General features: G+C 71.1%; 58 protein-coding genes and 3 pseudogenes (2 of these 61 cut by a window edge). 31 read left to right on the top strand and 30 right to left on the bottom strand.

All coding sequences use genetic code 11. From position 1 onward, the window contains the following. From BJ965_RS18150 to BJ965_RS18135, 4 genes are all read right to left on the bottom strand, one after another. Window positions 1-772: the 5' portion of a serine hydrolase domain-containing protein gene (locus tag BJ965_RS18150; RefSeq protein ID WP_184909625.1), read on the bottom strand. The gene continues 407 nt to the left of window position 1, outside the view; 772 of the gene's 1,179 nt are visible here — the first part of the coding sequence; the start codon lies at window positions 770-772; its stop codon lies off the left edge, out of view. A 96-nt stretch (window positions 773-868) separates the two neighbouring features. Beyond that, on the bottom strand, window positions 869-1,579 hold the full coding sequence (locus BJ965_RS18145) for a response regulator (RefSeq protein WP_184909624.1): 711 nt from the start codon (window positions 1,577-1,579) through the stop codon (window positions 869-871). After that, window positions 1,576-2,748 (bottom strand): sensor histidine kinase, encoded by a 1,173-nt coding sequence (locus tag BJ965_RS18140; protein ID WP_184909623.1) that lies wholly within the window; start codon window positions 2,746-2,748, stop codon window positions 1,576-1,578. The genes BJ965_RS18145 and BJ965_RS18140 overlap by 4 nt, the downstream gene beginning before the upstream one ends. 63 nt (window positions 2,749-2,811) lie before the next feature. Continuing rightward, window positions 2,812-2,976, bottom strand: coding sequence for a hypothetical protein (locus tag BJ965_RS18135; RefSeq protein WP_246545924.1), 165 nt, complete (start codon window positions 2,974-2,976; stop codon window positions 2,812-2,814). A gap of 76 nt (window positions 2,977-3,052) precedes the next feature. Between BJ965_RS18135 and BJ965_RS18130 the strand changes: the two genes are divergently transcribed. The 5 genes from BJ965_RS18130 (at window position 3,053) to BJ965_RS18110 (ending at window position 7,725) form a co-directional block, all read left to right on the top strand. After that, complete coding sequence (locus BJ965_RS18130; protein WP_184909622.1) at window positions 3,053-3,964, top strand: LysR family transcriptional regulator; 912 nt, start codon at window positions 3,053-3,055, stop codon at window positions 3,962-3,964. A 154-nt stretch (window positions 3,965-4,118) separates the two neighbouring features. Next, window positions 4,119-5,288 carry a CaiB/BaiF CoA transferase family protein gene (locus tag BJ965_RS18125; protein ID WP_184909621.1) on the top strand — a complete coding sequence of 390 codons (1,170 nt, stop codon included), beginning with the start codon at window positions 4,119-4,121 and terminating at the stop codon, window positions 5,286-5,288. A gap of 22 nt (window positions 5,289-5,310) precedes the next feature. After that, window positions 5,311-6,087 carry a crotonase/enoyl-CoA hydratase family protein gene (locus BJ965_RS18120; RefSeq protein WP_184909620.1) on the top strand — a complete coding sequence of 259 codons (777 nt, stop codon included), beginning with the start codon at window positions 5,311-5,313 and terminating at the stop codon, window positions 6,085-6,087. 7 nt (window positions 6,088-6,094) lie between these two features. Beyond that, window positions 6,095-6,841 (top strand): acetoacetate decarboxylase, encoded by a 747-nt coding sequence (locus BJ965_RS18115; RefSeq protein WP_184909619.1) that lies wholly within the window; start codon window positions 6,095-6,097, stop codon window positions 6,839-6,841. Continuing rightward, window positions 6,838-7,725, top strand: a complete 888-nt coding sequence (locus BJ965_RS18110) for a 3-hydroxyacyl-CoA dehydrogenase NAD-binding domain-containing protein (protein WP_184909618.1) — start codon at window positions 6,838-6,840, stop codon at window positions 7,723-7,725. The genes BJ965_RS18115 and BJ965_RS18110 overlap by 4 nt, the downstream gene beginning before the upstream one ends. A 33-nt stretch (window positions 7,726-7,758) precedes the next feature. Here BJ965_RS18110 and BJ965_RS18105 read toward each other — a convergent pair whose 3' ends face one another. Then, on the bottom strand, window positions 7,759-8,445 hold the full coding sequence (locus BJ965_RS18105; RefSeq protein ID WP_184909617.1) for a TetR/AcrR family transcriptional regulator: 687 nt from the start codon (window positions 8,443-8,445) through the stop codon (window positions 7,759-7,761). 106 nt (window positions 8,446-8,551) lie between these two features. On the opposite strand from BJ965_RS18105, the gene BJ965_RS18100 reads away from it, so the two are divergent. Together BJ965_RS18100 and BJ965_RS18095 are read left to right on the top strand one after the other, a co-directional pair. Beyond that, window positions 8,552-9,586 carry a medium chain dehydrogenase/reductase family protein gene (locus BJ965_RS18100; RefSeq protein ID WP_184909616.1) on the top strand — a complete coding sequence of 345 codons (1,035 nt, stop codon included), beginning with the start codon at window positions 8,552-8,554 and terminating at the stop codon, window positions 9,584-9,586. Window positions 9,587-9,639: 53 nt separating this feature from the next. Next, on the top strand, window positions 9,640-10,302 hold the full coding sequence (locus BJ965_RS18095; RefSeq protein WP_184909615.1) for an SRPBCC family protein: 663 nt from the start codon (window positions 9,640-9,642) through the stop codon (window positions 10,300-10,302). Here BJ965_RS18095 and BJ965_RS18090 read toward each other — a convergent pair. Together BJ965_RS18090 and BJ965_RS18085 are read right to left on the bottom strand one after the other, a co-directional pair. Continuing rightward, window positions 10,296-10,571, bottom strand: a complete 276-nt coding sequence (locus tag BJ965_RS18090; RefSeq protein ID WP_184909614.1) for a hypothetical protein — start codon at window positions 10,569-10,571, stop codon at window positions 10,296-10,298. The two genes, BJ965_RS18095 and BJ965_RS18090, sit on opposite strands and share 7 nt — an antisense overlap. Further along, window positions 10,568-11,401: a phytanoyl-CoA dioxygenase family protein gene (locus tag BJ965_RS18085; RefSeq protein WP_184909613.1), complete on the bottom strand. Its 834-nt coding sequence runs from the start codon at window positions 11,399-11,401 to the stop codon at window positions 10,568-10,570. The genes BJ965_RS18090 and BJ965_RS18085 overlap by 4 nt, the downstream gene beginning before the upstream one ends. A gap of 70 nt (window positions 11,402-11,471) precedes the next feature. On the opposite strand from BJ965_RS18085, the gene BJ965_RS18080 reads away from it, so the two are divergent. The 4 genes from BJ965_RS18080 to BJ965_RS18065 all read left to right on the top strand — a co-directional run bounded on the left by BJ965_RS18080 (window position 11,472) and on the right by BJ965_RS18065 (window position 15,262). After that, complete coding sequence (locus BJ965_RS18080; protein ID WP_184909612.1) at window positions 11,472-12,257, top strand: AraC family transcriptional regulator; 786 nt, start codon at window positions 11,472-11,474, stop codon at window positions 12,255-12,257. Window positions 12,258-12,699: 442 nt separating this feature from the next. Beyond that, entirely contained in the window at window positions 12,700-13,143 is a 444-nt protein-coding gene (locus BJ965_RS18075) for a hypothetical protein (protein WP_184909611.1), read from the top strand. Window positions 13,144-13,176: 33 nt separating this feature from the next. Further along, window positions 13,177-14,310: an FAD-dependent oxidoreductase gene (locus BJ965_RS18070; protein WP_184909610.1), complete on the top strand. Its 1,134-nt coding sequence runs from the start codon at window positions 13,177-13,179 to the stop codon at window positions 14,308-14,310. A gap of 379 nt (window positions 14,311-14,689) precedes the next feature. After that, complete coding sequence (locus tag BJ965_RS18065; protein ID WP_184917282.1) at window positions 14,690-15,262, top strand: CGNR zinc finger domain-containing protein; 573 nt, start codon at window positions 14,690-14,692, stop codon at window positions 15,260-15,262. On the opposite strand, the gene BJ965_RS18060 is transcribed toward BJ965_RS18065, so the two are convergent. From BJ965_RS18060 to BJ965_RS18025, 8 genes and pseudogenes are all read right to left on the bottom strand, one after another. Beyond that, window positions 15,240-15,527: a DUF4190 domain-containing protein gene (locus BJ965_RS18060; protein ID WP_184909609.1), complete on the bottom strand. Its 288-nt coding sequence runs from the start codon at window positions 15,525-15,527 to the stop codon at window positions 15,240-15,242. The two genes, BJ965_RS18065 and BJ965_RS18060, sit on opposite strands and share 23 nt — an antisense overlap. 122 nt (window positions 15,528-15,649) lie before the next feature. Continuing rightward, window positions 15,650-16,246 (bottom strand): TetR/AcrR family transcriptional regulator, encoded by a 597-nt coding sequence (locus BJ965_RS18055; RefSeq protein WP_184909608.1) that lies wholly within the window; start codon window positions 16,244-16,246, stop codon window positions 15,650-15,652. A gap of 20 nt (window positions 16,247-16,266) precedes the next feature. Next, window positions 16,267-18,327: a galactose-binding domain-containing protein gene (locus tag BJ965_RS18050; protein ID WP_184909607.1), complete on the bottom strand. Its 2,061-nt coding sequence runs from the start codon at window positions 18,325-18,327 to the stop codon at window positions 16,267-16,269. Window positions 18,328-18,565: 238 nt separating this feature from the next. Then, a complete protein-coding gene (locus BJ965_RS18045; RefSeq protein ID WP_030846516.1) occupies window positions 18,566-18,913 on the bottom strand; it encodes a helix-turn-helix domain-containing protein in 348 nt (115 codons plus the stop codon). A 459-nt stretch (window positions 18,914-19,372) separates the two neighbouring features. Continuing rightward, a complete protein-coding gene (locus BJ965_RS18040) occupies window positions 19,373-19,606 on the bottom strand; it encodes a CBS domain-containing protein (RefSeq protein ID WP_030846514.1) in 234 nt (77 codons plus the stop codon). Between the two features lie 41 nt (window positions 19,607-19,647). Next, on the bottom strand, window positions 19,648-21,135 hold the full coding sequence (locus BJ965_RS18035; protein WP_184909606.1) for a DEAD/DEAH box helicase: 1,488 nt from the start codon (window positions 21,133-21,135) through the stop codon (window positions 19,648-19,650). Between the two features lie 180 nt (window positions 21,136-21,315). Continuing rightward, window positions 21,316-21,519, bottom strand: coding sequence for a cold-shock protein (locus BJ965_RS18030; RefSeq protein WP_020119326.1), 204 nt, complete (start codon window positions 21,517-21,519; stop codon window positions 21,316-21,318). Between the two features lie 508 nt (window positions 21,520-22,027). Beyond that, a pseudogene (locus BJ965_RS18025) lies at window positions 22,028-22,657 on the bottom strand (lyase family protein); the annotation flags it as partial. Between the two features lie 233 nt (window positions 22,658-22,890). Here BJ965_RS18025 and BJ965_RS18020 point away from each other — a divergent pair. The 8 genes and pseudogenes from BJ965_RS18020 to BJ965_RS17985 form a co-directional block, all read left to right on the top strand. Next, complete coding sequence (locus BJ965_RS18020; protein ID WP_313666948.1) at window positions 22,891-23,394, top strand: aspartate/glutamate racemase family protein; 504 nt, start codon at window positions 22,891-22,893, stop codon at window positions 23,392-23,394. Next, window positions 23,354-24,040 carry a GntR family transcriptional regulator gene (locus BJ965_RS18015; protein WP_184909605.1) on the top strand — a complete coding sequence of 229 codons (687 nt, stop codon included), beginning with the start codon at window positions 23,354-23,356 and terminating at the stop codon, window positions 24,038-24,040. Before BJ965_RS18020 ends, BJ965_RS18015 begins: the two co-directional genes overlap by 41 nt. Before the next feature lie 127 nt (window positions 24,041-24,167). Next, entirely contained in the window at window positions 24,168-25,502 is a 1,335-nt protein-coding gene (locus BJ965_RS18010; protein WP_184909604.1) for a phosphatase PAP2 family protein, read from the top strand. Window positions 25,503-25,675: 173 nt separating this feature from the next. Continuing rightward, complete coding sequence (locus BJ965_RS18005; protein WP_184909603.1) at window positions 25,676-26,446, top strand: hypothetical protein; 771 nt, start codon at window positions 25,676-25,678, stop codon at window positions 26,444-26,446. 450 nt (window positions 26,447-26,896) lie between these two features. Continuing rightward, window positions 26,897-27,739 (top strand): hypothetical protein, encoded by an 843-nt coding sequence (locus BJ965_RS18000; protein ID WP_184909602.1) that lies wholly within the window; start codon window positions 26,897-26,899, stop codon window positions 27,737-27,739. A 268-nt stretch (window positions 27,740-28,007) separates the two neighbouring features. Further along, entirely contained in the window at window positions 28,008-28,253 is a 246-nt protein-coding gene (locus tag BJ965_RS17995) for a hypothetical protein (protein WP_184909601.1), read from the top strand. Between the two features lie 76 nt (window positions 28,254-28,329). Then, complete coding sequence (locus tag BJ965_RS17990; protein WP_184909600.1) at window positions 28,330-29,118, top strand: calcium-binding protein; 789 nt, start codon at window positions 28,330-28,332, stop codon at window positions 29,116-29,118. A gap of 45 nt (window positions 29,119-29,163) precedes the next feature. Continuing rightward, window positions 29,164-29,280, top strand: a pseudogene (locus tag BJ965_RS17985) (dihydrofolate reductase family protein); the annotation flags it as partial. A 260-nt stretch (window positions 29,281-29,540) separates the two neighbouring features. On the opposite strand, the gene BJ965_RS17980 reads toward BJ965_RS17985, so the two are convergent. After that, window positions 29,541-30,401 (bottom strand): SGNH/GDSL hydrolase family protein, encoded by an 861-nt coding sequence (locus BJ965_RS17980; protein ID WP_184917278.1) that lies wholly within the window; start codon window positions 30,399-30,401, stop codon window positions 29,541-29,543. 43 nt (window positions 30,402-30,444) lie between these two features. After that, window positions 30,445-31,023: a PadR family transcriptional regulator gene (locus BJ965_RS17975; protein WP_164413826.1), complete on the bottom strand. Its 579-nt coding sequence runs from the start codon at window positions 31,021-31,023 to the stop codon at window positions 30,445-30,447. 128 nt (window positions 31,024-31,151) lie between these two features. On the opposite strand from BJ965_RS17975, the gene BJ965_RS17970 reads away from it, so the two are divergent. Then, the gene (locus tag BJ965_RS17970) at window positions 31,152-31,544 is read left to right on the top strand and encodes a nuclear transport factor 2 family protein (protein ID WP_184909599.1); all 393 of its coding nucleotides are present in this window, start codon (window positions 31,152-31,154) and stop codon (window positions 31,542-31,544) included. Window positions 31,545-31,647: 103 nt separating this feature from the next. Then, a pseudogene (locus BJ965_RS17965) lies at window positions 31,648-32,033 on the top strand (transposase); the annotation flags it as partial. 20 nt (window positions 32,034-32,053) lie between these two features. Here BJ965_RS17965 and BJ965_RS17960 read toward each other — a convergent pair. Continuing rightward, window positions 32,054-32,659, bottom strand: coding sequence for a TetR/AcrR family transcriptional regulator (locus tag BJ965_RS17960; protein ID WP_246547299.1), 606 nt, complete (start codon window positions 32,657-32,659; stop codon window positions 32,054-32,056). A gap of 49 nt (window positions 32,660-32,708) precedes the next feature. Between BJ965_RS17960 and BJ965_RS17955 the strand changes: the two genes are divergently transcribed. Further along, on the top strand, window positions 32,709-33,173 hold the full coding sequence (locus BJ965_RS17955; protein ID WP_184909598.1) for an SRPBCC family protein: 465 nt from the start codon (window positions 32,709-32,711) through the stop codon (window positions 33,171-33,173). A 73-nt stretch (window positions 33,174-33,246) separates the two neighbouring features. On the opposite strand, the gene BJ965_RS17950 is transcribed toward BJ965_RS17955, so the two are convergent. The 5 genes from BJ965_RS17950 to BJ965_RS17930 form a co-directional block, all read right to left on the bottom strand. Next, window positions 33,247-33,711, bottom strand: a complete 465-nt coding sequence (locus BJ965_RS17950) for a DUF5994 family protein (RefSeq protein WP_184909597.1) — start codon at window positions 33,709-33,711, stop codon at window positions 33,247-33,249. A gap of 53 nt (window positions 33,712-33,764) precedes the next feature. Beyond that, window positions 33,765-34,163, bottom strand: a complete 399-nt coding sequence (locus BJ965_RS17945) for a DUF5994 family protein (protein ID WP_184909596.1) — start codon at window positions 34,161-34,163, stop codon at window positions 33,765-33,767. Between the two features lie 405 nt (window positions 34,164-34,568). After that, entirely contained in the window at window positions 34,569-35,198 is a 630-nt protein-coding gene (locus BJ965_RS17940) for a DUF5994 family protein (RefSeq protein WP_184909595.1), read from the bottom strand. Between the two features lie 59 nt (window positions 35,199-35,257). Beyond that, a complete protein-coding gene (locus BJ965_RS17935; protein ID WP_246545923.1) occupies window positions 35,258-35,644 on the bottom strand; it encodes a hypothetical protein in 387 nt (128 codons plus the stop codon). Window positions 35,645-35,652: 8 nt separating this feature from the next. Next, on the bottom strand, window positions 35,653-35,955 hold the full coding sequence (locus tag BJ965_RS17930) for a hypothetical protein (RefSeq protein WP_184917270.1): 303 nt from the start codon (window positions 35,953-35,955) through the stop codon (window positions 35,653-35,655). Window positions 35,956-36,494: 539 nt separating this feature from the next. On the opposite strand from BJ965_RS17930, the gene BJ965_RS17925 reads away from it, so the two are divergent. After that, window positions 36,495-37,169 (top strand): hypothetical protein, encoded by a 675-nt coding sequence (locus BJ965_RS17925; RefSeq protein ID WP_184909594.1) that lies wholly within the window; start codon window positions 36,495-36,497, stop codon window positions 37,167-37,169. 33 nt (window positions 37,170-37,202) lie between these two features. Here BJ965_RS17925 and BJ965_RS17920 read toward each other — a convergent pair whose 3' ends face one another. Further along, window positions 37,203-38,939, bottom strand: coding sequence for a SpoIIE family protein phosphatase (locus tag BJ965_RS17920; protein WP_184909593.1), 1,737 nt, complete (start codon window positions 38,937-38,939; stop codon window positions 37,203-37,205). A 398-nt stretch (window positions 38,940-39,337) separates the two neighbouring features. Here BJ965_RS17920 and BJ965_RS17915 point away from each other — a divergent pair, with 398 nt between their 5' ends. From BJ965_RS17915 to BJ965_RS17905, 3 genes are all read left to right on the top strand, one after another. Further along, complete coding sequence (locus BJ965_RS17915) at window positions 39,338-40,687, top strand: ice-binding family protein (protein WP_184909592.1); 1,350 nt, start codon at window positions 39,338-39,340, stop codon at window positions 40,685-40,687. Window positions 40,688-40,800: 113 nt separating this feature from the next. Further along, window positions 40,801-41,517 (top strand): DUF5819 family protein, encoded by a 717-nt coding sequence (locus BJ965_RS17910; RefSeq protein ID WP_221513152.1) that lies wholly within the window; start codon window positions 40,801-40,803, stop codon window positions 41,515-41,517. Continuing rightward, window positions 41,507-42,655, top strand: a complete 1,149-nt coding sequence (locus tag BJ965_RS17905) for an HTTM domain-containing protein (RefSeq protein WP_184909591.1) — start codon at window positions 41,507-41,509, stop codon at window positions 42,653-42,655. The genes BJ965_RS17910 and BJ965_RS17905 overlap by 11 nt, the downstream gene beginning before the upstream one ends. A 96-nt stretch (window positions 42,656-42,751) precedes the next feature. On the opposite strand, the gene BJ965_RS17900 is transcribed toward BJ965_RS17905, so the two are convergent. Further along, window positions 42,752-43,957 (bottom strand): PP2C family protein-serine/threonine phosphatase, encoded by a 1,206-nt coding sequence (locus BJ965_RS17900; RefSeq protein WP_184917264.1) that lies wholly within the window; start codon window positions 43,955-43,957, stop codon window positions 42,752-42,754. Between the two features lie 497 nt (window positions 43,958-44,454). Between BJ965_RS17900 and BJ965_RS17890 the strand changes: the two genes are divergently transcribed. Continuing rightward, a complete protein-coding gene (locus BJ965_RS17890; RefSeq protein WP_184909590.1) occupies window positions 44,455-44,682 on the top strand; it encodes a hypothetical protein in 228 nt (75 codons plus the stop codon). A gap of 139 nt (window positions 44,683-44,821) precedes the next feature. Here BJ965_RS17890 and BJ965_RS17885 read toward each other — a convergent pair whose 3' ends face one another. After that, window positions 44,822-45,865, bottom strand: a complete 1,044-nt coding sequence (locus tag BJ965_RS17885; RefSeq protein WP_184909589.1) for a fatty acid desaturase family protein — start codon at window positions 45,863-45,865, stop codon at window positions 44,822-44,824. Between the two features lie 654 nt (window positions 45,866-46,519). Between BJ965_RS17885 and BJ965_RS17880 the strand changes: the two genes are divergently transcribed. The 3 genes from BJ965_RS17880 to BJ965_RS17870 all read left to right on the top strand — a co-directional run bounded on the left by BJ965_RS17880 (window position 46,520) and on the right by BJ965_RS17870 (window position 48,134). After that, the gene (locus BJ965_RS17880) at window positions 46,520-47,116 is read left to right on the top strand and encodes a DUF5994 family protein (protein WP_184909588.1); all 597 of its coding nucleotides are present in this window, start codon (window positions 46,520-46,522) and stop codon (window positions 47,114-47,116) included. 5 nt (window positions 47,117-47,121) lie between these two features. Continuing rightward, entirely contained in the window at window positions 47,122-47,379 is a 258-nt protein-coding gene (locus BJ965_RS17875) for a hypothetical protein (protein WP_184909587.1), read from the top strand. Window positions 47,380-47,759: 380 nt separating this feature from the next. Continuing rightward, entirely contained in the window at window positions 47,760-48,134 is a 375-nt protein-coding gene (locus tag BJ965_RS17870) for an STAS domain-containing protein (protein WP_184909586.1), read from the top strand. Here BJ965_RS17870 and BJ965_RS17865 read toward each other — a convergent pair. After that, on the bottom strand, window positions 48,118-49,359 hold the full coding sequence (locus BJ965_RS17865) for a PP2C family protein-serine/threonine phosphatase (protein ID WP_184909585.1): 1,242 nt from the start codon (window positions 49,357-49,359) through the stop codon (window positions 48,118-48,120). The two genes, BJ965_RS17870 and BJ965_RS17865, sit on opposite strands and share 17 nt — an antisense overlap. A gap of 202 nt (window positions 49,360-49,561) precedes the next feature. Here BJ965_RS17865 and BJ965_RS17860 point away from each other — a divergent pair, with 202 nt between their 5' ends. Further along, window positions 49,562-49,744: a hypothetical protein gene (locus BJ965_RS17860; RefSeq protein WP_184909584.1), complete on the top strand. Its 183-nt coding sequence runs from the start codon at window positions 49,562-49,564 to the stop codon at window positions 49,742-49,744. Window positions 49,745-50,018: 274 nt separating this feature from the next. Here BJ965_RS17860 and BJ965_RS17855 read toward each other — a convergent pair whose 3' ends face one another. From BJ965_RS17855 to BJ965_RS17845, 3 genes are all read right to left on the bottom strand, one after another. Beyond that, window positions 50,019-51,287, bottom strand: coding sequence for an ATP-binding protein (locus BJ965_RS17855; protein WP_184909583.1), 1,269 nt, complete (start codon window positions 51,285-51,287; stop codon window positions 50,019-50,021). A 214-nt stretch (window positions 51,288-51,501) separates the two neighbouring features. Next, window positions 51,502-53,040: an alpha/beta hydrolase gene (locus tag BJ965_RS17850; RefSeq protein ID WP_313666945.1), complete on the bottom strand. Its 1,539-nt coding sequence runs from the start codon at window positions 53,038-53,040 to the stop codon at window positions 51,502-51,504. 167 nt (window positions 53,041-53,207) lie between these two features. Then, window positions 53,208-53,676 carry the final stretch of a serine hydrolase domain-containing protein gene (locus BJ965_RS17845; RefSeq protein ID WP_184909581.1) on the bottom strand. The gene runs 740 nt beyond the window's last position, so the window shows 469 of its 1,209 coding nt (coding positions 741-1,209); the start codon falls outside the window, past its right edge; it ends in the stop codon at window positions 53,208-53,210.

Genomic DNA, 53,676 nt, shown 5'->3' with positions numbered 1-53,676 from the left:
CGTCGAGGCGCATCGTCTGGTAGCCGTGGTTGTGCGGCCCGGTGATGCGCGGGTTCGTCCCCGGGAAGTAGGTGTCCCGCAGCCCCAGCGGCCCGAGCACCCGACGGGCGACCTGACGCTCGTAGGAGTCGCGGGTGACGCGCTCGATGAGCAGGCCGGCGACGGTGTAGCCGATGTTGAGGTAGTGCTGCCGCTCGCCCGGCGCGAACTCGGGGCTCTTCGACGTCGCCGAGCGGACCATGTCCCGGGGGTCGTACACCCGGAAGCGGTTGGCGTACGCCTCCTCGACGGTGGTGCCGGGGAAGTCGGGGGCGGGGATGCCGTGGGTGTGGTCGAGGAGCTGCCGGACGGTGACGCCCGCGTACGGCGCCGGGATCAGTTCCGGCAGATAGGAGCGGGCACTGCGGTCCAGGTCCAGGCGTCCCTCCTCGGCCAGTTGCAGGGCGACCGCGGCGGTGAAGACCTTGGTGACGGACCCGGCGCGGAAGCGGGCGGCGGGATCGGCGGGCCGGCCGCTCCGCAGGTCGTGGACGCCCGAACTGCCGTGCCAGGTGCCCTTCTTGCCGCCGACCCGTACGAGGGCGGCGGTGGTGTCGGCGTTGGGAAGGCCGGCGAGGGCGGCTTCGAGGGCGGCATTCGGGGACGGCCCCGTGGTGGACCGCGCTGCCGTCGGCGCGGCCGGGGCGGAGGCGGTGGCCGGGAGCACGGACGGCCCGGCGGCGATGCCCACGACGAGCACGGCGGCGGTCAGCAGGCTGGTACGGGTCTTCAAAGCGAACTCCGTCGAGGAGAAGGGGCGTTGGGTGACGTCCCTATCCTCCGGAGCCGGGCCGCCGCGCGGATCGCCCCCGCCGGTGGTCTTGCGGGGTCACTTCCTCGCCGGCGCGGGGGAGGGCCCGGCCCGGTCCGCTCCCCCGGGCGGGGGATCCCCGGCGGCGACGAGCCCGGTCTCGTAGGCGCAGATCACGGCCTGGATCCGGTCCCTGAGGCCCAGCTTCGCGAGCACGTTGCCGACATGCGTCTTGACGGTGTGGTCGCTCACCACCAGCTCGGCGGCGATCTCGGCGTTCGACAGGCCTCGCGCGAGCAGCAGCAGCGTCTCGCGCTCCCGGGCGGTCAGGACGTCCAGCCGGGGATCGGGACGGCGGGACCGGGCGGCGGGGCGGGTGTACTGCTCCACCAGACGCCGGGCGACGGAGGGGGCGAGCAGCGAGTCGCCCCGGGCGACGACCCGCACGGCGTGCACGAGATCGTCCCGGCGGACGTCCTTGAGCAGGAAGCCGCTCGCGCCCGCGTGCAGCGCCTCGTACACGTACTCGTCGGAGTCGAAGGTCGTCAGCATCACCGTCCGGCAGTCGCCCGCGGCGCTGATCGCACGGCAGGCCTCGATGCCGTCCACGCGGGGCATCCGGATGTCGAGCAGCGCCACATCGGGCGCGTGCCGCCGCACCGCGTCGACGGCCTCGGCGCCGTCACCCGCCTCGGCGACGACCTCGATGTCCGGCTGCACGTCCAGGATCATCGCGAAGCCGCTGCGCACCAGCTCCTGGTCGTCGGCGACCACGACCCGGATCGTCACGCTCCCGCCTCCGCCGCCGCGGGGACGGGAATCCGCACCCGCACCTCGAACCCGCGCCCGCCCGCGCCCGGCCCGGTGACCGCGCCGCCCCCGTGGGCCGCGGCCCGTTCCCGTATCCCGACGAGCCCGTGCCCGCCGCGACGGGGCACGGCGTGCGGCCCCCGCCCGTCATCGCTCACGGTGACCTCCAACTCACAAGCCGAGTACGTCAATTGAATCTGTGCGCTGTGTGCGTCCGCATGCTTGAGGGTATTGGTCAGGGCCTCCTGCACCACCCGGAAGACGGTGGCGCCGACGCCCGCGGAGACGGGCCGGACGTCCCCCACGGCCCGGTACGTCACGTCGAGCCCGCTCCCGCGCACCCGGTCGAGCAGTCCGGGCAGTGCGGCGAGGCCGGGCTGCGGCTCGCGCGGGGCGGTGCCGTCGCTCCCGGCACCGTCGTCCCGCAGCACCCCCAGCATGTGCCGCAACTGCGCCATGGCGTCCCGCCCGGCCGCGGAGATGGCGTCGAAGGCCGCCTCGGCCCGCTCGGGCGCGGCACGCACGGCCACCGGTCCGGCCTCGGCCTGCACGATCATCAGGCTGACGGCGTGGGAGAGGATGTCGTGCATCTCCCGTGCGATCCGGGCCCGTTCGCGTGCCGCGGCCTGCTCGGCCTCGACGCGGTGGGCCCGCTGCCGGGCGTCGGTGAGCCGCCCGAAGACATAGGCGGCCGCGAACACGAAGAGGGAGAAGGTCAGTTCGCGTGCCGACCGGGTGTTGAGCCACACCCCCACCGGCACGGCGACCGCCAGCACCAGCCCGGTGACGAGCCGTTCGCGCGGGGCCGACAGCGCGGCGACGGTGTAGACGACGACGAGTCCGGTGTACGGCAGCGGCTGCCCGGGGCCGTCGACGGTCAGCCGGTACAGCAGGTTCGCGGCCAGCACCGCGAACAGCACGGCGACGGGAGCACGCCTGCGCCAGACCAGCGGCAGCACGGTGAGGGTGCTCATCCCGTACGCGGCCCAGCTCGCCGGCGGCAGCCCGGGTGCGCGCGGCACCAGGAAGGGCATGGTCATGGCGCCCTGGACGAGCAGTGCGACGCCGATGTCGGCCAGGAGCGGATGGTCCGCCGCGAGCACCCGCCCCCGCTCCCACCGCCCGCGCAGTTCCCCGCGTATGCCCATGGCGACGAACGCCCCCCGTCTCGTGCGGCCCGATCGTCCGAAACGGTAACGGGGCGGGCCGGCTCAGTCGCCGGGTGCGCGGCAGGAGACCTGCCGGCGGGCGGCCTCGTCGATCTCGTCGAGGGTGAGCAAGGGGGTGGCCCGGGTCTGAAGGGCGCCGCCGGCTTCGAGGGTGTTTCTCGACCGCCACCGCCAGGTGCGGGGCTCCTTCCCGTGGGACCCCTTCATCACGATCGGAAACGCGTGACGCCCGGGCGTCGGCAGGGCAGCGGGGGGTGCGGCCGCAGCGGCTAGGCTGAACGCCGTGGAGCTCCTGCACCTGCGCTACTTCCTCGCCGTCGCCCAAGAGCTGAACTTCTCCACCGCGGCCCGCAAACTGCACATGGCGGCCTCCCCGTTGAGCCGGCGGATCAAGGACCTCGAGAACGAGGTCGGGCACCGGCTGTTCGACCGGGACACCCACCGTGTGCGGCTCACCCCGGCCGGCAACGCGCTGGTGCCGATCGCGCGCGGGGTGCTGGAGCAGGTCGACTCCATCCGGTGGCGGCTGGACGAGACGGCCCGGCCGCGGCGGACCACCCTGCTGCTCGGCGTTCCCAGTGGCGTCCATCCCGACCTTCGGGAGCGGATGGACGCCCTCGCCGAGCGGGTCGGCGACCGGTTCGAGATCAAACGCTGGCCCGGCGGCACCGACCGGCTCGTGGACGCGGTGTGCGACGGCAGGCTTGCGCTGACCCTGGCCCGGCTCCCGGCCGGCGGCGACCCGGCGCTGGAGCAGATGCCGGTGATGTCGGAGCGGCTCGGCGCGGTCGTGCCCCGGGACCGGTTCGCGGGACGCGAGTCCGTCGCCCTCGCGGAACTGGCCGAGCTCGCCTACGCCGGCTCCCCGACGGCCGTGACCAACGCGTACTTCCGTGGCCTCGACCAGCAGCTCGCCGAACTCGGCATCAGGAAGCGCGTCGAACTGGGCAGTGCCACCTTCGACGGGGTCTCCGAAATAGTCTCTGGCGGTATGGCGTTCTCCATTTCCATGCTGGATCCCAGAAGTCCCGTTCAGAATTACCGTCTCGACAACGTCGTGGTCCTTCCCTTCTCCGATTTCCACCCCCGTCTCGAGACCGGCCTGATCTGGCGCAAGGACCGGGCACGCGGCGGTGACCTGGAAGAAGTCGTGGCGGCGGCCCGCGAGGTGTTCGCCCAACCGCTCCACTCATAATCACCTGAAAATCTTCACGAAAAGCGGTATGACCACTGCGGTCATACCGCTTTTCGCTATTCGGTCACTCCATTTGTTTCCGTTCGCCGCGCTTATCGCGCTAACTTAGTTTCCAGATACACACACATGGCGAACCGAGGAGTGAAGAAATCCGATGACGGACATCACCGACACCGTCGCCGGCCCGCTGGAGGGCATCCGCGTGATCGACCTCTCGACCGTGGTGATGGGCCCCTACGCCGCCCAGATCCTCGGCGACCTGGGCGCCGACGTGATCAAGATCGAGTCGCCGTCCGACACCGTGCGCACCGGCCACTACCGCACGACCCCGGGTATGACCCCGCTGAACCTCAACGTCAACCGCAACAAGCGCAGCGTGTCCCTCAACCTCAAGGACGACACCGACCGCGAGCGTGCCCTGCGGCTGATCGACACCGCGGACGTGCTGATCACCAACATGCGCCCCGGCGCCCTGCACCGCCTCGGCCTGTCCCACGACGACATCGCCGCCCGCAACCCCGGCCTCGTCTACGCGCACGCCCAGGGCTTCCGCAGCGACTCGGACCGGGCCGGCAACGCCGCCTACGACGAGACCGTGCAGGCCGCCTCCGGCCTGGTCGACATCGCCGACCGGGCGCTCGGCGAGCCCGTCTACCTGCCGACCATCATCGGCGACAAGGTCTCCTCCCTCACCATCGCCTACAGCGTGCTGGCCGCGCTGCTGCACCGGAACAAGACCGGCCAGGGCCAGCTCGTCGAGATCCCGATGACGGACACCCTGATCGCGTTCAACCTGGTCGAGCACCTCGCGGGCCACACCCACGTGCCCGAGACCGGCCCCACCGGCTTCCCGCTGTCCATGCTGAAGGGCCACAAGGCCGTGCGCACCAAGGACGGCCTGGCCTGCGTCATGCCGTACAACCCGCAGAACTACCGGGACTTCCTCACCGCCGCCGGACGCCCCGACCTCGCCGAGGACCCGCGCGTGAACGGCGACGCCATCGACAGCGCCGACCACGAGGACCTGGCCGCGCTCCTGGAGGTCTGCGCCCCGGCGCTGACCACCGAGGAGTGGGCGGAGGTGTGCGCCAAGCACAGCATCCCGATGGCGCCCGTGCTGGAGCTCGACCGCGCCCACGACGACCCCTACGTCCAGGGCGGCCACCTGCTCGACACCGTCGAGCACCCGACCGAGGGCACGGTCCGCACCATCGGCATCCCGCTGCGCTTCTCCGCCACCCCCGGCTCGATCCGCCGCCTCGCACCGGTAGCGGGCCAGGACACCGAGGACGTCCTCGCCGAACTCGACGCCACCGCCCGCTGATCGCCACAGGAGGACGACAGTCATGAGCACCCCCACACCTCCCGTCGTGCGCACCGAACGCATCGGCTCCACCCTGCTGATCACACTGGACCGCCCAGAGGCCCGCAACGCCGTGAACGCGGCGACCGCCACCGCCCTGGCCGCCGCACTCGACGCACTGGAGGCCGACCCCACCCTGCGGGCCGGCGTCCTGACCGGCGAGGGCGGCACGTTCAGCGCCGGCATGGACCTCAAGGCCGCCCTGCGCGGTGAGTCGCCCGAGGTCGAGGGCCGCGGTTTCGGCGGCCTGACCGAGTCCCGGCCGGACAAGCCCCTCATCGCCGCCGTGGAGGGCTTCGCCATGGGCGGCGGCTTCGAACTGGCCCTGGCCTGCGACCTGATCGTCGCCGCCGAGGACGCCCGGTTCGGCCTGCCCGAGGTCAAGCGCGGGCTGATCGCGGCCGGCGGCGGAGTGATCCGGCTTCCCCAGCGCATCCCGCACCACCTCGCGATGGAACTTCTGCTGACCGGCGAGCCCGTCGACGGGCGCCGGGCCGGCGAACTGGGCCTGGCCAACCGGGTCACCGCCCAGGGACAGGCCGTCGCCGAGGCGCTGCGGCTGGCCGAGCGGGTCGCGGACAACGCCCCGCTCGCGCTGGCGGCCGTCAAGCGCGTCGTCCGCGCCGCCGACGGAGCCTCCGACGAGGAGGCCTTCGCCTTCCAGCGCGAGCAGATGAAGCCCCTGATGGCCTCGGACGACGTCCGCGAGGGCATGACCGCCTTCGCCGAGCGCCGCCCGGCACGGTGGACGGGGAGGTGAGCCGGGCATGAGGACCGAGGACGTACGACAGCACCTCACCACCCCGCTCACCAGCCCGGCGTACGCGCCGATGGTCCCGCGGTTCACCGACCGCGAGTACCTCAACGTCGTCTACCGCACCGACCCCGACGCGCTGCGGGCCGTCGTCCCCGAACCGCTTCGGGTGGAGGAGCCGTTGGTCCGGTTCGAGGTCATGAAGATGGGCGACGTCAGCGGCTACGGCCCCTACACCGAGGCCGGCCAGGCGATCCCCGTCGGCTTCGAGGGCGAGCGCGGCGAGTACCTGCACGCGATGTACCTCGACAACTTCCCGGCGACCGCCTCCGGCCGCGAGGTCGCCGCCTACCCGAAGGTCATCGGCTCCCCGGCGCTGTACGTCGACTCCGGCGCGCTCGTCGGCACGCTCGACCACGGCAGTCTGCGGGTCGCCACCGCGACCATGGGCTACAAGCACCACGAGCTGGACCGGCGCCAGGCCGAGGAACAGATCGGCGTGCCGACGTTCATGGTCAAGACCGTCCCCGGCTACGACGGCGTGCCGCGCGTGCAGGAACTCGTCCGCACCCGCATCACCGACCTCACCGTCAAGGGGGCCTGGACCGGCCCGGCCCGGCTCCAGCTGTTCCAGCACGTGCTGGCCCCGCTGGCCGACCTGCCGGTGCTGGAGGTCGTCTCGGCGAGCCACATCCTCACCGACCTGACGCTGTCGGGCGTCGAGCCGGTCCACGACTACCTGAAGGGGGCCGCGTCATGACCCGCGCCTTCCGTACGGCCGCCGTCATCGGCGCCGGGACCATCGGACTGTCCTGGACGGCCCTGTTCGCCGCGCACGGCCTGACCGTCCGGGTGAGCGACCCGCGCGAGGACCTCGCCGAGGCCGTCACCGAGGCCCTGGAGCAGTACGCCCCGCACCTGGCCGCACGGGGTCTGGACGTGACCGGTCTCGCCGACCGGGTGCGCCTCGCCGCCGATGTCACCGACGCGGTCCGGGACGCGGACGTCGTCCAGGAGAACGGCCCCGAACGGGCCGGGTTCAAGAAGGACCTGTTCGCCACCCTCGCCCGTGAGGCCCCGGCCCACGCCCTGCTGCTCAGTTCGTCCTCGGCGATCCCGTCGACCGCGTTCACGGGGGAGCTGGCGGACGAGGACGCCGCCCGCGTGCTGATCGGCCACCCCTTCAACCCGCCGCACCTGGTCCCGCTGGTCGAGGTCGTGCCCGGCGAACGCACCGGCGAGGAAGCCGTCCAGGCCGCGCTGGACTTCTACACCTCGGTCGGCCGCACCCCGGTCGTCGAACGCAAGGAGATCCCCGGCTTCGTAGGCAACCGCCTGCAGAACGCGCTCAGCCGCGAGGCGGTGTACCTCGTCGACCAGGGCGTGGTCACCCCCGAGGACCTCGACAAGATCATGACCAACTCGCTGGGCCTGCGCTGGGCCACGGTCGGGCCGTTCCTCGGCTCGCACCTGGGCGGCGGGCCGGGCGGCTACCGGCACCTGGTCGCGCACATCGGCGCGTCGATGCAGCGGACGGGGGCGGGCGGCGGCACCCCGCCGCTGACCGGGGAACGACAGGAACGGCTCATCGAAGCCGTTGCGCGGCCGGCGGCGACCTCTACGAGCTGTGCCACGACCTCCTGACCGAGCTCGACGGCTGTGCCGGCCAGACGCGGATCACGGCGCTGATGAAGCGGTACCGGGCGCGGAAGCGGTAGAAGCCAGGGACTCGACCTCGGCGGCGAAGAGCTGCGCCGGGTCGAAGCCCATCCCCCTGAAGTGTCCGGCGAGTTCCAGGGACAGGACGCCGTGCAGCCGGGTCCAGAAGGTCATGGCCCGGTGCAGGGCCGCGGGCGGGGCGGGATGGCCGTCCGCCCACTCCCGGTGCTCTTCGAGGTGGGCGCCGAACGGGGTCGCCGGGGCGTCCCGGTCCACCGTGGCGCAGGCGTCCAGCAGGAGCGCCATGATCTCGGAGGAGATCGCGGTGATGTCGTCGGGCGCGTGGTAGCCGGGCACGGGTGTGCCGTAGATGAGGAAGTACCGGTGCGGGTCCCGCAGGGCCCAGTCCCGCAGGGCGTGCGCGAGGGCCGCCACCTCGGCGCCGTCCTTCGCCGCCGTCGCCGCGATCGTGTCGGCGAGGCTGCGGTAGGCGTCCCGGACCAGCTCCGTGATCAGGTCGTCGCGCCCGCCGTAGTAGCGGTACAGCGCCGGGCCGCTCATCCCCATCTGCTTGGCGATCGCGTTGAGGGACAGCGCGGACGCGCCCGCCGTGGCGATCTGCTCCCAGGCGCGTTCCTTGATCTCCGTACGCACCTGGGCGCGGTAACGCTCGCGGGGGGTCTTCGTGCCGTCGGCCTGCGTCATGGTTAGAGGCTATCACTGAAGTTATTGACAGTCGCTCCCGCTTTGCGTTAGAACCTATAACGAACACAAGGGCTAGTAATCGAAGCGGGCAGCAGCGGAGGTCGTCATGAACAGCACCGGGGAACTCGTCGAGGTCGTCCTGCCGGGTCGGGTGGAGCCCGAGGGGCTCCGGATCCGCCACGGGGCCGTGCCCGCCCCCGGCCCCGGCCAGGTCGTGGTCCGCATGGAGGCGACCGGCGTCTCCTTCGCCGAGCAACAGATGCGGCGCGGCCGCTACTACGACCAGCCGCCCTTCCCGTTCGTCCCCGGCTACGACCTCGTCGGCACGGTGCTGGCGGCCGGCGAGGGTGCCGACCCGGGTCTGACCGGCACCCGGGTGGCCGCGCTGGTGAAGGTCGGCGGCTGGGCCAGCCATGTGCGCGTCGACGCGGCGGACGTCGTACCGGTGCCCGAAGGGGTCGGAGCGGCGGAGGCGGAGACCCTTGTCGTCAACGGCGTCACCGCCTGGCAGATGCTGCACCGCAAGGCCCGCGTCCGCGCCGGGCACACCGTCGTGGTGCACGGCGCGAACGGCGGCGTCGGCTCCGTCCTGGTGCAGCTCGCCCTGGCCGCGGGGGCGCGGGTGATCGGCACGGCGTCCGCACGCCACCACGACGCCCTGCGGGAGCAGGGAGTCGTCCCCGTCGACTACCGCGCCGGGGACGTCGCCGCCCGCATCCGCGCCCTCGCCCCCGGCGGCGTCGACGCCGTCTTCGACCACGTCGGCGGCCGCGGCATCACCGACTCCTGGCGCCTCCTCGCCCCCGGCGGCACCCTCGTCTCCTACGGCAGCGCCTCCACCCGCGACGACGAGGGCTCCAAGCAGTGGTCCGTCCTCAAGCTGCTCTTCCGCGTGTGGATGTGGAACGCGCTGCCCAACCGCCGCCGGGCCTGCTTCTTCAACGTCTGGGCGGGCAGGGCCCTCACCAGGAACCGCTTCCGGTCCCGGCTGCGTGCCGACCTCACCCAGGTCTTCGACGCCCTCCGGCGCGGCGAGGTCACCGCCCGGATCGCCGCGCAACTGCCGCTCGCCCGGGTCTCCGAGGCCATGCGGCTGGCCGAGTCCGGCACGGTCGCCGGAAAGGTCGTCCTCACTCCGTAGCGGGCCGCCACCACCAGCCGCCGAACGACTCACCGACCACCGAGAGGAACACCATGCCCAGCAACGGCCCGTCGTCCACGCCTCGCCGGCAGCCCCGTCCCCGTCTGCGCGCGGTCGCGGTGACGCTCGCCCTCGCCGGCGCCCTCGCCGCCACGGCCCCCACGGCCCGGGCGGCCGACCTCACGGGGGCTTCCCCGTCCCGCTGCGGCGGGCGCGGCGTCGACTCCGCCGCCCTGATCCGCTACGAGTCCGACATCGTGATCAAGGCACCGCTGCGCACGATCTGGAAGCTCCAGACGGACGTCGAACGCTGGCCGTCCTGGCAGCCGCCGGTCACCACGACGGAGCGCCTCGACCCGGGCAGGCTGCGCAAGGGCTCGCGGTTCCGCTGGACGACCCCGGCACCCGCCACGACCCACACCCCCGCCTCCACACTGGAGATCACCTCCACGGTCCGGCAACTGCGGAACCAGGACTGCATCCTGTGGAAGGGCCCCGCGATCGGTGAGGGCCTGCGCATCGACGAGGGCGTCCACCTGTGGACCTTTCGCGAGGTCGAGGGCGGTGTCCGCGTCCACACCGAGGAGACCTGGACCGGCGACCAGGTCGAGGCGGACGTGCCCACCGCGACCGAGGCCCTCGGCCAGGGCCTCGAAGCGTGGCTGCGCGATCTGAAGGCCACCGCCGAAGCGCGCTCCGGCGGCCGCCCTCACTGAGCGACGAGCTTCTCGAAGAAGAACTCGTGCTTGAGGAACGACGTGGTGTGCTCCGCCCCCGGATACGGCGGTACGAGCGGGGCCGCCTGAAAGAGCCGCCAGCCGTCCTCCAGGGCGCCGACCCCTGTCTCGTACGGGGGTTCGTCGCTGTCGCCGGTCGTCGGACGGGTCGAGCCCGTGCCGTCGTAGCGGGCCCAGCCGACGACCTTGGAGTCGAGGGCGGAGGTGTCCAGGTAGAGGACGAGGACCTGCTGCCGGGTGGTGGTCATGCGGTGCTCCTCGGAGAGGCGGGCGCTGCGGGCCGGTTGGTGATGCGGGTGGCCCAGTGGTCGACATCGAAGCCGGGGTCGGCGGACAGGGCGCGCCACAGCAGGATCCGGTTGTGGATCTCCAGCCGGGCGGTGGCCTGCTCGTACCAGGGGAACGTGCGCCGCAACTCCTCGAGCACAGCGGGTGAGTCGGCGTCCCGTGTGTCCCACAGCCGCACCTGGGGCACGGACGGGTTGAAACGGATCTTGTACATGTGGCGGACGGTGTCGCTGTCGTTGCGCCGCCCGCCGTGCCAGATGCCGTGGTGCAGCAGGAGCACGGTGCCGGCCGGGCAGGTCAGCCGGGTCTGGCCGCGCAGGTTCTGGTAGCGGCCGGTGTCGGACTCGTTGGTGCGGCGCAGATGGCTGCCCGGGACGACGAGTGTGCCGCCCATCCCGGCGGTCACCTCCTGCGGGTAGTACATGAGCTGCACGTCGAAGGCGTCGGCCCGCACGTCGATGAGGGCGTCGGCGTGCAACGGCTGGGCACTGCCCTCATGGGGCAGGCGGGTGTGCACGAAGTGGTGGTCGACGGCCGGATCCGGACCCACCAGGCTCTCCAGCGCGCCCGCCACGGCGGGCAGTCCGAGGAGCCGCCGGGCGAAGGAACCCTCGGGGAAGGCCTTCTGCACGGGAGTGCCGTACGGCACGGCGGGCAGTGTCCCGGCGGCGAAGAGTTCGAGCGCCTCCTCGTTCATCTCCGGGGGCACGACGCCGTCGAGGCGCAGGAAACCGTGGGCCGTGAACCGCGCCACCTCGACGGAGCTCAACAGCTGCTGTGTGGTTGGCATGACGCAACCGTAGAAGCGTGAAAGCCCGCGGTCGTGGGGCGTAATCGGCAACCACTGGTAATTTTCCACCATGTCGGCCTTCGTGGAACTGCCCCTCGACCTGCCGCCCGACCGGGTGCACGCGGGCGTGGGCGTGCACGGCTCCGCCGGCCCGCACGAGGTCTTCCGGCTCCCGCACCTGTGGCAGCTCCACCTCTACGGCTACTCCGGCACCCTGGAGTTCGGCGGCGCGCGGCACCCGATCCGCCCCGGGCACCTCAGCCTCGTCCCGCCCGGCACGGAGGTGCACTTCCACTACGGCGCCCCGCGCTGCGAGCACCTCTACGCCCACTTCCGGCTGCCGGGCGACGGGGAGCGGCGCCGGGTCCCGGCGATGCAGGACGCCGGCCCGGAGGCGGCGGTGCTGAGTGCGCTGCTGCGCCGGGCGATCGCGGCGGGCGCGCAGTCCCCGGCCCGTGCCGCCGCGGAACTGTGGACGGTGCTGTGGCGCACGACCGGCCTGGCCGAGGCCACCGAGGCGCCCTCCGGGGCCCGGCATCCGGCGGTGCGGGCGGCCATGGCGCACATCGAGGAGCACCTGGCCGACCCGCTGAGCGTCCCCGGGATCGCCCGGGCCGCCGGGGTGTCCCACACGCACCTGACCCGGCTGTTCCGCGAGAACACCGGGCACACGGTCGTCGGCTACGTACGGCGGCGCCGCATGGAGCGCGCCCGTCATCTGCTCATCGCCTCGACCCTGGCGATCCCGGCCGTCGCGGCGACGGTCGGGATCCCCGACCTCCAGGCCTTCAACAAGACCTGCCGCAAGGAACTGGGTGCGTCGCCGCGTGCCGTGCGGCAGGCCGCGGGCGGGTAGGCGTCGGCAGCCCGTCGCCGCGCTGTCCCGCGGCCCGGTGAGCGGCTGCTGCTGTCCGCCGACTGGGCGCTGACCCGACTGTGGAGCGTCGTCCGCCGTCCGCCGACTGCGCGCCGTCCCGCTGTCCGCCCCCGGCCGACCGCCGACCCGCCGACCCGTCGGCCCCCGGCCGTTCGCCGTCCCGACTGCCGTCCGCCCTCCGTCGTCCCGGCCGCCGCCCCGCCATCCGCCGATCACCCCGCCGACCGGCCCAAGAACGCGCCACCTTCCCACCGTTGAGACGCTGTCGTGCCCCGGCCGGAGGCCCTGGACGCTCGGGGTGGCTGTCCGGATTCGCTGTTTCCCGGGCGGGGGCTTGCTGGCACTCTGGCGAGCACCCCGGGAGCCGGCAGGGGAGACCAGGGGAGAATTCCGTCCAGGAGGACCGGAAGGAAGCGGCAGCATGATCGAGTGGAAGCCTCTGGGCACCGGAGCGACACCCGTACCGCAGCCCGTGGCCACCCCGCTGGTCTGGGCCGGGGCAGGCGGCGGCGCACTGGTGCTGGTGGCGCTCCTCAACACCGCGGTGGGCCCCGACCGGCCGGGACTGGCCCTGCTCGGGCTGTCCCTGCTGGCCGCCCTGCTGGGTCTGTGCGCACGCTTCACGGCCGCCCCCGGCACGGCCCTGCTGTGCTGGCTGTTCCTCAACGGCTTCGCCATACCGCCCGCCGGCGTCCTCACCTGGGCCGGGCATCGCGACACGACCTGGCTGGCCTGCCTGCTCACCGCAGCCCTCATCGGCACGGCCCTGGCCCGTCTCGTCCACGCCCGGGCCGCCTACCGCCGCCTGGCCCCCGGCCGTGCCCGGCCCGACACCGCGACCGGCGACGGACCGTACGATTCCTGACGTAGGGCCGCGCGAACCGAAGGGGCGTCAGACGTGGGGCGGTTACTCGTCATCGGCGGCGGAGCGGCCGGCACCGCGGCGGCGCTCGCCCTGCGCAAGGCCGGGTTCGACGTCGCCGTGTACGAGGCGCATCCGGACGCGGCCGAGGACATCGGCGCGTTCCTCACGCTGGCGAGCAACGGCATGCGCGCCCTCGCCCAGATCGACGCCACCGCCGCGGTCACCGCCCTCGGCTTCCCCTTGACCGGGATGCGGATGCTCGACGGCTCCGGCACGGAGAGGGCGGCCAGGCCCCTCGGGGAAGCGGAGGACCCCGCCCTGCGCTACCGGTGCCTGCGGCGCGGCGACCTCAACACCGCGCTCCAGGCCGAGGCGGCCCGCAGGGGCATCCCCGTCCGGCACGGCGCACGGCTCGTTTCCGTCGACGAACGCCCGGACTCCGTCACGGCGCACTTCGCCGACGGCGCCACCGCGACCGCCGACCTCCTCATCGGCGCCGACGGCCTGCACTCCACCGTCCGCCGTTCGATCGCCCCCACCGCCCGGCCCCGGTACGCGGGCGAGCGGGTCTTCTACGGCCGCACCGCCGACGCCCCCTGCCCCGGAGCGACCGGCGTCATCACCTTCATCCGCGGTGCGTCCGTCGCCTTCGGCCACACGACGTCCCCCGAGGGCGAGACCTACTGGTTCGCCCGCGTCGCCGGCGACCCCTTGACCCCCGAGGAGATCGCGCGGGGCACAGCGGCCCACCACCGCGATCTCCTCGGCCCGCTCCTGCGCGAGGACGCCACCCCCGCCGCCGGCATCGTCGCGGCCACGGCCGACGACATCCTGGTCACCGACGCCACGGAACTGCCGCGGGGAATGCCCTGGCGCTCCGCCCGCTGTCTGCTCATCGGCGACGCGGCCCACGCGGCCTCCCCGGCCACCGGTCAGGGAGCCTCCATGGCCCTGGAGGACGCCGTCATCCTGGCCAAGTCCCTGCGTGACGCACCGGACCGCGACACCGCCCTGACCGCCTACGAGAACCTCCGCCGCCCCCGCGTGGAACACAACATCACCGTCAGCGGCGGCATCTCCCGGGGCACCCACAGCCGCCCGGCCGCACCGGCGCCCCGCCCCGGCGACGGGGAACTGACCGAACAGCTGGAGTGGGGCGGCCGTTGACCCGCGCGCGGTGCGGCAGGGGGTCTCAGGGAGTCGGTCGGCGACAGCCGAGACGGTGACGGCCGTCGTGGTCCACCACTACCGCCGGCGGCTGAGCCTCGCCGACGGCGAGCGCCGTTACGACGCACTGGAGAAGCGGCTCGCCGCCCGCCCCACGATCGGGGTTCCCACCGTCACGCTCGACGCCGAGCGGGACCCCTTCACCGCTCCGGGCGGCGGCACCTCGTACCGGGACAGGTTCACCGGCCTCTACGCGCACCGCACCCTGCCGGGCATCGGGCACAACGTGCCCAGGAGGCGCCGCCTTCGCGCGGGCCGTCGTCGACGCCGACCGCCTCTGAGGCTTGCCGCAGAAATGGTCACCGGTCAGAATGGTGACGTGAACCTCGACCATGTCTTCGTCTGCGGAAACCCGGCACTCGACTTCGCCGCCACCCTCCGAGCCCGCCGTTCGGTGCGCTTCGAGATGTTCGTGACGCCGGAGCGGCTGAATGCCTGGTACGTGGAGTCCGGCCTGGTCGACGCCGTCTCCCCGGGCCAGGAGGCCGACATCGAGCGGGCGAGGGCCGTACGGGAGGCGGTCTACCAACTCGTCACCGCCCGCCGGCTCGGGGAGGAGTACGACGGGGCGTCGCTGACCGTCGTGAACAACGCGGCCCGCACGTCGCCCGCGGTGCCCCAGCTCACCCCGTCGGGGCGCTGGACGCAGGCGACGCCGGACGAGGCCCTCTCCCTGGTGGCGCGGCACGCCGTCGAGCTCCTGAGCGGCCCGGACGTGCCCCTGCTCAAGGAGTGCGGCAACCCGGAGTGCACCCGCACCTACATCGACCGCTCACGGGGCATGCGGCGCCAGTGGTGCGGGATGGACTCCTGCGGCAACAAGATCAAGGCAGCCGCGTACCGCGCCCGCAAGAGGACCGCGACGGACACTAGCCGCCGACGTACCAGCTGAAGCCGCCGTTGCTGCTGGCTATGGCCAGGAGCACCAGCCACAGGACCACGTCGACGATGCCGAGGATGATGCCGGCCTTCGCCATTCCGGCACCGTTCCTGACCGACGCCTGACGACGGGCGACAGCACCGAAGACGATGGCCAGCGGGCCGAGGATGATGTTCAGGAAGAACAGGCCGATGATGCCGCAGCACAGGCTCGCGATCGCCAGGCCGTTGGTGCGCGAACCGGAGGACGCGGCAGAGGAACCGCCGTAACTCGCCATGGAAAACTCCCAGTTGTCGATGGCACGGACCGAACGGGCCGCACTCTCCTCACTTTCGACTTGTTTTGTTCGAATGCCCCTCAGGGCCGTTCCCATGACAACCGATTCGGGAGGGACGCCCGTCAGTTCTCCTGCACCAGCCCGGCGACGTGCGTGACGACCATGTCGAGGACGCCCGTCCAGGCCGTGTCGTCGCCGAGCACGAGATGGCTGAGCGTCAGGCCGTCTGTCATGGCGGCCAGATAGCGGGCCAGGACGGGGACGGGCACCCGCAGGCGCAGCCCCATGGCCTCGCGCAGCTGGTCGATGAGCTCGGTGTACGCCTCGGCGTACAGCTCGTACTGACGGCGCGCCAGATGCTCGAAACCGGGCTGGCGCAGGGCGTACTGCGTGAGTTCGTAGGTGAGCATGTGCTCGTCGGGGTGGGCGCGGACATGGTCCCAGTACGCCTGGAAGCCCGCCCGGACGGTCTCCTCGAGGGTGGCTCTGGGCCGGATGGCCTCCTTCACCACCGTCACGTAGTGCCCGGTGATGGTGGTGATCACGGACTCGATCAGCTGCTGCTTGGAGTCGAAGCAGTAGTGGAAGACGCTCAGCGAGACGCCCGCCTCGGCGGCGATGGACCGGGTCGTCGTCCTGGGGACGCCGTCCCGGGCCATCGCCCTGATCGCCGCTTCGGTGAGCTGTCGCCGCCGCTCGGCGGACGGCAACCGTGCCATGGATCCCCTCTCGTGGCCGGTCAGCCGCTGTGGACGCCGACTTCGTGGAGGGAGTAGCCCCAGCCGGTGCCGCGCTCCAGGCCGTGGACGCGGACGTACCTGGCCGGTGTGCCGGCGAACCGCGCGGTGTCCAGGCCGCCGTCACCGGCGGTGGTGGACCAGGCGGTCCGCCAGTTCTGGCCGTCGGAGGACAGCTCGATCCGGTACGACTTCGCGTACGCCTGCTCCCAGTCGAGGGTGACCCGCCCGACGGTCCGCGCCGAGCCGAGGTCGACCTGGTACCACTGGTCGTCACTCCAGTCGCTGGCCCAGCGGGTACGGCGGTCCCCGTCGACGGCCCGGTTCGGCTGGTGGCTCGTGAACAGGCTCCATTCCGAGGAGCTGGCCGAAGTGGCCGCTCCCGCCGCGAGGTTGACGCCGGCCTTGTGCTTCTCGGAGGCCCCCCAGGTGCCGAGGTAGGACTCCGCGCCCCGGAACAGGTCGTCGACCGTGTCCTGGCCGCCGACCCGGCGGATGTCCTCGATCCAGTCCGGGACGAGGCCGTAGTGGGCGGCGCCGTCGGTGTTCAGGTCCCAGGTGCGCTCGCCGGTGGTCTGCCGGTCGATGACCGACCCGCCGTCGACGCTCGTGAACGGGTAGATGACCTTGTTCGGCGCGTCCGCCCCGCGCGGTCCCGGCCAGCCGCCGACGCCGTTCATGTCGGTGCCGTAGCCGTAGCCCACGCCGTACTTGTCCCGCAGGGCCTCGGTGCGCTTCGCCTCCGCGACGAAGCCCTCCGAGCCGTGCATGTACTGGGCGATGAAACCGCCGAGGGCATAGACCCGCTCGGTCCAGTCCATGTCCATCCAGCTGTGCGAGGAGAGCACGCCGGGGTAGGACTCGGCCTCGAAGATGTCGAGCACCCGGCCGGTGGCCTTGACGCTCATGTGGTCGATCTCCAGCATCATGCCGCGCTTCATCATGCCGCGGACGGCGTACTCGCCGAGATCGGTGAGCCCGCGCACATTGCACCGGGCGTCGGCGCTGTACGACGGGACCTCCTCACCCGCCGGCAGCTTCTTCTCCGCCGCGGGCGCCGCCGCGTTGCCGATGGGGTTGTCGTGCTGCGGGCCCTTGCACGTCTCGGTCTTCCAGTAGGTGCCGGTCGACAGGAACTGCCCGACGTTGATGGCCGTCCCGAGCGAGCCCGAGTCGAAGCGCACCCCGCACAGGGCGTTGTCGAACTTGTGGCACAGGAACATGCTGCGCACGCCCAGCGCGTGGAGCTCGTCGAGCCCCTTGTCGATGTCGGCCTTGCTGCACTGCGCGATGTCCAGGACCTGCTTGCAGCCGAACGGCTCCGACGTCTCGACCCCCATGACCACCGCCAGCTTGCCCTGCTCGATGACCTTGCGGGCCTGCGCGCTGTCGGTGACGACCCGGAACCAGCCCTTGCCGGGCCCGCCGTACATCGTGTCGACGTAGGCCTGCATGTCGTACGTCAGCTTGGCCTGCAGCCGGATGGACGTCATCTCGTCACAGGAGCGGTCCTTGAAGAAGTACACCGAGCAGATCACGCCGTTGGTGACGAGGTCGTTGACCAGCACCCGCTGCCCGCCGCGCCAGGCCCGCTCGATCCAGGCGTAGTAGTTCTGCTGGTGGGTCAGCGAGTCGTGCCGCGGCCAGTCCTTGAAGGTGGGCCAGCCGTTCGGGTCGTGCTTGCCGTCACCGCCGTTGGTGATGAAGTCGAAGATCGCGAGCGAGCCGTCGGGGTAGTGCTCCGGGCAGTCCTTGAGCGCGTCGGCCACGCCCTGCTCGGAGAACGCCTTGCCGCAGATCAGACGGCCGCCGAAGGCCTCGTTGGAGAGGATGTGGTCGTGCGCGTCGACGAACCCGCGCACCTTCCCCTCGGCGTCGGTGCCGGTGAAGGGCTCGCCCGTGACGTTGATCCGGGAGTCCGGCGCGGGCCGTGCGGTCGGGTCCCACCAGTCGTTCCCGGCTGCCGTACTCGGGGTGGGGCCGAGCGCGATCGACAGCACGAGCAGGAGCAGCGACACAACGGTGATGTTCTTGCGGCGGTACGGGCGTCCGGAACTGATCACAGCCCACGTCCCTCGGTCGGGGGTCGCGCGGTCGTCTTGTCATGACCTCGCAAAGCGTGCGACGAGGATCGCCACTGCCGGTGAATGAGTCAAGAGTCCGGGACAGTTGACCTGATGGCCGGGGGGAGGGCCGGTTCACCCGGGGCGGGTTGCGCGGGTGCGGGGGCAACAGCGAACCCCAGGTCGCCGACCCGGGGTTTCGGGAGCGGGTGACAGGATCCCGCCTGCCCTCGCGCGATCAGCTCGCTGCGGGAGCGGAGCCGCCGGAGGCTTCTTGTGCGGCGCGGTACTCGGCGTTGATGCGCTGCGCTTCCTCGAGCTGGTCCTCGAGGATGACGATGCGGCAGGCGGCCTCGATCGGGGTGCCCCGGTCGACGAGCTCGCGGGCGCGTGCGGCGATCCGCAGCTGGTAGCGCGAGTACCGGCGGTGGCCGCCCTCCGAGCGCAGCGGCGTGATCAGCCGGGCCTCCCCGATGGCTCGCAGGAAGCCGGGGGTGGTGCCGAGCATCTCGGCGGCCCGGCCCATGGTGTAGGCCGGGTAGTCATCGTCGTCCAGACGATTGCTGAGCGGGGTATCTGCTGTCATGTCACCTCGTAGTACAACGCGTCGAGGGGCCCTGGTGCCGTACGGCACCAGGGCCCCGAAGGAAATTCAACACCATCTGTCGGCTCTTGTGCGGTGCCGACCTTCTGTTTCCGCTACCCGGCCCGGCTGCGGGAGGGGTAGCGGGGATCGCGGCTGCGTGACCGGGGACCACCATCCAATCCGGGGTCTTGCGGTACCCGGACCGAGAGCTTCCCGGCCGGGCGATCCTGATGGCGTCTGCTCCTCCGTCCTTCCTCGGTTCTGTCTGACCATGTCTACGAGAAGAAGGTTAACCATGACGAGGGGCAATGTCTACCCTGACAAAGACAGATTTTGGAGCCCAGTGGATGCAGGCATGCTGTGGCGCCCGATGGCGTCGCGACATGACAGTGAGGGCCCTGCCGACGCGCGTCGGCAGGGCCCTCACTGGGTCTCCGGTGGCGGTGACCCGCCTGTGTCTCAGCTCGCCGGGAGATCCCGGAGCCGGACCCGGTCCGTATAGGTGGGGGTGTCCCGGAGGACGGTGAGCCGGGCCAGCGTGACCAGGCCCGTGCTCTGGTCGTCCCCGTCGCAGAGGACGAGGTGATCGACCTGCGCACCGGCCATGAGGGACAGCGCCACCTCGACCGTCATGTCGTCACGGATCCGGGGTGCGTGGGCCAGGGAGTGGTGCTGCGCCAGAACCGGCGTCATGGGTCTCCTGCCGAGAGGGGGTGGCGGGTGGGCGCAGGGCTCTACGCGGCCGAGCCGAAGCCGCTGCGCCGCTGCCTGCCGGGACGCGCCGCTTCACCGGCGGGGCGGCCCTGCCCGGCGGGACGGCGTCCCCGGCGGCCCCGGGACCCGGCGGCGGACGCGCCGCGCGGGCGTTCCGCGCGCGGCGCGGCGATGACGACCGGGACGCCGGACGGGGCCTGGGCGCCCGTGATGCGGGTCAGCTCCGCCTCGCCGGAACGCACCTGGGCGACCTGCGGGGTGATGCCCGCCGACGACATCAGCCGGGTCATGCCCCGACGCTGGCCCGGGGTCACCAGGGTGACCACGCTGCCGGACTCGCCGGCGCGTGCCGTACGGCCGCCGCGGTGCAGATAGTCCTTGTGGTCACTGGGCGGGTCCACGTTGACGACCAGGTCGAGGTTGTCGACGTGGATGCCGCGGGCGGCGACGTTCGTCGCCACCAGGACCGTCACGTCCCCGCTCTTGAACTGGGCGAGGGTCCGGGTCCGCTGCGGCTGGGACTTGCCGCCGTGCAGGGCCGCGGCGCGGACACCGCTGCTCAGCAGGTGTGTGGTCAGCCGGTCCACCGCGTGCTTGGTGTCGAGGAACATGATCACCCGGCCTTCGCGCGCCGCGATCTCGGTGGTCGTCCGGTGCTTGTCGGCGTCGTGCACATGGAGGACGTGGTGCTCCATCGTGGTGACCGCGCCCGCGGACGGGTCGACGGAGTGCACGACCGGGTCGTGCAGGTAGGTGCGGACCAGCCGGTCGACGTTGCGGTCCAGGGTGGCGGAGAAGAGCATCCGCTGGCCGCCGGGGCGCACCTGGTCGAGCAGGGCGGTGACCTGCGGCATGAAGCCCATGTCGGCCATCTGGTCGGCCTCGTCGAGGACGGTGATGTCGACCTGGTCCAGGCGGCAGTCGCCCCGGTCGATGAGGTCCTTGAGCCGTCCGGGCGTGGCGACGACCACCTCGGCCCCGCCGCGCAGGGCACTGGCCTGCCTGCCGAGGGGCATCCCGCCGACGACGGTGGCGAGCCGCAGGCTCACGGCGCGGGCGTAGGGGGTGAGCGCATCGGTGACCTGCTGGGCCAGCTCGCGCGTGGGCACGAGGACGAGGGCGAGCGGCTGCCGCGGCTCGGCGCGCCGCCCGGCCGTCCGGGCCAGTACGGCGAGGCCGAACGCGAGCGTCTTGCCGGAACCGGTGCGGCCGCGGCCCAGGACGTCCCGGCCGGCCAGGGAGTTCGGCAGGGTCGCCGCCTGGATCGGGAACGGTGCGGTCACGCCCTCGTGGCCGAGGGTGGCCAACAGCCGTGCGGGCAGGTCGAGATCGGCGAACGACTCGACGGCCGGCAGCGGGGGCGTGATGGTCTCCGGCAGGGCGAACTCGCCCTGGGGGGCCCTGCGGGGGCCCTGGCTCCTGGGGCGGCGCGGGCCGCCGGAGCGGCGGTCGGCGCCCTCGCTCCTCGGGAAACGGTCACGGGTACGGGATGTGTGGGCACGCTTCATGCGGGACCTTCCTTGACGGGCGCGTAGCAAGGAAATCCGCAGCAGAGGAGAGGCGCAGAGAATCTCGAGACGAGCCGAAGTCGATGCGGCCGGATGGGACCGGCGGGGAAAAACAGCGAGCCGGGGCCCGCACCCCTTCAGGTGCGGGCCCCAGCTGCGAAATATGCGCGAGCGCCGATGTCAGGCGGGCACGATGTTCTCGGCCGTCGGGCCCTTCTGGCCCTGCGCGATGTCGAACGACACCTTCTGGCCTTCGAGCAGCTCGCGGAAGCCCTGGGCGGCGATGTTCGAGTAGTGGGCGAAGACGTCGGCGCCGCCGCCGTCCTGCTCGATGAAGCCGAAGCCCTTTTCAGAGTTGAACCACTTCACGGTACCGGTAGCCATTTGTTTCTCCTTCGGAGGCGGTTTCGGGAATTCACCCTGTGTGAATTCCGTGTCGCCGTGATGATTACCCCGTAGGAAATGAACCTTCTGGCAACCACACCTGCAACTGAGATCGACAGTAGCACGGTGGGTTCGGCGCTGCGGCGACCGGAAAATGCGATCCGGGGGAGGATCGAGGAATATTCGGCGGGCCCCGCTTCTATTTCTCATTTTGCGGGCACAGATATTTCCCTCCCCGGGCGCGGACCTTCCTGTCGCGCCCTCGCGCGCCGGCCCTGTGACCTCCGGCGACGGGTGAGGAGCCGCTGCCGCCGTGATCGGTGGACGGCCTGGCGGCGGACGCGCCGCCGCGCCTCTCCGGCGACGAACGTCACATCCCCCGGATGGCCGCACCCGGCGAAATCTATGTGGACATGTCACCGACCGCTGACGGTGTGGTGGGGAACGGAGGCGACGGGATCCCCGCGGCTCCCGGCGACGGTCGGCCGGTGGCCCGCCCCGACGCGTGTTACGGAGTGGCCGCCGTGGAGGGCCGGGCAGTGCGGCCGGTGAGGTTCTCGGGCCGCAGGAGTGTGTCCAGCCGGTCGGCGGAGAGCAGGCCGGCCTCGGTGGCGAGGTCCCTGACGGTGCGGCCGGTGGTCAGGGCCCGGCGGGCGAGGGCGGTGCCGGCGGCGTAACCGATGTGCGGGGCGAGCGCGGTGACCAGGCCGGCGGAGCGATGGACGCTGTCGTGGAGGTGCTCGCGGTTGGCGGTGATGCCGGGGACGCAGCGGGTGGCGAGGGCGTCGCAGGCGGCGCGCAGATGGGCCAGGGAGCGCAACAGGCTGTAAGCGATGACGGGTTCGAAGGCGTTGAGCTGGAGTTGCCCGGCCTCGGCGGCCATCGTGACGGTCAGGTCGTTGCCGATGACCTCGAAGGCGACCTGGTTGACGACCTCGGGGACGACCGGGTTGACCTTGCCGGGCATGATCGACGAACCCGCCTGCACCGGCGGCAGGTTGATCTCGCCGAGTCCCGCGGTGGGCCCGGAGGAGATCAGGCGCAGGTCGTTGCACGTCTTGGACAGCTTCACGGCGACCCGCTTGAGGACGCCGGAGAGCTGGACGAAGGCGCCGCAGTCCTGGGTGGCCTCGATGAAGTCGCCCGCGGGCCGGACGGGTTCCGCTGATCTCGGCGAGATCATCGGCATCCTCGGCGGCATGGGCCCGGCAGCCACGGCCGACTTCTACGCCAAGCTCGTCTCGACGACCCCCGGCTCCAGTGACCAGGACCACCTGCGGGCGGTCATCTGGTCCGACCCCACCATCCCCGACCGCACCGAGGCCCTCCTGGGCGACGGCCCCGACCCCACTCCACACCGCGCACGCCTTCGTGCCGCGCATCGCCGACCATGTCGGCCTGCCCATCGTCCACATGATCGACGAGGTCGCCCGGCACCTCACCACATTCCGCCCCCGCATCCACACCGCCGGACTCCTCGCCACGACCGGCACCGTCCGGGCCGGCCTCTACGAGGAGTGGCTGGACCGCGTCGGCATCCGCCTCGTACTCCCCGACCCCACAAGCCAGGACCACGAGGTCATGACCGCCGTCCGCGCGGTCAAGGCCGGAGGGCGCGACGGCGTGACGACTCTGCTGCTGTCCCGCGCCGCACGGCGCCTGACCGCACGAGGCGCGCAGGCGGTGATCGCCGGCTGCACCGAGATCCCCCTCGGTCTGCCCGTCGGCGCCGTGGACGTCCCCCTCGTCGATCCGGCGCTCGTCCTGGCCCGGGCCCTCGTCCACCGGGCCACGGCCGGTCAGGCCGGGAAAGCAGCGATGTACTGTACGCAATATGTCACTCGACCGTCCCGTCTCCCGCCGCCTCCTCAGTGACGAGGTCTTCGACCGCCTGCGCGACTCCATCGTGCGCGGGGAACTCGTCCCCGGCGAGAAGGTCAGGGACGGCGAGCTCGCCGAGCGCCTCGGTCTCAGTCGCACCCCCGTGCGCGAGGCGCTCGCCCGGCTCGCCGACATCGGCCTGGTCGAGGCGAAGCCCGGCGTCTACACCCGCATCACCACCCTCAACCGGCGCGACGTCGAGAACACCCTCGCCGTCCTGCGCTCCCTCGACCAGCTCGCCGTGGAAGCGGCCGTCCCGGTCATGACCGATGAGGACCTCGGGCGCATGCGCGAGGCCAACCGCGACTTCGAACGGGCCGTCGCGACCGACGACACCGCCGCCGCGCTCGCGGCCGACGACCGCTTCCACGCCGTCCCCCTCACGGCCGCCGGCAACCCCGTGCTCAGCCGGATCGTCGAGCAGCTCCACCCGCAGATCCACCGCATCCTCCACCGCAAGTTCTCCACCCTGCTCGGCGGGCGCAACACCATCGAGCACCACGACCGGCTCGTCGAGGTCTGCGCCGGCGGCGACGCCCGCGCCGCCGCCGATCTCTCCGGACGCCACTGGCTGGAACTCGGCGGGCACATCAACGAGCTGTTCGACACCAATCAGTTCGCGGAAGCGGCGACCGGATGAGGTGCTCCGATAACATGTTCGACCGCGCGATGGTCCCGCCGTCGCCGTCCCTCCCCCCAGCCATTCGGATGAATCGGCCAGAAGATTGATAGCCAGAAGATCGCGGGTGTTCTCGCGAATAGGCGGCATGACGTCGTGGGGTGCGTGGCGCCATTGGCGCGCGATGCTGTGGATCGCGGCGGGTGTGGTGGCGTTCGGATTCCTCGTCGCGCTGGAGATCGCCGCACGCCGCTACGGTGAACCCGGGCCGATCACCAACCAGGTGAAGGCCCTGTTCTTCGCCGCCAAGCCGGGCCCGCTGTACGGCGGCCTGGTGCTGATGATGGTGGTGCTGACCTGGCGGCAGCGGTTCATCGCGGCCGGCGCCGCGATCGGTATCGACTCCGTCCTCCTGCTGGTGCGATGGGCGGCCGGTATCGAGGCGGCCGAGGGCGAGTTCTTCGGCACCGGCGCGCTGTGGGTGATGCTGGGCTTCGCGGTCGTCGCCGTCACCCGCCGCACCGGCGGTGAACGCGCCCTGCTGCTGAAGGGCGTCGGGCTGGGCCTGTTGCTGGTGGCCGCCCGCAAGATCGGCGACACCTGGCTCCTCATCACGTCGAAGACCCGCCCGACGGTGCTCGACCAGTACGTGGCCATGGCCGATCACGCGCTGGGCAACCCGTCCTGGCTGGCGGGCCGGCTGGTCGAGGCCACGGACCCGGTCAGCTCCCACGTTCTCCAACTGGTCTACGGCCAGCTCGCGGTGGCCGCGGTGGTCGTCGCGGCGTACCAGCTGCGCAACGTGGCGGCCGAGCGCCGCTTCCCGAAGCATCACCTGGTGCGTACCTTCCTGGTGATAGGGCTCCTGGGGCCCGGCATCTACATGCTCTTCCCGGTGGTCGGACCGGTCTTCGCCTACGGCCCGGGCGCCTCCGGCACCGGTGGTGTGGAGTGGGCGGCGGCCGACCTGTGGCCGCACACGCCGCTGCCGATCACCGCCCCCGCACCGATGACGTACGACGGGATCACACCCCGCAACTGCATGCCCAGCCTGCACACGGCGTGGGCTGTCGCGATCTTCATCCACACCCGCCGGGCGCCGCGGATGCTGCGGTTCGCGGGTACGTTCTGGCTGGTCGCCACCCTCGCCGCCACCCTCGGATTCGGCTACCACTACGGCGTCGACCTGGTCGCCGGCGTCGTGTTCGCGCTGACCATCGAGGCGGCGCTGCGCTCGTTCGAACGCGGCTGGGACCGGCGGGGCGTCCAGCTGCTCGTCCACGGCACCACGGTGTTCGTCGCGCTCCTGGTGTCCTACCGCTACCTGCCGATGAGGATGGCCGGTCACCCGGAGGTGTTCGGGCCCCTTCTCATCCTGGCGATGGCCTCGGTGATCCTCGGCTACGTACGGACCACCAGGCTGTGGGAATCGACGCTCGCACCGGCTGCCCCGCAACCGGAACCGCAGCCCGAACCGGTCTGAGCCGTGACGCGCCGCAGGGGTCCCGGTCACGTCGTGGAGGCCGCTCGGACGACCGTTCTCTCCGCCTGCCGGCCGGTCGCGATCCTCGCTCGGCCGCCGGACACGACGGTACGCGGGTAAGGTGGCGACCTTCGGACGGCGGGAGCCGGACGGAGTCCTCGAAGGCCGGGCACATGCATCTCACCGACCGTCCCGCACAGCGCCGCCTCGGCGCGGCGCTGGAGAACCTCTCCGTCACCTTTCGCGGCATGACCGCACATCCGGACGAGCACAACTGCGAGTGCCACTGGGGCGGTCCGGAGGAGCTCGCCCTGCTGAAGAAGCCGGACGTGGAACTGGAGCCGGACCTCCTGCGCCGGACCTGGCAGGCCATCGACTGGTCCGATCACGCCGCAGTGCTGCGCCGCATCCTGCCGCAGTTCGCCACGGTCCTGGTCGCCGGCCGCGCGGAACCGATGTTCGGACGACTCGAAGAGGCCGGGTACTCGCTGGCCCGCGGCCGCTGGCAGCAGTGGCCCGAGGAGCACGCCGGCCCAGTACGTGAGTTTCTCCATGCCTGGTGGGTGCAGAGCCTCACCGATCCGGACGCGGTCGTACCGGCACACCAGGTCTTCGCGCTGTGTGCCGAGGCGTCCGGAACGCTGGAGCCCTGGCTCGCCGAATGGGAGAGACAGACCGGGCACCTCGCCGACCTGCGGCTGGCCGAGGCGGCGGCGGAATGGGAGTACGAACTCCTGGGGTACAGCCTGCCGTGGAGCGTCGACTGGTACGAGAACGACGCGGAGAGGATGCGCGCCGACCTGGTCGCCTGGCTCCTCGGCCACGCCGCGGCGCGGCTCCGCGAGTCGGGTGCGCCAGCGGATCTGCAGCACCGGATACGGCTGCTCGGACTCACCGACGAGGACCGCTGGACGGACCGGCACTGGCCCGGCCACCGGTACTGACGGCCGCCGGAGAACCGGTCACGGCGGCTTCGCCTCGACCGCCCGCGCGCACCCTGCACGGGGCCTGACCGGGATCTCACTGCGGACCGTGCGCCCCCTTGGGCCGCGGCAGCGTGTCCTCGATTCCCCCCTGAACCGGCGAAGAAACGGGCCGGGTTCGGAGGGAAGCCCGCAGGCGGGGTCATGGGCGGCGGCGCCGGAACCCGATACCGGTCATGGTCCGGCGCCGACGATCCGACGATGGCGAGGAGCAGGAACAGGAGCGGGGCCGATATGAGGAGCAGAAGGCCGAGCAGCGACCAGATGCTGTCCATCGGACACCTCTATCAGGTGATATACGCGGCATGGGTCCCTCAGGGTGGCACTCCCGCGGGGGGTGCACCAGGGGCGTGCGGGAGCGCGCGGCGTTTCGCCCGCGAGACGGCCTGGCAGGCGACCTACGCTCGGTCCGTGCCACGAACCGAGCAACGCGCCGAGGGAGCGGGACCGTTCACCACGCGCCTCACCTGGCACCCTCCGGACGGGAGCACCGCCGTATGGGAGTCACGGCCCGCCCGACGGCGCGGGACCATCGCCGTCCGGCCGCCCGGCTCACCCGCCACTCGGCACATCAGCGCCAGTGAGATCGCACTCCGCCGCCTGCGCAGGCTCAACGTCACCGCCGCGACCGCCTTCATCGTCGGCGGAGCCCTCTTCGCGGTGGGCGCCGGTATCGCCCGGTTCGGCTCCGGCGACGCGACCACGTGCGCCTCCGTCTACTTCGCCGGCGGCCTGTTCTTCAACACCGGCGGCTACGTCTCACTGCTCCAGGTCATCAACGCTCCCCGCCACGTGCCCGGTGGTGAGGGCCGGCTCGTCACCCACGGCTGGCACTGGTGGAGTTACGAGCCGGCGCGAGTGGACTGGCTGAGCGCGTTCGTCCTCTTCGCCGGCACCCTGGTGTTCGCCGTCGACCTGCTGGACTCCTTCCTCCAAGGGCTGAGCGTCCAGCAGATCAACCGGCTGATCTGGGCCCCGGACGTCATCGGTTGCGTGCTGTTCCTGGTCTCCGGGCACCTCGCGTTCGTCGAGATCTGCCACGGCCGGCTCTGCGTCCGCCGCCGCAGTCCGGGCTGGTGGATCGTCGCCGTGAACCAGCTCGGCTCCGTCCTCTTCATGGTCTCGGCCCTCGTCGCCTTCACCCGGCCCTCCACCGGCAGCCTGATCAACGCCGCCATCGCCGACTGGGCCACCCTGACCGGCGCCTCGTGCTTCTCCCTCGGCGGCCTCCTCCAGCTCTACGAGCACCCCTGACTCGGAGCCCGGCCGGCGGGACGTGTGGGGGCTCGGCGACCTGCGCGAAGATCTGCGGCGCCGCAGTGCATGCCCAGCGCGTCTTCAGGGAGGGGCCGGCGGCGGCCGGAGGTGCGGTCGCCGGCGTCCGGGTGACGTCTGAGCATGCCGGCGCGCTGGACAGGTCGGGCAGGTCTGTGTGACAGCTGCGCCTGGGCATGCCGAGTTGAACCGGGGGAGCAGAGTGGCACCGCGCGCAGCACGTCGTAGGTATTCGCCGTCATGGAACATGTCGGCGGCCGCCAGGGCTACGCCTCCCTACAGCCAGACCGAGACCGGTGCCCGCCCGATCAACTGCCCCGGCACGTCCGCCACGTCCGGCACATTCGGTAAGTCCGACACGTCCGGCGCCGCGAAGACGCTCACGTCGGACGGCCGGGTGCCCCAGGTCGACGCCCGCCCGGGCTCCCTGGCCACGGTTCTCCGGCATCAGGAGCCCTTCCCGTACACGATCGGGTCCGTCTCCGGCCCCTGACGACCCCGACCCGCATCAATCGTCCCCGCCCTGCCCCGCTCGGCGGCTCCGACTCATCACTTTGTGAAGGAGACACATGCGCAAGCGCGCTGCCCTTGCCGTACTCACCGCCGTCGCCGGAATGGCAGGCCTCGCCATCCCCGGTGCCCACGCGGACGACAACGTGGGCGACATCCAGGTCGACGCCGTCGTAGTCAACGGCGGCAAGAACATCGTGGTCGACACGACCGACAAAACGATCACGGTCTCCGTGACCGCCACCGACCCGTCGGGCATCTGGGACGCGGACTTCAACCTGTGGCGGGGCCCGGACGGCACCGACCCCTACTACAGCGCCGACGGCTTGATCGACCCCAACGAGACCACCACCCCGGCGGACTGCGTCGCCACCAGCAGCACTACGTCGACCTGCTCGAAGACCTTCACCTTCGAACCGGACTGGTGGCTCACGAACGCCGACGCCGGCACCTGGAAGGTCGAAGCCCAGGTGTCCGCCTACGACGGCAGCTACACCGACCGATGGGCCTACACCACCACCCGGCTCCAGCGGCACTCCAAGCTGACCGTCAACGCGAGTCCGGAGCCGATCGCCAAGGGCAAGACGCTCACGATCACCGGCAAGCTCACTCGGGCCAACTGGGACACGCTCGACTACCGGGGCTACACCGACCAGCCGGTCAAGCTCCAGTTCCGCAAGGCCGGAACCACGACCTACACCACGGTCAAGACCGTGTACACCTCCAGCACCGGCACCCTGACGACCACGGCCCCGGCGTCCGAGGACGGCTACTGGCGCTGGAACTTCGCGGGGACGTCCACCACCCCGGCCGTCAGTGCGACCGGCGATTTCGTGGACGTGCAGTAACCGACGGCCATCACCGGGCGAAGGCCCGTGAAGTGCGCAGTACGCCCGGACCCTGCCGTCGAACTGGTAGCCGACGATCCGGTGGCCAGGGTACGAGAGCTGAAGCAAGAGGGCGACAAGGACATCTGGTTGATCGGTGGCGCGGAGCCGGCCAATGCCCTGTGCCCCGGCTCCCTGCTCGCCGTGCGGTTCTCGTCGACGTCGCGCGATCGGGAAAACCACGATTGGCTCTGAGACGAGGCGCCTCACCACGTAGGACACGGTCTTAGCCGGTTCGGGTCGTCCTTGTTCTTGGCCACCTGGATGCACAGCAGGTTGTCGTGGGCGTCCGCGTGCTCGTGAAGGACGTAGTGGGCATCGTTCGTCGTTCCCGACTCGGGGCAAGCACCGACCGCTACTCATGCTCGGACAAGCGGATCTCGCTACTCCGAGGCGTCTGCCAGGTCGACGGAGGGCTCTTGTCCACGCTGGAAGGCACGGCCGAAGTGTTGGCCGGAGCTGCCGACGGACATGAGGTTCGGGCGTTTGGCCACGCGACCGTCTCCGGAGGAACGCCCACGCGCGCGCCTGCCGATCCACGGACCCAGGAATCCGGCGACCCAGCGCGCCTCGGCTGACGCGGCACGCAAGAATCGTGCCCGACCAACAGGCAGGACGGGCAACGGGTGCTTCCAGGAGGCGTCAGCGTCTGGCAGGTTGAGCGAGTGAGCGAGCGCCGCCGCGATCCGCTGGTGGCCGAGTGGGCTCGAGTGGAGGCGGTCCTGACTCCACAGGCGTGGATCCGTTGCCACCGGATACAGGGTGACGTCGGCGACGACGACACCATGCCGGTGCGCCGCCGCGCGAACGCGGTGGTTCAGCGCCTCAAGACGCGGCCGGAGCGGACGGGCCAGTGGAGTGATGCGCGCGATGTCGGGAATGGTGAGCGTCGCCACGCGCGCCCCCTGGCCGGTGAGCGCGGCGAACATCGCCTCCAGATGCGCGGCCACCTCATCCGGATCGAAGCGGGGGCGCAGCATGTCGTTGACTCCGGCCACGACCGTCGCGAAGTCCGGCCGCAGCGCAAGCGCCGTGGGCAACTGCTCCGCGTGGACCTGCCCGGCCAGACGGCCCCGTACGGCGAGATTGGCGTACCGGAGCTGCGGGCTGTGCCGAGCCAGGTGCTCGGCGAGCCGGTCGGCCCACCCGCGCAGGCCCGTCAGATCGTCGCCGTCGCCCACCCCTTCGGTGTGACTGTCGCCCAGGGCCACGAAACGCAGGTAGCGGGTCTCAGTGCCTGACATGAGCGGCTGGCTCCTTCTCGCGATCACCGGAAGAGCCATCACTCTACTCACTTTTTTGAGTATTAACCTTGGCCCGCTGGTCGAGCCTGCGCAACGCCATGTCGCCCCACTGGAGGTTCTCCCGCTCGAACGACATCCCGCGCAGCAGAGTGAGGTACGGGCCGATACGCTCGGCCTCGGCGAAGTACGCCTCCTCCGAGCGGCCGCCCAGCAGTCGTTGCCGGATTCTCTCGTAGCGGGCCAGCTTGGCCGTGGCCCATTCCATGCGTTCGACGACGGCGGCGCGCACCGCCTCGACGTCGCCGGCGTCCGCGCACTGCACCTTGACCAGCAGCTCGTCCCTGATGACCGCGGGCCGACCCGGTGGCTCGGCCGTGTATGCGCGCACAGCCTCCCGCCCAGCCTCCGTCAGGGAGAACAGCCGTTTGTTGGGACGACGCCGCTGCTCGACGAGGCGGGCCGCGACCAGCCCCTCGGCCTCCATACGCTCCAGCTCCCGATAGAGCTGCTGAGGCGTCGCCGCCCAGAAGTTCGCGACCGTCGCGTCGAAGCCTTTCGCGAGGTCGTAACCGGACGCCTCGCCCTCCAGCAGCGCGGCCATCACCGCGTTCCGCAATGCCATGGGAGCAAGGTACGGCCCAGCGAGCATTCAATGGCGAGCACTGCCGGAGCGCCGCACCCTCGACAAGCACCCGAGTCGCCTCTACCCTCCTCTACACATATACAACTTGTTGAGTATCGAGGTCGATCATGCACCCGTTTCGCAAGGCCGTCGAGAACGGTGACCTGGACGCCGTGGCCGCCCTTCTGGCCGACGACGTCGTCTTCACCAGCCCGGTCGCCTTCAAGCCGTACCCGGGCAAGGCGATCACCACCGCGATCCTGCGCGCTGTGACACAGGTCTTCGAGAACTTCACCTACGTCCGGGAGATCGCGAACCCCGACGGCCGCGACCACGCGTTCGTCTTCACCGCGAGCGTCGCCGGAAAGAAGCTCCAGGGCTGCGACTTCCTGCACTTCGACGAGGACGGCAAGATCGACGACTTCACGGTGATGGTGCGCCCGCTGTCGGCCGCCCGCGCGCTGTCCGAGGCCATGGGCGCCCAGTTCGAGAAGATCGCCCGAGAGGCCGCCGAGCAGTGAGCCCGACGACCGACGCCGTGGTCATCGGCGCGGGAACGCCTGACTGACCGCCGCCACCCTCCAGCATGCGGGACGACGCACCTCCTTGTGAGGCATCACAACCGGCTCGAAGATCCACCTGATCACGGAGCGGACCGGTTTACCCCTCTCCGTCGGCATCTCCGGCGCTAACCTGCACGACAGCCAGGCGCTGGAGCCGCTCGTGCGCGGGATCCCGCCGATCCGCTCCCGCCGAGGGCCACGCCGACGTAAGCCCGCCAAGTTGCACGCCGACAAGGACTACGACTACGACCAACTGCGCCGATGGCTGCGCAAGCGCGGCATCCCTCCACACGGTTGGGCCGCCACCGATGGACGATCGAGCGCACCATGGCCTGGCTCGCCGGCTGCCGTCGGCTCCACCGCCGCTACGAGCGCAAGGCCGAACACTTCCTGGCCTTCGCAGCCATCGCCTGCACCCTCATTTGCTACCGCCGGCTCACCAAATGAGACAACGTCTTATGAGCGTGTCACTCCGAGCCGTAGTACAGCCGGAGGAATTCCTCCATGGCCGAGTCGACACCGGCGCGGTCACCGGTGGCGAGCAGGTCGAGAAGCAGGCCGCGGACGGTGGCGAGCCCCAGCCTGGCCCGGTTCCGGGCCGTGGCAGGCCCCGCCCCCGCGCCGACCTCAGCGGCCACGAGCGGCTCCAGCCAGTCCGTCACCAGCCCTTCGAGGACCGGGACGGCCTCGGGGCGGCCGCGCAGCGCGTGCCCGCAGATTTCGAAGAAGAGCCGCTCCTGACCGGCCAGCCGAGGGTCCGTCAGCTGCTTCCACAGCAGCCGCGCGACATCGACCGGCGCGAGACCGGGCTCCAGTTGGAGCCGGGACAGCACATCGCGCTGGCGCCGCTCCGATGCCCGGACGATCTCGACGAGCAACTGCTCCTTGGAGCCGAAGTAGTGGATCAGCATGCGGTGGCTGACGCCGATCGCGGCGCCCAGGCCGCGCAGGCTCAGGTCCGCGATGCCGTGCGCCGCGACGTGGTCGACGGCCGCGTCCAGCAGTTGGGCGCGCCGATCCCGCTGCGCGCCTTGCTCGGCCTCGCCCTCGGGATGCGAGTCATCCATGGTCATCACGTCCCGACTGTACCAATTGGTACATGTCGCATGTACCGTGTGGTACATGAAGTCCGTCACCGTGTCGATCGATGTACCTCAGACGCCCGAGCAGGTCTACGGCTTCCTCGACGTCATGGCTCACCACGAGCGGTTCACCGACCACTACCTGACCGGCTGGCGCTTCAGCGGCCCCGCCCGCGGCGTCGGATCGTGCGCCACGGTCACCGCCGCGCTGGGCGGCATGAAGACCGAAGTCACCATCAAGGTCGTCGAGGCCGAGGCACCGCGGCGCATCGTCGAACACAATGTCAGCGCGGCCGGTCGGCGACTGGCCCACGGCACCTACGCCATGGAACCGCTGCGTACCGGTGGGACCCACATCTCGTTCACGTACACGTGGGTGCGAGCCCCTCTCGCCGACCGGCTGCTGGCCCCCGTCGTGCGGACCACGATGCGGCACGCCAATCGCACGGTCATGCGACGCCTGGCCACCGAGTTGGCTCGCCACGCGTCCGCCGCCGACTCCTGACGGCGGTACATGCGCACGGCCCGGCAGGCCCCGAGGCCGCGGCGGTTCCGGACCGGCGCTCAGGGCGGGATCGTCAACGGCTGGTGTCGATCAGGATCTGCTGGGCCTGCTTGGGGTTGCCGGATCGGACTGCTTCGGTCATCGCGGCTCGCGCCGCCTCGGGGGGCGTTTCCGGTGGGATCACGAGCAGGGAGAAGTGGTCCTGGTCCCCTCGGGTCACGAGCGCGGTGTCGTCGCCCACGGAGAAGACGTCGATGTGCACCACACGGTCGTCGACGGTCATCCGCGTCGGCATGTCGTCCCAGGCCGCGGAGTCCAGGCCGATCCGTGTGATCGGCCCGAGGCGCTCGGTCAGTGCGCTGATCAGGCCGGGCAGTTCGGTGGCGAAATTCCTGGAACGGGGCCACCACGCACCGTCGAGGATGCTCCGGCGTTCGTGAGTGGTGGTGAGCCGCAGGAGCGCCGTTCCGGGACGCATGGATTCGTGTGCGCCGTCCGCCAGCAAACCTGTTGGAGGCGGGGAATCGGGTTCGGGCATCGTGCTCACCTGCCTGTTCGGGGCCTCCTCGCGTCCACGCTACTCCTGGCGGGTCAGGCGCGGTCGCTGAGCGCGGCGGCCATGATCGGTTCGGCCGCCTCCTGGGGGGTGTCGGGCGGCACGACCAGCAGGTCCCAGCGTCCGTGGCCGGGGGCGAGCAGGACGACGGTGTCCGGGGCATGCGCTGCGACCGTCTTCCGCAGGCGTACGACCTGGTTGGCGACGAGCATCCGGCCAGGTGCCGCGGACCAGGCCGCACCGTTCACCGTGACGCCGGCGATGTGTCCCCAGGCGCGCGGCAGTGCGGCGAGCAGCTTCGGAAGCTCCGCCAGGAGGTCGTACGAACGTGGCCACCACACCCCGTCCAGGCGACGTGGCAGCGTGCTGTGGGGCGCGAGGCGCAGGCGGAGGAGAGCGCGGGTGGGCGGTGAGGGCGGCGCTGCGGTGATCATGGCGTTTCCTTCGACGGGCTTGGGAAGCGGCGGGTTCGGGTCAGGCCCGGCGGGCGGCGAACCGGTCCGGCGTGGGCCGGCGCACGTCGTGCGCCCGGCCGAGCCGTTCGAGGAGTCGGATGACGCCGAGACGAGAGGAGGGGGAGGCGCGGTCGGGTGCTCGGCTGCTGTGGTCGGGTGGACGGGCGGCCGTCGGGTGAAGCCACGCTCTCCTGCGCACGGGGGCGGTGTTCCGGCTGCCTGCCGGTCGCCTGCGTAAACGTGGTGCCACGACATCCGCGTCGAGGTCGGGCGGCAAGGGCTGCCGTGATGCGGAACCTGCCCGGGCGATGAACCGCCCGGAGCCGTGGTGCACCGGGAGCGAAAGCCAGTCCGTCACCGGTGTACGTCGTGCCCGCGGTTCCTTCAGCGTACTCGGCGGCAATCGAGAAGGGGGTCACGGACCGTAACAGGTGCCGGAGCGCAGAGGGGGGCCCAGGGGTGCCTCGGCGCTCCGCCCTCGTCTTCCCACTGCTCCATCCGCCCCTGCTCGCGAACGGCCTCGTCCTTGGTGTGGAGGCGTCGCTCGGCCGCCAGGAGTTCGCTCGCGGTGAGGTGCAGCGCGGGGTCGGCGGCCGCGGCCATGAGCCGTGCGGCCGTGGCGGTCTCGGTCCGGGAAGGGACGACGAGCAGGTCCCAGCGTCCGACGCCGTACGAGAAGAGCCGGATCATGTGCGGGTCGAAACCGGAGGCGAACCACGCGGCCTTCACCGTGTGACCGGGCACGGGCAGGTCGCAGGGCGTCGCCGGCCAGGTGTCGCGGTGGGACGCCATGCGCGACACGCGTCCTCGCGTCGCGTCGAACGCCTCGGTGAGTGCGGGCAGTTCGGCCATCAGGTCATCGGTGCGGGGCCACCAGGCGCCGCAGAGGGGGCCGGGCGGGAAGGTCGGAGGGCGCAGGGCGAGCCGGGCAGGGCGCGGTGTCGTGCGTACCGGGCGGCTGGGGGCGCGGTCGCCGGTCCTCGGCGGCGGGCCCGTGCCGGTGTGCGGGTTCATGGTCGCGGTTCCTGTCCTCGGGCGGCCGTTTTGCGACTGCCGGTGCTGCGGGGCCGGCGTCAGCCGGGCTCGTCGGTGTGGGCGCGTCGCGCCTGGGTGTGGCTGGTGGCCAGCCAGGGCGACTGGGCACAGGGCTCCTCGCCGGCATGCCCGGTGTCGACGGTGAGATGGAGCAGGGTGCCCTGCCCGTCGGGGCCCGCGGGGTAGCTGCGGGGCTCGTCGCAGCGGAGGTTGTGGCGCAGCAGCTGCGCCACTCGTTGGGCGATGTCGGGGCTGGCGGCGATGATGCGGACCTCCGCGAGGTCGCCCATGGCGAGAACACCGTCGGCGGTCTCGAACGCCGGCGGATCCTCGCTTGCGCCGTGGGTGCTGTCGGTGCCGGTGCCCTGGCTGCGGATACGGCTGAGCGGCGCGGGCATGGACGTGACCTGTGTTCTGTCGGACATGTCGGGCCTCAACCCCTCACGGCGTGCCGCTTGTTGTGCGTCGTCGGTTCCCGGTGGCGGCGCGGTCGGAAGCGTCCCCGCCCGCCGTCGCGATGGTCGCGACGCTCGATCGCGGCGGACGGGGTGGAGTGCGGTGGGGGCGGCGGGGTGGTGCCGGCGGCTCGGTCGGCGGCGGCTGGGGGGCCGGGGAGGAAGCGGCTGTAGGAACGCAAGGCGATTCTTTCGCTGTGTGCGGAGTTGAGCCGGTGGATCACGTACGCTCCGGCGGCGATGAGCACGAGGAGCGCGGCAAGGGTGAGGGCGACGTCCATGGCGGTCACGACCTGACGGTCGGTCGAACGCGAGAAGTGCTGGGGAGGAGCGGGTCCGCCGTCCCGCGGGGGCGTGGTGGTGGTGCCTGGGTGCCGGTGGTGCCGTTCGTGCTCGTGGCGCCGGTGGTGAAGAGCTGCAGTACGGCCCTGCGCGGGTCGGGCACCGGCCATGCGTCGGCGGCGGGGAAGGTGTCGAAGGCCGGGGCCATCGTGCTGACCTGTCTCCGGAGGATCCTGCGCTGCGCGGGGCTTCCGGCGAAGTGTCTCGCCGAGGACGAGACCAGCGCGGAAGCCGGTGTGCGACATGCCCTCGGTACCTCCACCGTACTCCCGTGCGCCCCCGACTGTCGGGAAGCGGACAAGACCGGCGTATCTGCCTCGGCGTTCTCGTCCACCGTCGGCCCCGAAGGAGGGGCGCGGCCGCGGGAGTACGGTTGAAGACACCGAGGGCGTCGCGCGCCGACTCCGACACCGGTGCCGCTCTCGGCGACCGACGACGCCGGGCCGGGTCCGTCCGTGCCCGAAGCGGGGCTTGCCTCATGACCGTGAACGCGCCGGCTGCGCCGACGACCACAGAACCCTTCGGGCGTCCCGTCGGTTCGCACCCGCCCGCGACGCGGAAGCCCGGCCCGAGGCCGGAACGGGGCTCCTCGCCCCGGGAAGGGCAACGCGTCCGTCCGCTGACCCGGCGTCAGATCGAGGACCATCTGCAGGAACTGGGTGATCTGTACGCGGAGACGTCCGGCGGCGGCCCCTGGGCGTGGAACCAAGCCCGCAGCGCCTTCCTGCGACGGCTCGCGGCCGACGCACGGCGACCGGGATTCGAGCTGCTGATCGCGGAGACCACGGCGCTGACCGGTTGCGCCTACGGTTTCCCCGTAGGCGGCAACGGCCCCTGGTGGGAGGGTTTCGACGGATACCTTCCGGGGCGGCTGCTCCGGCTTGCCGCCTCCGGACGCCTCTTCGTCATCTCCGGGATCCACGTTCCCTCCCGGGTACACAGGCAGAACCAGGACCGTGCCTGGAACCTCGCCCGGCGCCTGCAGAGACGGCTCCTCACCGACCACGATGCCGCCGTCGCCGTCACGCTGGTGACGCGCTCCGACCACAAAACCGTCGAGGCGCTGCGGTCCTGGGGGTGGCGGTACATGGAAGGCGACACACCTCGGACGGCCCCGCTCGGCCCGTTCCGCGTCCTGGTCCTCGACACCTGAGCCCCGTGCCCCGCCTCATCGCGGTCACCGCCTTCAGGGCGACGGCAGACGCAGGGCGAGGAGGGCCACGTCGTCGGTGCTGCCGGGCGGCATACGGGCGGGCAGCTGGTCGCACAGCGTGTCCAGCGGTTCGTGGGCGAGAGCGAGGGCGTGGCGGCGCAGACGGGCGAGGCCGGTGTCCAGGTCGCTGCCGGGGATCTCGATCAGGCCGTCGGTGTAGAGCAGGAGAGTGGAACCCGGTGGAAGGGGCTGCGCGGCGCTCGGCCGGCTGCCGCCGGTGCCCGGAGGGGCACCGAGGAGGAGTCCCTGTCCCGCTTCGAGGTACTGCGCCTGTCCGTCCGGGGTGAGCAGCAGAGGCGGCGGGTGCCCCGCGCTGGTCCACCGCAGCGTCCAGGGACCGGTGTGCGGGTCGCCTTCGAGCAGGGCGAGGACGAGGGTGGCCATGGGGACGGTGGTGATGGCGGGCATGGCGTCGTCGAGGCGGTCGACGACGGTACCGGGCGGCCCGGTGTGGTCCCAGGCCAGTGAGCGCAGGATGCCGTGCAGTTGCGCCATTCCGGCCGCCGCGGTCAGGTCGTGGCCCACGACGTCGCCGATGACCAGCGCGAGCGTGCCGTCCTTCCGCTCGAACGCGTCGTACCAGTCGCCGCCCACCTGGGAGCCGGCCGGGGCGGGCTGGTAGCGGGCGGCCAGCCGCAGGCGGCCGGGCTGGGGCAGCGGCGCGAGCAGGTTGCGCTGCATGGCCTCGGCGACGGCGCGCTGACGGCCGAAGCGGCGGGCGTTGTCGATGACCAGGCCGACCCGGCGGCCGATGTCGCTCACGACGGTCAGATCGTCGGTGTCGAAGGGGTGCGCCGGGTCCGTGCGCACCAGCGTCAGGGCGCCGGTGACCTGCGGCCCGGAGCCCAGCGGCACCGTGACGGCGGACCTCGCGCCGGTGGCCCGCAGGAAGCCGCTGTGGACGGTGGCCAGGGCGGAGGTGACCGGTGCGGCCATGTCCGCCTCGCCCCGCAGGACGGGATCACCGCCGTTCAGCACCTGGACCAGAGGCGAGAGGCCCTCTTCCCCGGCCTCGGGAAGGTGCTCCTGCCAGTCCTCCTGCGCGGCGTCCCGGCCCTGGGGGCCCGTCACCGCCACACGGTGGACCTGTCCGGAACCGACCCGGAGATCCACCGCCGCCCAGTCGGCGAGGCGGGGGACCAGCAGGCGGCCGAGCCGGGCCAGGGCTTCATCGGTCTCCAGGGTCTGACCCAGCACGTCGGTGATCTCCGCGACCAGCGTCAGGCGCTCGGTGAGGTTCTCCAGAGCACGTGTGTAGGCCGCACGCTCCCGACGCGCGCTGCGGTCGCCGGCGGCATCGGTGAACAGCACGGCCATGCCCAGGAAGGCGCCGTCGTCCGTCAAGGGAGAAGCGGTCCAGTAGGTCGCGATCAGACGGCCGTCACCGCGCAGACAGACGCGGCCCTCCTCCCGCGTCTCGGCCCTCTCGGCCACGGCCCGCAGCAGCGTGCACTGCTCCCGGGGGATCCTGCGGCCGTCCGCATCCCGGTGCAGCAGGTCGTGTGCGTCCTGCCCGAGCATCGCCGGGGCGGCGCGGCCGAACAGCCGCTCGGCCGCCGGATTGACCGCGAGGATCCGTCCGGCGGGATCCACCACCATCAGGGCCGTGCCCAGCTGCCCGACGACCCGCTGCCAGAAACCCGGCTCGGCCGCCGATCGCCGGCGACCCTCGTCTCCCGCACTCGCCACCACGCCTCCCCCTCCCGTCATGGAAACCCTCCCCGAAGATCGTGGGCATGTCGGCGGCCGACACACCAAGGGGTCGACGATCCCCCGACTCCTGGCCGACGGTTCGGAAGGTCGGCACTCCGATGCATTCCGGCGCAGGTGCCGGGCAGCCCCCTTGTGCCCGAGGCTCTGCCCGTGTCGCGGAATCCGCGTCGACGGGAGCACCGGTAGGAATATTAGCGCATTCGGCTCCGGTTCCTCGAATTCAAGCTATTTTCGCAACGCTGTGCGCCGTTCGAATGAGTGCCAATTCTCCGGTCTTGTTCAAGTCAGTTACACCGATATTTCTGCGTAATATGCGGCGGCAGTAACAGCAGCGAGGCTTCCCGGGCGATCGCTAGTGCCTGGTGTGCCATGGCCCCACAGGAAATGGCTTTTCGATGAAGCTGAAGATCCCTCAGGTAACTCACCGTCGTGGCATTTCCGGCTTGATGACCTCGGCGCTAGCCGCCACGGTCGCCGCCGCGATGGTTGCCCTGACGCCGACGCAAGCAGTGGCCATCGCGACGCCCGTGCCGTTGGCCACGGCCGCGGACTTCTCCGTTCTCGCGGGTCAGGGAGTCACCAACACCGGCCCCTCGGTGATCAGCCAGGACCTCGGTACGCACCCGAACCCGTCCATCACCGGATTCCCGCCCGGCCTCGTGCTCGGCGAAGTGCACGCCGCGGACGCTGTCGCACTTCAGGCCAAGTCCGACCTCGTCACGGCGTACAACAACGCGGCGGGCCAGGCCACGGACTTCGCGCTCCCGGCCGCCATCGGCAATGGCCAGACGCTGCTTCCGGGCGTCCACACCGCCGAGGTCGGGGTCGGACTCACCGGCGACCTGATCCTGAACGCCGGGGGAAACCCGAACGCCGTCTGGGTGTTCCAGATTCCCGAGGCTCTGACGACGGCGTCCGCCAGCCGGGTGCTCCTCACGAACGGCGCCTCGCCGTGCAACGTGTACTGGCAGATCGGCAGCTCGGCCACCCTCGGCACCGACTCCACGTTCGTCGGCACCATCATGGCGCTGACCTCGATCAGTGTTAACTCGGGGGCGAACATCGAGGGCCGGGCGCTGGCCCGCAACGGCTCCGTGACGCTCGACAACAACCGGATCTTCCTCAGCGGGTGCGCGACCTCCACCAATGGTGGAACGACGACGGGAACGACCACCGGCACCACGACCGGCACCACGACCGGCACCACGACCGGAACGACCGGTGGTGGACTCATCAGCGGCGGCCTCGTGACCGGCGGCCTCCTGGGCGGCCCCATCGCCTCGCCCGGCAGCACCTCGGGCAACGTCGCCGGCAGCACGTCCGGGAACACCGCGGGCAACACGTCCGGGAACACCGCGGGCAACACGGCCGGCAACACCACCGGCGGCAACGGCGGCGGCAACGGTGGCGGCAACGGCGGCGGGAACGGCGGAGGCCACGACAACGGGCCGGGGCATGACGACAAGCCCGGCAGGCCCGGCCACCACAAGCCCGGCGGGCCCGGCCACGACGACAAGCCCGGCAAGCCCGGCCACCACAAGCCCGGTCACGGCGACGAGTCCGACCACGGCAAGCGGCCCCACGAGGACTACGGCTACGGCAAGCAGCCCCACGAGGCCTACGGCTACGGCAAGCAGCCCCACGAGGCCTACGGCTACGGCAAGCAGCCCCACGAGAACTACGGCTACGGGGGGACGCCCAAGCACCACGAGGGCGACGACCACTCCAAGGGCCTCGACGGCTAGGCAACGCACTGCGATCAGCCGGCTCACCTGAGGACGGCGTGCGGCGGAATCTCTTCGAGTCCGCCGCACGCCGCCTCGGCGTGAGCAGCTGATGCGAGAAAGGCAGGTAGGCGATGTCGAGCAGAATTGACGCAGCGGACGTCAAGGAAATCCGGCATTCCGAATCCGGTCCGGTTGTTCAGGACTGTCCTGAGGCCACGGCGGCTCCGCCCAAGATGCCGAGAGGTGCCCGTCTACTGAAAGCCGGCCTGTGCGCCGCAGTGGTTTCGTGCCTGGTGGCGAGTGTCATCCATGTGCTTCTGGTGTTCCTCCATGTGGCGCCGGCCAACACCGTCTCCAAGCGTTACGGCTCGCAGATCAATGGATGGGTGTTCCCCTTCTTCGAGCAGAATTGGCGGCTTTTCGCGCCGGATCCGGAGTCCGTCAACCGCCAGATCCTGGCCAGAAGCGCTCACACCGAGTCCGATGGGTCGGTTCGGGTGAGTCCCTGGTTCGACCTGACCGCCGTGGACGGCTCCGCGGTCGAACACCACGCTTTCCCGAGCCACACGGCGCAGAACATGCTGCGTCGAGCCTGGTCCGGCTATGCCGACTCGCACGGAGGAGATGACAGCGTGCGCACGGAACGCGCCGTGATGATGCGGAAGTACCTGGCCAACATCGCCGCGGACCGTCTCGCCGCCCACGAAGGCGGCCCTTTCGACTTCGTCCAGCTCCGTGTCGTCACGCGGCCCGTCGCCGCACCCGGGTCGGCGGTCGGTGATCGCCCGCCGAAACCCTCCGAGAACCGGCTTCTGCCGTGGTGGAAGGTGACCCGCCATGCGAAATGAGACGCAGAGGACCGTGCTTGCCCGCGCCGACCGGTGGCTCGGTGACCGGATGCGAGCGGTGTGGGACCTCCTGACCGGACGTCCGGTGTCCCTCTACGCCGCGTCGGTGCTGCGCATCGGCTACGGGCTGCTCTACCTGGTTTTCCTCCTGCGTGAGTACCCGCACCGGGACGAGATCTGGGGCCCCGGATCTGCGTGGACGCCCGCGCTGGCACGGGAGCTCTTCGAGCAGACGGGCTGGGTCAGCGTCCTGGCCCTGTCCGACGGCCGGGCCTACTTCGAGCTCTGCTACGTGCTGGCACTCATCACGTCCGCGCTGTTCATCCTGGGCTGGCGTACCCGCCTCGTGTCCGTGCTCTTCGCCGTCGTGGTGACCTCGTTCCACGCTCGCGCGATCTTCATGACGGACGGGGGCGACAACCTGGTCCTGCTGATGGCCCTCTATCTGGTCCTCACCGCCTCCGGCCGACGCTGGTCTCTCGACGCGCGCAGAAACAGGAGGAAGCAGGCACAGGCCGACGGCGCGCCGCGACCGCCGGGAAACCTCATGGCACGGCAACTCCGCGACAGCCGGACCATCTTGGTCACAGCGGTGCACAACTGCGGCATGTTCCTCATCGCGGCGCAGGTCTGTCTCCTCTACGGATCAGCCGGCCTGTACAAGGTCCAGGGCAGTACCTGGGGCAGCGGCACCGCGCTCCACTACGCCCTGAACCTCGAACTCTTCCGTCCCTGGCCGGTGCTCTCGCACTTCGTCGCCGAGCACACACTCCTGATCACCGTCGCCGGTTACCTGACCGTGCTCCTGCAGGTGGCCTTCCCGTTCGTGCTGTTCGGCAGACTCAAGTACCCCGTCCTCACCATGCTGCTGGGCATGCACATCGGCATCGCCGTGCTCATGGGCCTGCCTCTGTTCTCCGGGGCGATGATCGTCGCGGACGCGGTGTTCCTGCCCGACCGCTTCTACACCCTTCTGCCTCACCTCTGTCGTCGCGTGGGACGGCGGAGGGACAGCGCAGGGCCGACGCCGCCCGCGGCGGCGGACGCCGCAGCGGTCCCCGCGCAAGGCGGGCCCGGCGGAGCACTCGTCTCGAAGGAGCCCGTCGGGCTCCCCGCCGAGCGGAAAGGACACCCCTGACCGTCCTGAGACAGTGCTCCTCGCCCCCCCCGCACAGGCCCCTGACGCAGTGCCCGGGCGGCAGGCGTTTCCGGCACCGTCAGGGGGAGCGCCCGGTCACGGCTGCCGCTTCTCGCGGACTGCTGAGGCCTGCCGGGTGTCCGCCCCTGAGCTGACATGCCGCTGGGTCTCGTGGGGGCCGTGCCAGTCCAGGCACATGACGGTGGCGTCGTCCTCGAGCCGGCCACCGGCGGCATTCCTGACCTCCGACGTCAGCGCCAGCGCGGCCTCCCGGGGGTGCAGGCCCCGGGTGTGCTTCAACAGGGCGGCGAGGTCGACCTTGCCCCCATGACGTTCGACCATGCCGTCGGTGAACATGAGCAGACGGTCACCAGGGCGCAGATCGAGGTCTTGGACGCGGTAGGGGTGGGGCGCGAACACGGACAACCCGAAGGGATGGTCCACCTCGCAGGTGATCACTTCCACATCCCCCTGGCGCATGCGGAGCGGCCAGGGGTGGCCCGCGTTGACGAACTGGGCCTGCCCGGTGCGCAGGTGGACGCGCAGCAGCTGCCCGGTGGCATGACCCTGGCCGTGATCCGCCAGGGCCTGGTCGGCCAGGCGGGCCTGCTCGACCAGGCCGGCTCCCGCGCGGCGGGCGCCGCGCAGGGCGCTCACCAGGACCGTGGCGGCCAGGGCGGCATCGAGGTCGTGGCCCATGGGGTCCGTCACCGACACATGCAGGGTGTCGCGGTCCAGGGTGTAGTCGAACGTGTCGCCGCTGAGGCTCTCGGAAGGCTCCAGGCTCCCGCACAGGGTGAACTGCGCGGCCTCGCAGGACAGCGAGGAGGGCAGTAGCTGGTACTGGATCTCTGCCGCCAAGGTGGGCGGCCTGGAGCGCTTTCCCCAGGTGTAGAGATCGGTGAAGCGCCCGTTGGCGATCACGATGTAGGCCAGGACGTGGGCGGCTTCCCCGACCGCGGCGATGACGTCCTCACCGGGGTCGGCCGGCAAAAGCAGTTCCAGCAGCCCGATCGCATCGCCCCGGTTGGTCACCGGCATGATCACCCGATGCCCCTGGGCCGTCACCTCCTGATACAGCCGCTGGGTGCGGATCACCTCGTCGTAGGCGCTGCCGGACATGGGGATCCGTTCCGCCTGCCGGCCACCCGTGGCAGGGGCGGTCGACAGCCGCGCCACGGCCTTTCCCGTCAGATCGACGATGAGGAACGAGACACTTGCCGCCTTGAAGCGCTGCCGCAGGTCCTCCGCGACCACGTCGGCGGCGTCCACCGGCGCTGCCGTCTCCGCCGCTGTCAGCATCCGTGGAAGCTCACTCTGCCCACTACTCACGACCGCGGTTCCTTCCGCTGGCCCCCTACCAGCTTCAGATCCTCAGCGAGGAACGTCAATCCGCGGACGGTCACGGTGAGTGAAAGCGGTCGGGTCGTGAGATCGCCGACCGGGGTCTGTCCGGATGTGCGCCCGCGGACCGGGTTGCGCGATCCGGCCTATCGCGCTCCGTGCGGAGTCACGCTGAAGCGAGCTGGACCACGATGTGGCGGCTGAGCGGATCGTCCTGGCATGGGCCATGTGCCGGTTTTCTGCAGCAATCTCCGAAATCACAGTAAAGGGAATATATTGAAATCAAAGGTGATAGCCGGTCTTCTTGACGGAGGAATGTCCCGATGACTGAGAGCACCGGCGCGAGGCGCGGCGGTGCGCCCGCGTCCCGCGGCCGGACCGTGATCGCCGATGTGGTGGTGCAGAAGATCGCGGTAGCCGGGGCGGAGCAGCCCGCTTGAGTGAAGGAGCGCGTGATGAGCAGGGCCGTGGTGGGCTTGATCGCGGGAATGGCGCTGGGTTTCGCCGCGTATTTCGGTAGTTTCTGGGCTTTCGTGCTGGTGCTCGGGCTGGGCGTCGTCGGTCTCGTGGTCGGGCGGTTCGCGGAAGGTGACCTCGAGCCGGGCGACTTCGTCCGCCGCCGGGACCGGCAGGACCGGATCCGCGATGACCGGCGACGGGCGCGGGGAGACTGGCGGCAGTGACCGCTGAGGCCGGCCGGGCGCCCTGACATGCCCACGGGGAGCGCGGTGGCGGGCCGCCGTACTGCTCCGACCGCACGCGTACGGCTGGTGCCGGAGCCGCACGCCGACCGGGTCGTGCGAAGCCGCGTCATCGGGTCCGCTACGCGGGGACGCGGGAGTTCCGGAGCGGTGCTCCCGCCTGGTGGAGACTGATGAGGGCCAGCCGGTAGGAGGTGATCAGGCCGGTCTCCACGTAGTCCACGCCCAGCTCCTCACAGTAGCCCCGGACGATGGTCCGGGCCTTGCGGAGATTGGGGCTGGGCATGCTGGGGAACAAGTGGTGCTCGATCTGGTGGTTCAGCCCTCCCAGAGCGATGTCGGTGAGGCGGCCGCCGCTGACGTTGCGCGAGGTGAGCACCTGGCGGCGCAGGAAGTCCGGGCGGTCTTCGCCCTTCAGGGTCGGCATGCCTTTGTGGTTGGGCGCGAAGAGGGAGCCGAGGTAGACGCCGAACAGGCACTGGTGGACGGCGAGAAACGCGAACGCCATACCGAGCGGCAGCAGCCAGAACAGGACGCTCAGATAGACGACGAAGTGTCCCAACAGCAGCGCCCCGTCGAGCCCGCGGTGCTTGAGCGAGCGATTGGCCAGCGCCTTCACGCTCGACAGGTGGAGATTGAAGCCCTCCAGTGTGAGGAGCGGGAAGAACAGGAACGCCTGCCGGCCGCCGATCAGGCGGGGAAGCCCCTTGGCGGCCCGGGCCTGGTCCTGGGACCAGACCAGCAGGTCGGGATCGAGGTCGGGGTCGAGTTCCTCGTGGTTGGGGTTGGCGTGGTGGCGGGTGTGCTTGTCCTGCCACCAGCCGTAGCCCATCCCGATACCGGCACCGGCCATGCGTCCGGACACCTCGCTGGCCCGGCGTCGGCGGAAGACCTGGCGGTGGGCCGCGTCATGCGCGAGCAGGGCGACCTGACCGAAAACGACAGCCAGGAAGGCGGCGACCGCCAGGGTCCACCAACTGTCGCCGATGAGTGCGACGGCCGCCCATCCGCCGGCGTAGAGCCCGGTCACGATCGTGATCCGCAGTGCGTAGTAGCCGGGGCGGCGCCCCATCAGGCCGGCTTCGGCGATCTTTCTGGACAGTCGGGCGAAGTCGCTGCCGGCCGTCTCCGAGGGCAGGGGACGGACCGTGCTGTTCGTGGCCATGGTGGTGACGCTCTCTCCGGGAGGGAAGACGGCGCCGCCCCGGGGCCGATGAGACCGGACCGCAGACGGGGTTGCGCTTGCTGCTTCGTCGGCCGACGGCCGCGCAGGCCCTCCTCTGCATGGGGTGCCCTGCCGGTCGGGTCTCACACCGCGTCAGCGCATGCCACCGCAGCGCCGCTGTGTGCATGGCGCGGGGCCAGTTGGCTGTGGGTCCGTGTGGAGGCGGGGACGAGCGGGCGAAAGCATGATGCGCAGTTCGTCGGGAGACAGGCTCCCGGCCGTCGACACGTCGAGCAGCTCGACGCAGCACGCGGACAGCCGGTGCAGCAGGTCGATGGCGTCGAAGTCCTCGACGAGGGAGTCCGTACCACGAAGATCTTGGCCCGACGTCGTTCGCGAGCCATGACCACGTCCGCCGCAATCTCGCCGAGGGGGCGCTCATCGCCCGAGCCCGGAAACGTTGCCTCAGGGATGACGGTTCCGGGGAGGGGCGCATGGGACCGTTCTCCGTTGTCCGTATGGTCCCCCGGGCCTGTCCGAGGAGTAGGCTCGAAATTACCGAGGATATTTCGCGCACCGGCTTCAGGCTCGTGTCGTTTTCGGCGATCGAATAGTCCGGGCCGGTCGCGATCGGCCCGGGGCAGGGTTCGCGTCATGACTGCGACCGTTTCCCACTCGCCGACGACCGAAGCCGATGACCGGTTCTCCTCGTCCTCTCTGCGTCTGTCGCTGGCTCCCGTCGGCTCCGCCCCCGCTCTGCTGGACGGCGCCTGGTGGCCTCGCTCCCGCGATCTCGGGGCGGAACTCCCCTCCCTGACCGCCGTATTGGACCCGCTGTGGGGGCGGATCACCCGGGTCACGGTGAATCCCACTCAGTGGCCGGTCATTCCGCGCAAGGTGCCCGTCGCCGGGCACGTGGTGAACGTGGGCTGGTTCCGGGACGAGCAGGACCCGCATGAACTGCTGTTGCGCTCCTACCACGTGGGCCGTTGGAACCTCCTGGTCGTCCCGCCGCGGACGGCTCCCGACTCGGCCGCCTGGCTGATGGCGGCTGCGAGTGACCCGCGCGGTATGTCGACCGCGAGTCGGTTGATGGAGGAGGCGGCGCGCCTGCGGACGCTGCGCGACGCCGACCGGGCCGTGGAAGCGGTCTGGGACTCCGAAGGAGGGCACGAGTCACGCGACTCGGACGCACCTCCACGGGTGCCAGCCATGACCGGCATGGTGCCGCAGCAGCCGAGGGGAAGGTGAGACCGGTGGAGACCTTCGTGACCGTGGCCGTGATCCTGGGACTGATCGTGGTCGGGGCGCTCCTCATCCGCCTGCTGAACTCACAGCACGGCGACCGCATGGCCGGTGTCCGTTACGGCCACACCGGGATGCCAGTCGCGGGACCGGCTCCGTCGGCTCGGCGCAGGGGCCCGCGGCAGCGCGGCGACGAGCGGCACCGGCCGCCCCGACCGACCCAGGCCCGGCCCGGCCGTACGCGGGCGACTCCGCCCACGCGCCCGTGAAGGAGCGGGCCCCACCCTTCCGGCAGGCTCGCCCGGCCCGTCACCCGACGGGCGGAACTGACCGCACCGACAGCACACCCCGCAATCCAGGGCCCCGGCCGCAGCCGCGCACACGACAGGCCGGGGCCCATCCGCGTCCGGTGTCCGCGGGTTGGGGCAGCCAGCCCCCTCCAGGACACGATGCCCGTCCGGCGGGGACCTTCTGTCCGGTGCGTGGCGCATCCCCGGCCGGCTGGTCCACCACGATGCCCGCCGACCCGGGCTCGTGGAACGGCCCTCCGCCCGCCACCCCGCACATCCCCGTATCGGCGGCACGCCGCGAGGGCAGGGCCCGGCCCGGCCACGACGGCTCGCCCACGGGCACTCCGAACCGAGGAGCCATGCCCCTTCCACGGCTGAACGTCCACCGGCACGACCACACCACCCGCACGCTGATCATCCTTTCGGGGGAGATCGACCTGGCCACCGCCCCGCTCGTACGGGCCGCGCTGGCCGAGTGCCTGAACGACGGCATGGGCGTCACGGACGTCGATCTCACGGCAGTCACCTTCTGCGACGCCATCGGACTCAACGTCTTCCTCACGGCATCGGGACGCGCCACCGAAGCCGGTGCGATCCTCCGGCTGCACCATCCGCCGCCGATCATGGCCCGCATCATCGAGATCACCGGCTCCGGTTTCCTGGTCCACGAGCTCCCCGCCGGCCGGACGTCATCACGTCGGTCTCTCTTGAGGAGGCTCAGTCGAGGACGGTGAGGTGTTCGGCGCCGCCGCCTCGCCACTCGACGAGGAAGATGGTGGCGTCGTCGGTCGTGGTGCCGCCCCGTTCGTGTTTCAGGGCGTGCGAGAGCGCCCGCACCACCGCCCGTACCTCGGTGCGGTCGCGGAGGATCCGGTTGGTCCACTCGATGAGCTGCTCCTCGCCGAACTGCTGCCCGCCGGCCTGGTGCTCCTCGATCAGACCGTCGGTGAAGCACAGCAACCGGTCGCCGGGTTCCAGCATCCGCTCGCTGACCACCGGCTCCTCCCCGCCGAAGCCGACGGGCAGCGTGGTGGGGCTCTCCAGCCGGTCCACCACGGCGCGGTCACGGATCAGGAGCGGAGCCGGGTGGCCGGCGTTGACCCACTGCAGCCGGCCCGTGGTGATGTCCAGGATCATCATCTGTGCGGTGACGAAGTGGTCCTGGCCGAACTGGTCGTTGATGGCCCGGTCCATGAACGCGTACACCTGGGACAGATCGGTGTGGGCCCGTCGCGTGTGGCGGTAGGCGCCGACGGCCACCGTCGCCATGGTCGCCGCGTCCAAGCCGTGGCCCATCGCGTCGAGCATGGCCACGTGAAGGATGTCGCCGTTGAGGGCGTAGTCGAAGCTGTCGCCGGCCACGTCGTAGGCGGGCTCCAGGATTCCGGCCACCTCGACCTGCGGAACGGTCATCGACAGCGGGGGCAGCAACGACCACTGGATCTCCGCGGCCACGCTCATCGGGGCGCTGCGGCGGGCCTGGAAGAACAGGTCGGTGTAGGAGTCCTTGGTGACGATCATGTCCGCGACCAGACCGGCGAGTCTCCGTAGCAGCCGCCGGTCGTCGTCATCGACGCTGTCCAGGGTGACGGCCATGACCCCGATCTGGTCGCTGCCGTCCAGCAGCGGCAGGTACATCCGCACGCTGCCGCCCAGCGGCACCTCCACCGTTCTGAGGCTCAGGAACGCCTCGCCCGCGGGGGAGTCCTCGACCGGCTCGGGGCCGCCGACCCTCAGCCTCCGGCCCGGCAGCGGCACCAACAGCACCTGTTCGTAGTCCTGCAGGAGGATGGACACCTCATGCCCCCCGACCCTGGCCACCTCCTCCGCGACGAGCGGGGCGATCAGGTCCGGCGGCATCTCGTGGGCACGGTCCAGCAGCACACCCAGCAGTCGTTCGCCGAACCCCTCCGACCGGTCCACCCCGATTCTGTCCGGCTGCCGCCCACCATCCGTCATCGCTGCTCGCTTCTCCTTGTCCCGGGGTGATGGCGAGCCGATCGCGCCATGGGCGGCAGGTCTCCCAAACGCCCCTCGCCACACAAAGCTTGGGCAGATGGGGGGCCTCCGACCATCGTAGACCTCATTGCACCATTTAGTCCGGAATTGTTTACAAAGCTGACGAGGAGGAGTCAGAGTCGAGTGGGGGCAGGAGGCAGCTATGACCGTCCTCGCGGCTTTTCTTCTCGTCATCGGGACGATATTGATCCTGGTGGGGGCGATGTTGATGCTGGTCGGGACGGTCCTGATCGTCCTCGGGGCACTGCTGATCCTCATCGGGATCGCCCTGGTCGCTGTTGCGGCCTTCTTGCTCATCCGGAGAGCGCTGAGGCGTGAAGAGTAGGGACCGCCGGAGCACGGCCGGACCGGAAGGCAACCGCCTCGCGGACTGTGGAGTTTCCCGACTTCCTCGCCGGGGGCTCCGTTGGCATCGGGAGTCCTACGCCGAGCCGGGCCCGGACGGGCTGCTCTTCGCCGGTGGGAAGGGGGCTCCCTTCCGGCGCAGCGGCTCCGGGCGGAAGCGGCGGAAAGCCCGGGAGGTCGTGGGCATGCCGGACGGTGCTACGACCTTCGGCACACCGGGCACATGCCCTCGCCGTGCTTCCAGGGCGGGGACGCTAGAGGCGGGCGTACTGCTCCATCTGCTCGGCGAACTCCTGGGCCACGGCGGCGCTGACCGTGGGCTGCGTGTTGCGGATCGTGTCCAGGTAGTCGTGCGTGGAAGGGAGGACGCGGGTTCCAGTATCGAAAGTTTGCTCGAATCCAGCTTGGGAGACGGTTCGTGTCACGTGGGCGATGTCGGCCGGTGTGAAACCTTCGCTGGCGGACGCGAGCGCCTCGCTGTCGGCCTTCGCGCCCGCTCGTGTCAGGTAGCTCTCCCACAGCGCGGTCCTGGCGCGGTGGTCGGGAGGGCCGATCGGCAGTACGTAGTCGAAGCGGCCGTGTCGCAGGAACGCGGAGTCGAGCGTGGTCACGTTGTTCGTGGCGCAAACGAGCAGCCGCCCGTCCTGCCTGCGGAACCGGACGATCGCCTTGAGCAGCTCGTTGACGACGCCGACCGCGGTCGCGTCCGCGCCGCTGCGTGCGCCGGCGACCTCCTCGACCTCATCGATGAACACCAGGACGTGGTCGAGCCGGGATATCTCGTCGAAGCGCCGGCTCAGCCCGCTCGCCAGGCCGTACTCGGCGGCCAGACGCGCGGGGAACAGCTCGAGGAAGGGCCATCCCAGGCGGCTGGCGATCGCGTGCGCGAAGGTGCTCTTGCCGGTCCCGGGCGGACCGAACAGCATCACCGCGCGCGGCAGCTCCACACCGTGCTCCGCGGCCAGTCCGGGATGGGCCAGTGGCAGGACCAGACGGCGCTCGATGAGCTGCTTCTCGTTCTGCATGCCCGCGACCTTCTGCCACAGTCCGCCGGGCGGCAGCTCCGCTCCGAGCGAGGAGAGCATGTCGGCCGCCTGCAAGGGCACCGGTCTGCGCTTCTCGAAGAGGACCAGGCCCGATCGGGCGCCGAACCCGGAGTTACGCAGCGCGGTGGCACCGGTCTCCCCCTCGGGCAGGGCGGCGTGGACCGCGCGGACACCGTCGGTGAGAAGCCGTCGCTCAAGGGCCGTGATCAGGGCGCTGCCCAGCCCCTGGTGCCGCCAGGCGGGTGCCATGCAGATGCGCAGGATCCACGCCCGGTCACCCTCCACCCTGCTCACCGCGGCGCCCACGACCACGTCGTTCGCCGTGGCCACCACAGCGGGGTGGAGGGCCTGGAGGGCCGTCACGGCGTCCGAGAGCGGGAAGAGAGCCGGTTCCTCGGTCGTGCCGCTCTCCATGTCGACACGGAGGACTCCCTCGAGATCGTCCGGGGAGTAGTCCCGGACCCGCCAACCCGTCATGACCAGCTCCGCGTGTTCGGCCGTGTTCCCATCATCGGCCGCCACGTGGGGTACGCGCGCGGCAAGCACCGGCCCGGTCAAGCGGGACCGCGCCACTCGATCGGCGGGAGGGGCCACGGGCGACGCGCGACAGGTCCGGCGATCTCTCTCCGTGCGTTTGTCGGCGCTCGCCGGGAGGTCACTTCCAGCGGTGGTGGCCGCCGGACCGCCTCCCTCAGCCGGAAGGCCGGTCGCAGGTGACGTCCGTGGCCGGCAGGCGGCCGGTGGCCAGGTAGGTGTTGACCGTCGCGTCGGCACAGGAGCTGCCGAAGACGCCGTACACGGCGTGCTGGTCCGCGCCACGGAGGGTGACCAGGCGGGAGGAGGGCCACATGCGGCGCACGGTCTGCGCGCTCCGGTAGGTGGTCCGAGGGTCACCGGTCGCGTTGACGAGCAAGGCCGGAAGGTCGCCGCGGATCGTGGTGGGGCGCTCGCGTGGCGGGTCCCAGAACGCGCACGGACCGATGTTGTTGGTGACGGGACCGAACAACGGGTCCTGCGCACGGGCACGTTGGACATCGCGCCAGTACACCTCGGGAGAGCGCGGCGCGGACGCGTCCCCGCACAGGATCGCTGTCTGGGCACTGCCGTATGCGGAGTCGGATCCCTTCAGCAGGAAGCCGAGCGTTTCGGCCAGCCACGGCGAGGGGGTGACGGTGTGGCCGTCGGCGGCGCGACGCATGTCCCGTACGGCCTGCGCGAGATCGGCGTAGGCGGCGTCGTTGTCCTGTGAGAGGCCGCTGAAGACGACGACGGGCAGCAGATGCTCATCCACCCGGTGGGCGCCGATGGGCAGGGGCCTACGTCCGGCCGCCGCCTGGACGCTGTCCACGGCCGCCAGCACATCGCCAGGGGTGCGGCCCAGACCGTAGTCGGTGTCGCGGGCGGCTGCCCAGGAGGCCCAGCCCTTGAGAGCGTGCCGGTTGGCCGGTTCCGTGCCGCGCAGCAGCCGGGGGTTGTAGCCGTCGGGAGCGACGACGCCGTCCAGTACGACTCGGTCGGTGCGGCCGGGGAACATCGTGGCGTACACCTGGCCGAGGTAGGTGCCGTACGAGTATCCGAGGTAGGAGATCCTTGGCTCGCCGAGCACGGCGCGGATGACGTCCATGTCGCGTGCGGTGTTCCGGGTCGTGGCGTACGGCAGGACGTCGCCCTGGGACGTCCGGCAACGACCGGCGAGTTCCTCGGCCAGGGCCACCGCGCGGTCGAACCCCGCACGGTCGATTCCCGCTCCGCGTATGAAGGAGCCGGTGGGCCAGTGGCAGTCCAGCGGTGTGCTGCGGCCGACGAAACGGGGGTCGACGCCCACCACGTCGTAGCGCTCACCGACCTGCTTCATCGCCGTGCGCACCCACGGCGGGTCGCCGATCGTCTGCCCGCCGGGGCCACCACCGTTGAGCAGCAGCGCGCCCACGCGGTGGGCCGTGTCGGTGGCCCGGATCCGCGAGATCGCGACAGTGATCGTGCGGCCGTCCGGGTCGTCATGGTTCAACGGGACGGTGACGTCGGCGCACTGGGCGCCCGCCTGCTGGAGTTCCTTGCCGGTCTCGTCGTCGGGTCCGAGCAGGCAGCTCTTCCAGTCGAGGTGCTGCCGGTGGTAGCGGGCGAGAGGGTCGGCGATCGCAGGGGCGGGTTCGGCCGCCGCTGGGGGCGACGCGGCGACCGTGAGCGCCCCGACCAGGCACAGGGCGGCCCCTGCCGCGGTGCGCGACACGAGCCGGTGCAGGCCGCCGGCCGTGGAACCGCGCGGTCCGGCTGTGCTCGCGGCTGCGGGGGAGTTGGGGGCAGGCGGTGGGGCCGGAGGCAACGGAGCCGTACGGGCTAAGGAGGTGGGGGAGGGCGTCGTACGGGACGGTGTGCCGGGGGAGGGCGGGAAGCCGGTCATGCGGAAGTCCTTTCGGAAGACCTGCCCTCGCAGAGGGACTTGTCGACGAGGTCCAGGAAGTCGAGTTCGGCCTGGAGAGAGGCGGGCACCTTGTTCAGGGCGACGGCGACACTCCGTCCGCCGGGGCCGACGGCGATCAGCGCCCGGTGACCGCCGGGCACCGTGCCGCCGTGCCCCCACCACGTCCCGCCGCAGGACAGCGGTGTCGAGATCAGGCCCAGCCCGTAGCGGGCGCCCGGCCACAGCCGATCGGCGTCGGCCGCCACCGTCCGTCGCATCTCGGCCAGTTGGGCCTCGGGCAGCAGCCGGCCGTCGAACAGGGCGGCAGCGAACCGCGTCAGGTCGCCCGGCGACGAGACCAGGGCGCCGCCGACCCCGCCGAAGGTCAAGTTCCAGGCGGTGCCGTCGACGCGTCGGCCGTCGCCGTCGATGAAGTAGCTGCGGGAGTGAGGTCCTCGGACGCGG

Source organism: Streptomyces luteogriseus (assembly GCF_014205055.1).
In the GTDB taxonomy this organism is placed as follows: Bacteria; Actinomycetota; Actinomycetes; order Streptomycetales; family Streptomycetaceae; genus Streptomyces; species Streptomyces luteogriseus.
This window is presented reverse-complemented; position numbering and strand designations above follow the sequence as displayed.

Excerpts from the sequence above, each read along its gene's own strand:
- BJ965_RS18140 (WP_184909623.1), bottom strand. The coding sequence starts at position 2,748 with ATGGGCATACGCGGGGAACTGCGCGGGCGGTGGGAGCGGGGGCGGGTG.
- BJ965_RS17980 (WP_184917278.1), bottom strand. The coding sequence starts at position 30,401 with ATGTCAGGCACTGAGACCCGCTACCTGCGTTTCGTGGCCCTGGGCGAC.
- BJ965_RS17885 (WP_184909589.1), bottom strand. The coding sequence starts at position 45,865 with ATGGCCACGAACAGCACGGTCCGTCCCCTGCCCTCGGAGACGGCCGGC.
- BJ965_RS18045 (WP_030846516.1), bottom strand. The coding sequence starts at position 18,913 with ATGACAGCAGATACCCCGCTCAGCAATCGTCTGGACGACGATGACTAC.
- BJ965_RS17990 (WP_184909600.1), top strand. The coding sequence starts at position 28,330 with ATGCGCAAGCGCGCTGCCCTTGCCGTACTCACCGCCGTCGCCGGAATG.
- BJ965_RS17925 (WP_184909594.1), top strand. The coding sequence starts at position 36,495 with ATGACCGTGAACGCGCCGGCTGCGCCGACGACCACAGAACCCTTCGGG.
- BJ965_RS18090 (WP_184909614.1), bottom strand. The coding sequence starts at position 10,571 with ATGACCACCACCCGGCAGCAGGTCCTCGTCCTCTACCTGGACACCTCC.
- BJ965_RS17955 (WP_184909598.1), top strand. The coding sequence starts at position 32,709 with ATGAAGTCCGTCACCGTGTCGATCGATGTACCTCAGACGCCCGAGCAG.
- BJ965_RS17865 (WP_184909585.1), bottom strand. The coding sequence starts at position 49,359 with ATGACGGATGGTGGGCGGCAGCCGGACAGAATCGGGGTGGACCGGTCG.
- BJ965_RS17880 (WP_184909588.1), top strand. The coding sequence starts at position 46,520 with ATGACTGCGACCGTTTCCCACTCGCCGACGACCGAAGCCGATGACCGG.
- BJ965_RS18060 (WP_184909609.1), bottom strand. The coding sequence starts at position 15,527 with ATGGCGAGTTACGGCGGTTCCTCTGCCGCGTCCTCCGGTTCGCGCACC.
- BJ965_RS18135 (WP_246545924.1), bottom strand. The coding sequence starts at position 2,976 with ATGAAGGGGTCCCACGGGAAGGAGCCCCGCACCTGGCGGTGGCGGTCG.
- BJ965_RS17860 (WP_184909584.1), top strand. The coding sequence starts at position 49,562 with ATGACCGTCCTCGCGGCTTTTCTTCTCGTCATCGGGACGATATTGATC.
- BJ965_RS18105 (WP_184909617.1), bottom strand. The coding sequence starts at position 8,445 with ATGACGCAGGCCGACGGCACGAAGACCCCCCGCGAGCGTTACCGCGCC.
- BJ965_RS17930 (WP_184917270.1), bottom strand. The coding sequence starts at position 35,955 with ATGGACGTCGCCCTCACCCTTGCCGCGCTCCTCGTGCTCATCGCCGCC.
- BJ965_RS17960 (WP_246547299.1), bottom strand. The coding sequence starts at position 32,659 with ATGACCATGGATGACTCGCATCCCGAGGGCGAGGCCGAGCAAGGCGCG.
- BJ965_RS18055 (WP_184909608.1), bottom strand. The coding sequence starts at position 16,246 with ATGGCACGGTTGCCGTCCGCCGAGCGGCGGCGACAGCTCACCGAAGCG.
- BJ965_RS18120 (WP_184909620.1), top strand. The coding sequence starts at position 5,311 with ATGAGCACCCCCACACCTCCCGTCGTGCGCACCGAACGCATCGGCTCC.
- BJ965_RS17945 (WP_184909596.1), bottom strand. The coding sequence starts at position 34,163 with ATGATCACCGCAGCGCCGCCCTCACCGCCCACCCGCGCTCTCCTCCGC.
- BJ965_RS18080 (WP_184909612.1), top strand. The coding sequence starts at position 11,472 with ATGTCGGCCTTCGTGGAACTGCCCCTCGACCTGCCGCCCGACCGGGTG.
- BJ965_RS18030 (WP_020119326.1), bottom strand. The coding sequence starts at position 21,519 with ATGGCTACCGGTACCGTGAAGTGGTTCAACTCTGAAAAGGGCTTCGGC.
- BJ965_RS17905 (WP_184909591.1), top strand. The coding sequence starts at position 41,507 with ATGCGAAATGAGACGCAGAGGACCGTGCTTGCCCGCGCCGACCGGTGG.
- BJ965_RS18085 (WP_184909613.1), bottom strand. The coding sequence starts at position 11,401 with ATGCCAACCACACAGCAGCTGTTGAGCTCCGTCGAGGTGGCGCGGTTC.
- BJ965_RS17970 (WP_184909599.1), top strand. The coding sequence starts at position 31,152 with ATGCACCCGTTTCGCAAGGCCGTCGAGAACGGTGACCTGGACGCCGTG.
- BJ965_RS17950 (WP_184909597.1), bottom strand. The coding sequence starts at position 33,711 with ATGCCCGAACCCGATTCCCCGCCTCCAACAGGTTTGCTGGCGGACGGC.
- BJ965_RS17995 (WP_184909601.1), top strand. The coding sequence starts at position 28,008 with ATGTCGGCGGCCGCCAGGGCTACGCCTCCCTACAGCCAGACCGAGACC.
- BJ965_RS17910 (WP_221513152.1), top strand. The coding sequence starts at position 40,801 with ATGTCGAGCAGAATTGACGCAGCGGACGTCAAGGAAATCCGGCATTCC.
- BJ965_RS18010 (WP_184909604.1), top strand. The coding sequence starts at position 24,168 with ATGACGTCGTGGGGTGCGTGGCGCCATTGGCGCGCGATGCTGTGGATC.
- BJ965_RS17855 (WP_184909583.1), bottom strand. The coding sequence starts at position 51,287 with ATGACGGGTTGGCGGGTCCGGGACTACTCCCCGGACGATCTCGAGGGA.
- BJ965_RS18035 (WP_184909606.1), bottom strand. The coding sequence starts at position 21,135 with ATGAAGCGTGCCCACACATCCCGTACCCGTGACCGTTTCCCGAGGAGC.
- BJ965_RS17935 (WP_246545923.1), bottom strand. The coding sequence starts at position 35,644 with ATGTCCGACAGAACACAGGTCACGTCCATGCCCGCGCCGCTCAGCCGT.
- BJ965_RS17900 (WP_184917264.1), bottom strand. The coding sequence starts at position 43,957 with ATGCTGACAGCGGCGGAGACGGCAGCGCCGGTGGACGCCGCCGACGTG.
- BJ965_RS17975 (WP_164413826.1), bottom strand. The coding sequence starts at position 31,023 with ATGGCATTGCGGAACGCGGTGATGGCCGCGCTGCTGGAGGGCGAGGCG.
- BJ965_RS17915 (WP_184909592.1), top strand. The coding sequence starts at position 39,338 with ATGAAGCTGAAGATCCCTCAGGTAACTCACCGTCGTGGCATTTCCGGC.
- BJ965_RS18015 (WP_184909605.1), top strand. The coding sequence starts at position 23,354 with ATGTCACTCGACCGTCCCGTCTCCCGCCGCCTCCTCAGTGACGAGGTC.
- BJ965_RS18040 (WP_030846514.1), bottom strand. The coding sequence starts at position 19,606 with ATGACGCCGGTTCTGGCGCAGCACCACTCCCTGGCCCACGCACCCCGG.
- BJ965_RS18005 (WP_184909603.1), top strand. The coding sequence starts at position 25,676 with ATGCATCTCACCGACCGTCCCGCACAGCGCCGCCTCGGCGCGGCGCTG.
- BJ965_RS17920 (WP_184909593.1), bottom strand. The coding sequence starts at position 38,939 with ATGACGGGAGGGGGAGGCGTGGTGGCGAGTGCGGGAGACGAGGGTCGC.
- BJ965_RS18115 (WP_184909619.1), top strand. The coding sequence starts at position 6,095 with ATGAGGACCGAGGACGTACGACAGCACCTCACCACCCCGCTCACCAGC.
- BJ965_RS17890 (WP_184909590.1), top strand. The coding sequence starts at position 44,455 with ATGAGCAGGGCCGTGGTGGGCTTGATCGCGGGAATGGCGCTGGGTTTC.
- BJ965_RS18125 (WP_184909621.1), top strand. The coding sequence starts at position 4,119 with ATGACGGACATCACCGACACCGTCGCCGGCCCGCTGGAGGGCATCCGC.
- BJ965_RS17870 (WP_184909586.1), top strand. The coding sequence starts at position 47,760 with ATGCCCCTTCCACGGCTGAACGTCCACCGGCACGACCACACCACCCGC.
- BJ965_RS18095 (WP_184909615.1), top strand. The coding sequence starts at position 9,640 with ATGCCCAGCAACGGCCCGTCGTCCACGCCTCGCCGGCAGCCCCGTCCC.
- BJ965_RS18100 (WP_184909616.1), top strand. The coding sequence starts at position 8,552 with ATGAACAGCACCGGGGAACTCGTCGAGGTCGTCCTGCCGGGTCGGGTG.
- BJ965_RS18110 (WP_184909618.1), top strand. The coding sequence starts at position 6,838 with ATGACCCGCGCCTTCCGTACGGCCGCCGTCATCGGCGCCGGGACCATC.
- BJ965_RS18075 (WP_184909611.1), top strand. The coding sequence starts at position 12,700 with ATGATCGAGTGGAAGCCTCTGGGCACCGGAGCGACACCCGTACCGCAG.
- BJ965_RS17940 (WP_184909595.1), bottom strand. The coding sequence starts at position 35,198 with ATGAACCCGCACACCGGCACGGGCCCGCCGCCGAGGACCGGCGACCGC.